Source organism: Pandoraea communis, from assembly GCF_902459745.1.
In the GTDB taxonomy this organism is placed as follows: Bacteria; Pseudomonadota; Gammaproteobacteria; order Burkholderiales; family Burkholderiaceae; genus Pandoraea; species Pandoraea communis.
In genome coordinates this window covers 395,802-453,472 of sequence record NZ_CABPSJ010000004.1, presented here as the reverse complement: position 1 = coordinate 453,472, position 57,671 = coordinate 395,802, and the positions used below count along the sequence as shown (strand labels likewise).

Annotated in this window: 49 protein-coding genes (2 of these 49 cut by a window edge); 26 read left to right on the top strand and 23 right to left on the bottom strand. The window is 64.1% G+C overall.

All coding sequences use genetic code 11. The annotated features are described in order from the left end of the window. Positions 1–46 carry the final stretch of a metal-dependent hydrolase family protein gene (locus PCO31110_RS16760; RefSeq protein ID WP_150690920.1) on the top strand. Its footprint begins 1,196 nt before the window's first position, so the window shows 46 of its 1,242 coding nt (coding positions 1,197–1,242); the start codon falls outside the window, past its left edge; the stop codon is at positions 44–46. A 52-nt stretch (positions 47–98) separates the two neighbouring features. After that, entirely contained in the window at positions 99–1,013 is a 915-nt protein-coding gene (locus PCO31110_RS16755; RefSeq protein WP_010807167.1) for a LysR substrate-binding domain-containing protein, read from the top strand. A gap of 21 nt (positions 1,014–1,034) precedes the next feature. Here PCO31110_RS16755 and PCO31110_RS16750 read toward each other — a convergent pair whose 3' ends face one another. Continuing rightward, positions 1,035–1,916, bottom strand: coding sequence for a LysR family transcriptional regulator (locus tag PCO31110_RS16750; protein WP_150690919.1), 882 nt, complete (start codon positions 1,914–1,916; stop codon positions 1,035–1,037). A gap of 182 nt (positions 1,917–2,098) precedes the next feature. On the opposite strand from PCO31110_RS16750, the gene PCO31110_RS16745 reads away from it, so the two are divergent. Next, complete coding sequence (locus tag PCO31110_RS16745; protein ID WP_150690918.1) at positions 2,099–3,676, top strand: MFS transporter; 1,578 nt, start codon at positions 2,099–2,101, stop codon at positions 3,674–3,676. A 99-nt stretch (positions 3,677–3,775) separates the two neighbouring features. On the opposite strand, the gene purM is transcribed toward PCO31110_RS16745, so the two are convergent. Then, the gene (gene purM / locus PCO31110_RS16740; protein ID WP_010807170.1) at positions 3,776–4,822 is read right to left on the bottom strand and encodes a phosphoribosylformylglycinamidine cyclo-ligase; all 1,047 of its coding nucleotides are present in this window, start codon (positions 4,820–4,822) and stop codon (positions 3,776–3,778) included. A gap of 146 nt (positions 4,823–4,968) precedes the next feature. Here purM and hda point away from each other — a divergent pair, with 146 nt between their 5' ends. The 6 genes from hda to panB are packed head-to-tail and all read left to right on the top strand — an operon-like array spanning position 4,969 to position 9,954. Continuing rightward, positions 4,969–5,679, top strand: coding sequence for a DnaA regulatory inactivator Hda (gene hda, locus PCO31110_RS16735; protein ID WP_036663352.1), 711 nt, complete (start codon positions 4,969–4,971; stop codon positions 5,677–5,679). Positions 5,680–5,710: 31 nt separating this feature from the next. Next, positions 5,711–6,391 (top strand): histidinol-phosphatase, encoded by a 681-nt coding sequence (locus PCO31110_RS16730; RefSeq protein ID WP_150690917.1) that lies wholly within the window; start codon positions 5,711–5,713, stop codon positions 6,389–6,391. Next, complete coding sequence (gene pcnB, locus PCO31110_RS16725) at positions 6,388–7,920, top strand: polynucleotide adenylyltransferase PcnB (RefSeq protein ID WP_010807173.1); 1,533 nt, start codon at positions 6,388–6,390, stop codon at positions 7,918–7,920. The genes PCO31110_RS16730 and pcnB overlap by 4 nt, the downstream gene beginning before the upstream one ends. Continuing rightward, entirely contained in the window at positions 7,917–8,429 is a 513-nt protein-coding gene (gene folK / locus PCO31110_RS16720; RefSeq protein WP_010807174.1) for a 2-amino-4-hydroxy-6-hydroxymethyldihydropteridine diphosphokinase, read from the top strand. The genes pcnB and folK overlap by 4 nt, the downstream gene beginning before the upstream one ends. Then, positions 8,426–9,082 (top strand): deoxynucleoside kinase, encoded by a 657-nt coding sequence (locus PCO31110_RS16715; protein WP_150690916.1) that lies wholly within the window; start codon positions 8,426–8,428, stop codon positions 9,080–9,082. The genes folK and PCO31110_RS16715 overlap by 4 nt, the downstream gene beginning before the upstream one ends. Before the next feature lie 53 nt (positions 9,083–9,135). Further along, positions 9,136–9,954 carry a 3-methyl-2-oxobutanoate hydroxymethyltransferase gene (gene panB, locus PCO31110_RS16710; RefSeq protein ID WP_010807176.1) on the top strand — a complete coding sequence of 273 codons (819 nt, stop codon included), beginning with the start codon at positions 9,136–9,138 and terminating at the stop codon, positions 9,952–9,954. A 56-nt stretch (positions 9,955–10,010) separates the two neighbouring features. Here panB and PCO31110_RS16705 read toward each other — a convergent pair whose 3' ends face one another. Beyond that, positions 10,011–11,378 carry a sensor histidine kinase gene (locus tag PCO31110_RS16705; RefSeq protein ID WP_150690915.1) on the bottom strand — a complete coding sequence of 456 codons (1,368 nt, stop codon included), beginning with the start codon at positions 11,376–11,378 and terminating at the stop codon, positions 10,011–10,013. After that, positions 11,375–12,037 carry a response regulator transcription factor gene (locus tag PCO31110_RS16700; protein WP_150690914.1) on the bottom strand — a complete coding sequence of 221 codons (663 nt, stop codon included), beginning with the start codon at positions 12,035–12,037 and terminating at the stop codon, positions 11,375–11,377. The genes PCO31110_RS16705 and PCO31110_RS16700 overlap by 4 nt, the downstream gene beginning before the upstream one ends. A gap of 227 nt (positions 12,038–12,264) precedes the next feature. Between PCO31110_RS16700 and PCO31110_RS16695 the strand changes: the two genes are divergently transcribed. The 3 genes from PCO31110_RS16695 to PCO31110_RS16685 all read left to right on the top strand — a co-directional run bounded on the left by PCO31110_RS16695 (position 12,265) and on the right by PCO31110_RS16685 (position 15,119). Then, a complete protein-coding gene (locus PCO31110_RS16695; protein ID WP_150690913.1) occupies positions 12,265–13,065 on the top strand; it encodes an ABC transporter ATP-binding protein in 801 nt (266 codons plus the stop codon). Positions 13,066–13,075: 10 nt separating this feature from the next. Then, the gene (locus PCO31110_RS16690) at positions 13,076–13,984 is read left to right on the top strand and encodes an ABC transporter permease (protein WP_246189868.1); all 909 of its coding nucleotides are present in this window, start codon (positions 13,076–13,078) and stop codon (positions 13,982–13,984) included. A gap of 79 nt (positions 13,985–14,063) precedes the next feature. Then, on the top strand, positions 14,064–15,119 hold the full coding sequence (locus PCO31110_RS16685) for an ABC transporter substrate-binding protein (RefSeq protein WP_010807181.1): 1,056 nt from the start codon (positions 14,064–14,066) through the stop codon (positions 15,117–15,119). A gap of 107 nt (positions 15,120–15,226) precedes the next feature. Here the strand turns inward: PCO31110_RS16685 and PCO31110_RS16680 are convergent, their stop codons facing one another. The 10 genes from PCO31110_RS16680 to grpE form a co-directional block, all read right to left on the bottom strand. Further along, positions 15,227–16,387, bottom strand: a complete 1,161-nt coding sequence (locus PCO31110_RS16680) for a radical SAM protein (protein ID WP_010807182.1) — start codon at positions 16,385–16,387, stop codon at positions 15,227–15,229. A 16-nt stretch (positions 16,388–16,403) separates the two neighbouring features. Continuing rightward, positions 16,404–16,766: a hypothetical protein gene (locus PCO31110_RS16675; RefSeq protein WP_010807183.1), complete on the bottom strand. Its 363-nt coding sequence runs from the start codon at positions 16,764–16,766 to the stop codon at positions 16,404–16,406. A 32-nt stretch (positions 16,767–16,798) separates the two neighbouring features. Further along, on the bottom strand, positions 16,799–17,356 hold the full coding sequence (locus PCO31110_RS16670; protein ID WP_010807184.1) for a DUF6445 family protein: 558 nt from the start codon (positions 17,354–17,356) through the stop codon (positions 16,799–16,801). Positions 17,357–17,361: 5 nt separating this feature from the next. After that, a complete protein-coding gene (locus tag PCO31110_RS16665) occupies positions 17,362–18,195 on the bottom strand; it encodes an adenine nucleotide alpha hydrolase family protein (protein WP_246189867.1) in 834 nt (277 codons plus the stop codon). 311 nt (positions 18,196–18,506) lie between these two features. Further along, on the bottom strand, positions 18,507–19,418 hold the full coding sequence (locus PCO31110_RS16660; RefSeq protein ID WP_150690911.1) for a collagen-like domain-containing protein: 912 nt from the start codon (positions 19,416–19,418) through the stop codon (positions 18,507–18,509). A 351-nt stretch (positions 19,419–19,769) separates the two neighbouring features. Then, the gene (locus PCO31110_RS16655; RefSeq protein ID WP_150690910.1) at positions 19,770–21,704 is read right to left on the bottom strand and encodes a chorismate-binding protein; all 1,935 of its coding nucleotides are present in this window, start codon (positions 21,702–21,704) and stop codon (positions 19,770–19,772) included. Between the two features lie 4 nt (positions 21,705–21,708). Continuing rightward, positions 21,709–22,854, bottom strand: a complete 1,146-nt coding sequence (gene dnaJ / locus PCO31110_RS16650) for a molecular chaperone DnaJ (RefSeq protein WP_010808277.1) — start codon at positions 22,852–22,854, stop codon at positions 21,709–21,711. A gap of 127 nt (positions 22,855–22,981) precedes the next feature. Further along, positions 22,982–24,907: a molecular chaperone DnaK gene (dnaK, locus tag PCO31110_RS16645; protein WP_010808276.1), complete on the bottom strand. Its 1,926-nt coding sequence runs from the start codon at positions 24,905–24,907 to the stop codon at positions 22,982–22,984. Positions 24,908–25,003: 96 nt separating this feature from the next. Beyond that, positions 25,004–25,432: a thioredoxin family protein gene (locus PCO31110_RS16640; protein ID WP_150690909.1), complete on the bottom strand. Its 429-nt coding sequence runs from the start codon at positions 25,430–25,432 to the stop codon at positions 25,004–25,006. A gap of 127 nt (positions 25,433–25,559) precedes the next feature. After that, entirely contained in the window at positions 25,560–26,105 is a 546-nt protein-coding gene (gene grpE / locus PCO31110_RS16635; protein WP_150690908.1) for a nucleotide exchange factor GrpE, read from the bottom strand. A gap of 299 nt (positions 26,106–26,404) precedes the next feature. Between grpE and PCO31110_RS16630 the strand changes: the two genes are divergently transcribed. After that, complete coding sequence (locus PCO31110_RS16630) at positions 26,405–26,593, top strand: hypothetical protein (RefSeq protein WP_010808272.1); 189 nt, start codon at positions 26,405–26,407, stop codon at positions 26,591–26,593. A gap of 197 nt (positions 26,594–26,790) precedes the next feature. Here the strand turns inward: PCO31110_RS16630 and PCO31110_RS16625 are convergent, their stop codons facing one another. The 4 genes from PCO31110_RS16625 to hrcA all read right to left on the bottom strand — a co-directional run bounded on the left by PCO31110_RS16625 (position 26,791) and on the right by hrcA (position 32,283). After that, the gene (locus tag PCO31110_RS16625; RefSeq protein WP_010808271.1) at positions 26,791–27,192 is read right to left on the bottom strand and encodes an RNA-binding S4 domain-containing protein; all 402 of its coding nucleotides are present in this window, start codon (positions 27,190–27,192) and stop codon (positions 26,791–26,793) included. Continuing rightward, positions 27,189–28,364: a ferrochelatase gene (hemH, locus tag PCO31110_RS16620; RefSeq protein WP_010808270.1), complete on the bottom strand. Its 1,176-nt coding sequence runs from the start codon at positions 28,362–28,364 to the stop codon at positions 27,189–27,191. The genes PCO31110_RS16625 and hemH overlap by 4 nt, the downstream gene beginning before the upstream one ends. A gap of 98 nt (positions 28,365–28,462) precedes the next feature. Continuing rightward, positions 28,463–31,033 (bottom strand): DUF6600 domain-containing protein, encoded by a 2,571-nt coding sequence (locus PCO31110_RS25895; RefSeq protein WP_150690907.1) that lies wholly within the window; start codon positions 31,031–31,033, stop codon positions 28,463–28,465. Positions 31,034–31,254: 221 nt separating this feature from the next. After that, positions 31,255–32,283 (bottom strand): heat-inducible transcriptional repressor HrcA, encoded by a 1,029-nt coding sequence (hrcA, locus tag PCO31110_RS16610; RefSeq protein WP_010808268.1) that lies wholly within the window; start codon positions 32,281–32,283, stop codon positions 31,255–31,257. A 75-nt stretch (positions 32,284–32,358) separates the two neighbouring features. Here hrcA and PCO31110_RS16605 point away from each other — a divergent pair, with 75 nt between their 5' ends. Continuing rightward, the gene (locus PCO31110_RS16605) at positions 32,359–33,309 is read left to right on the top strand and encodes an NAD kinase (protein WP_150690906.1); all 951 of its coding nucleotides are present in this window, start codon (positions 32,359–32,361) and stop codon (positions 33,307–33,309) included. A 23-nt stretch (positions 33,310–33,332) separates the two neighbouring features. Further along, a complete protein-coding gene (gene recN, locus PCO31110_RS16600; RefSeq protein ID WP_150690905.1) occupies positions 33,333–34,997 on the top strand; it encodes a DNA repair protein RecN in 1,665 nt (554 codons plus the stop codon). 108 nt (positions 34,998–35,105) lie between these two features. Here recN and glnE read toward each other — a convergent pair whose 3' ends face one another. Continuing rightward, positions 35,106–37,979, bottom strand: a complete 2,874-nt coding sequence (glnE, locus tag PCO31110_RS16595; protein WP_010808265.1) for a bifunctional [glutamate--ammonia ligase]-adenylyl-L-tyrosine phosphorylase/[glutamate--ammonia-ligase] adenylyltransferase — start codon at positions 37,977–37,979, stop codon at positions 35,106–35,108. Between the two features lie 173 nt (positions 37,980–38,152). Here glnE and PCO31110_RS16590 point away from each other — a divergent pair, with 173 nt between their 5' ends. The 4 genes from PCO31110_RS16590 to aroG all read left to right on the top strand — a co-directional run bounded on the left by PCO31110_RS16590 (position 38,153) and on the right by aroG (position 46,539). Then, positions 38,153–42,538: a YhdP family protein gene (locus PCO31110_RS16590; RefSeq protein WP_150690904.1), complete on the top strand. Its 4,386-nt coding sequence runs from the start codon at positions 38,153–38,155 to the stop codon at positions 42,536–42,538. A 97-nt stretch (positions 42,539–42,635) separates the two neighbouring features. Further along, positions 42,636–43,487 (top strand): carbon-nitrogen hydrolase family protein, encoded by an 852-nt coding sequence (locus tag PCO31110_RS16585; RefSeq protein WP_150690903.1) that lies wholly within the window; start codon positions 42,636–42,638, stop codon positions 43,485–43,487. A gap of 59 nt (positions 43,488–43,546) precedes the next feature. Further along, entirely contained in the window at positions 43,547–45,007 is a 1,461-nt protein-coding gene (gene tldD, locus PCO31110_RS16580; RefSeq protein ID WP_010808262.1) for a metalloprotease TldD, read from the top strand. A gap of 458 nt (positions 45,008–45,465) precedes the next feature. Further along, positions 45,466–46,539, top strand: coding sequence for a 3-deoxy-7-phosphoheptulonate synthase AroG (gene aroG / locus PCO31110_RS16575; protein WP_010808261.1), 1,074 nt, complete (start codon positions 45,466–45,468; stop codon positions 46,537–46,539). Positions 46,540–46,584: 45 nt separating this feature from the next. Here aroG and PCO31110_RS16570 read toward each other — a convergent pair whose 3' ends face one another. Then, positions 46,585–47,148 carry a cob(I)yrinic acid a,c-diamide adenosyltransferase gene (locus PCO31110_RS16570; RefSeq protein WP_010808260.1) on the bottom strand — a complete coding sequence of 188 codons (564 nt, stop codon included), beginning with the start codon at positions 47,146–47,148 and terminating at the stop codon, positions 46,585–46,587. A gap of 345 nt (positions 47,149–47,493) precedes the next feature. Here PCO31110_RS16570 and PCO31110_RS16565 point away from each other — a divergent pair, with 345 nt between their 5' ends. From PCO31110_RS16565 to glcE, 4 genes are read left to right on the top strand one after another with little or no spacing between them, the layout of a single operon-like run. Continuing rightward, positions 47,494–48,915: an FAD-binding oxidoreductase gene (locus PCO31110_RS16565; protein ID WP_010808259.1), complete on the top strand. Its 1,422-nt coding sequence runs from the start codon at positions 47,494–47,496 to the stop codon at positions 48,913–48,915. A 7-nt stretch (positions 48,916–48,922) separates the two neighbouring features. Further along, the gene (locus PCO31110_RS16560; protein WP_150690902.1) at positions 48,923–50,458 is read left to right on the top strand and encodes an FAD-linked oxidase C-terminal domain-containing protein; all 1,536 of its coding nucleotides are present in this window, start codon (positions 48,923–48,925) and stop codon (positions 50,456–50,458) included. 1 nt (position 50,459) lies between these two features. Beyond that, positions 50,460–51,329: an ion transporter gene (locus tag PCO31110_RS16555; RefSeq protein WP_010808257.1), complete on the top strand. Its 870-nt coding sequence runs from the start codon at positions 50,460–50,462 to the stop codon at positions 51,327–51,329. Then, entirely contained in the window at positions 51,329–52,411 is a 1,083-nt protein-coding gene (gene glcE / locus PCO31110_RS16550; RefSeq protein WP_010808256.1) for a glycolate oxidase subunit GlcE, read from the top strand. The genes PCO31110_RS16555 and glcE overlap by 1 nt, the downstream gene beginning before the upstream one ends. Before the next feature lie 72 nt (positions 52,412–52,483). Here the strand turns inward: glcE and PCO31110_RS16545 are convergent, their stop codons facing one another. After that, positions 52,484–54,028 (bottom strand): aminotransferase-like domain-containing protein, encoded by a 1,545-nt coding sequence (locus tag PCO31110_RS16545; protein ID WP_246189866.1) that lies wholly within the window; start codon positions 54,026–54,028, stop codon positions 52,484–52,486. Between the two features lie 177 nt (positions 54,029–54,205). On the opposite strand from PCO31110_RS16545, the gene PCO31110_RS16540 reads away from it, so the two are divergent. Further along, positions 54,206–54,667, top strand: a complete 462-nt coding sequence (locus PCO31110_RS16540; RefSeq protein WP_150690901.1) for a hypothetical protein — start codon at positions 54,206–54,208, stop codon at positions 54,665–54,667. A gap of 33 nt (positions 54,668–54,700) precedes the next feature. Here the strand turns inward: PCO31110_RS16540 and PCO31110_RS16535 are convergent, their stop codons facing one another. Beyond that, the gene (locus tag PCO31110_RS16535; protein ID WP_150690900.1) at positions 54,701–55,198 is read right to left on the bottom strand and encodes a glutathione peroxidase; all 498 of its coding nucleotides are present in this window, start codon (positions 55,196–55,198) and stop codon (positions 54,701–54,703) included. A 248-nt stretch (positions 55,199–55,446) separates the two neighbouring features. Between PCO31110_RS16535 and PCO31110_RS16530 the strand changes: the two genes are divergently transcribed. Next, positions 55,447–56,160: a YggS family pyridoxal phosphate-dependent enzyme gene (locus tag PCO31110_RS16530; RefSeq protein WP_150690899.1), complete on the top strand. Its 714-nt coding sequence runs from the start codon at positions 55,447–55,449 to the stop codon at positions 56,158–56,160. Between the two features lie 82 nt (positions 56,161–56,242). Further along, positions 56,243–57,055, top strand: coding sequence for a pyrroline-5-carboxylate reductase (proC, locus tag PCO31110_RS16525; protein ID WP_010808251.1), 813 nt, complete (start codon positions 56,243–56,245; stop codon positions 57,053–57,055). Between the two features lie 123 nt (positions 57,056–57,178). Here the strand turns inward: proC and ubiA are convergent, their stop codons facing one another. After that, on the bottom strand, positions 57,179–57,671 hold the 3' portion of the coding sequence (gene ubiA / locus PCO31110_RS16520; RefSeq protein ID WP_150690898.1) for a 4-hydroxybenzoate octaprenyltransferase. It continues 374 nt past the right edge of the window; 493 of the gene's 867 nt are visible here — the last part of the coding sequence; the start codon falls outside the window, past its right edge — the gene reads right to left on this strand; the stop codon is at positions 57,179–57,181.

Genomic DNA, 57,671 nt, shown 5'->3' with positions numbered 1-57,671 from the left:
TCCGATGGTAATGAAGGGCGGTAGAATCCACGCTTTCGCGCTGTAAGGCGAGTGCCGCACGCGGTGCGGCACAAGCGCAAACCTTCCGTGGAGAATCGATGGATTTCCGGCACATCGACGCCTTTCGGGCGCTGATGCTCACGCGCACGACCACCAAAGCGGCACAGGTGCTCGGCACGTCGCAGTCTGCGGTCAGCCGTCTCGTGGCCGATCTCGAACGCTCGACGCGTCTCACGCTGTTCGATCGCGCGCGCGGCCGGCTCGAGCCCACGGCCAAAGCATTCGCGCTCTTCGAGGAAGTCGAGCGCCGCTACGCCGGGCTCGATAACATCCGTGAATTCGCGCTCAATCTGCGCAACCCCGATAAGGCCGTCATTCGCGTGGGGTCCGTGCTGTCGTTCGGCCTCGGCTTCTTCGCGCGCGTGATGGCCGGCTACCGGGCGCTGCATCCGAGCGTGCAACTCGCGCTGACCACGGGCGCGTCGGATCTCATTCGCGATCAGGTCGTCGCGCACCAACTCGCGCTAGGTCTCGTGACCAACACCATCGATGTCGCCGCAACCGACGCCGTCTCGTTCGCCAAGCTCGACGCGATTTGCGCCCTGCCATCGGGCCATGCGCTCGCCCGCAAGAAAGTGATCCGTCTGGCCGATCTGAAAGGGCAGCCGATTCTGTCGTACGAGCCGACCGACATGGTGCGCTGGGGCATGGATCAGCTCTTCGCGGACGGCAACCTCCATCAGCAGGTCGTCGCCACGGCGCGTTATTCCGTCAATATCGGCACGATGGTCAAAGAGAACGTCGGCATCGGCTTGCTGCACCCGGTGTCCGCCTATGATTTTCTCGACTCCGATCTCGTGTTGCGCCGCTTCGAGCCGTCGATGCCGTTTCACACGCTGCGCATCACGCCGCGCGCCGCCGCCCCCAACGCGCAACTCGACGACCTCGTGCGGATGATGGAGACCACGCTCGAGGATGTCATGCGTGCCGTCGAAGCCCGCATGAAGCGCTGACGCAAGGCCAGCGCCTTCTCCCTACAGCATCCGGTCGCACATGAAGTCGACGAACACCCGCAGCTTGGGCGAGAGGTGACGGCTCGACGGCCAAAGCATCCAGAACTGGCCGGGGTTTTCCAGATAGTCGCCGAGAAACACCTGAAGGTCGCCTGCGGCAAGCGCGTCGCGCGCGAGAAAGTCAGGCATGTACGCGATGCCCAGCCCGTGCGTCGTTGCACTCAATAACGCTTCCATGTTGTTGCATGTGAGGTGGGTGTGCAGCTTGGGCTCGCGCGTCACCTCGGACACGAACGCCCAAGGCTGCAACTTTCCCGACGTCGGAAACCGAAAGCGGATGCATGCGTGCGTTTCGAGATCGCTTGGGGTTTGCGGCGTGCCATGCCACGCGAGATAGGCGGGCGACGCACTCAGCACGAAACGAAACGGCCCCGCACGACGCGACATGAGCGTCGAGTCCGGTAAGTCGCCACTGCGAATGACTACGTCCAGACCGCCTTCGATCAGATCGACGATGCGGTCGTCGAAATCCAGATCGAGCTCGACGTCCGGGTACTTTTCGGTGAACGCCGGCAGCAACGGCATCACAAACCGGTAAGCCGTGACAGGCAGCCCGACGCGCAATTTGCCGCGCGGCGTCTGCGATACCTGCGAGAGCATGGCGCGCGCGTCGGCCAGTTCGTCGAGCACTCGCCGGCAGCGCTCGTAATACAGTTGGCCCGCCTCCGTCAGATTCACGCGTCGCGTACTGCGCTGGAAAAGCCGCACACCGAGTGTCGCTTCGAGCCGTGCAATCTGCTTGCCGATCGCCGACGCCGACACCCCCATCGCCCGCCCCGCCGCCACGAAACTCAACGCCTCGGCCGCGCTCACGAACGCAGAGATTTCCGCCAGATTGTCCATCGTCACGCGCTCCTGTGCAGTTCGCCGCCCATCATCAATTACGGAATTTTATTCCTTAATCCACGAACCTATCGGCTCTTTATTTTGCATTGACGATTTTTTAGCATGTATGACGCGACGTCGGCCAACGTTCCCTTTCCACTTCCGACACGCGTCAGCGCGTCTTCATCAGGACTTTTTCCATGTCGAACAAGGCTTCCCGGCTCCCGCCGCACGCGGGCGCCTCGTTGCGCCGCCGTCTGCTGGGCCTCTTTTCCGTGTGTCTCGCCGCAGTACTCCTGCCCATGAGCTTCTCGGGCGGTGCGGTTGCCACACCGGCCATCGGTGCGGCATTGCATGGCAGCGCGCTCGAGATGCGCTGGATCACCAGCGCCTTCATGCTGGCGTTCGGCGGCTGTCTGATGGCCGCCGGCGCGTGCGCCGATGCGTTTGGGCGCAAACGCATCTTCCTGCTGGGTGTGGGGTGCTTGCTGCTCACATCACTGGCGCTCGCCATGTCCCGCACCGCGCTCGGTGTCGACTGGCTCCGCGCATTGCAAGGCGTGGCGGCGGCGGCAACGCTCGCAGGCGGTGGCGCCTCGCTGGCGCAGGATTTCGACGGACACGCCCGTGCGCGCGCCTACGGTCTGCTGGGCACGACCTTCGGCGCGGGTCTGGCTTTCGGGCCGTTACTCGCCGGGACGCTCATCGCGCACTTCGGCTGGCAAGGGGTGTTTATCGCCACCGCAGCCGTCGCAACGCTCGCGCTGGGCATCGGCATGTGCGGCGTGCGCGAATCGCGCGATGCGTCAGCAGCAGGGCTCGACTGGCCCGGAACGCTGTCCTTCACCGGTGCGCTCTCGTGCTTCACCTACGGCGCGATTCAGGCGCCTGCGCTCGGGGCAACGGCGCCGGAGGTCGTCGCCGCGCTTGTGCTCGCGGTGATGTTGGCCTTCGCGTTCGTCGTCATCGAACGGCGCGTGGCGCATCCGATGCTCGACCTGTCGCTCTTTCGCTACGTGCGTTTCATCGGCGTACAGATGCTGCCCATCGCCACGTGCTGTTGCTACATCGTGCTGCTGGTGTTGCTTCCTCTGCGCTTCATCGGCGTGCATGGCGACAGCGAGGTCGTGGCCGGCTTGCGCATGATGGCCTTGTCGCTGCCGGTGCTCGTGGTGCCCTTCATCGCCACGCAGTTGGCGCGACGCATGCCCGCAGGCGTGCTGTGCAGTACGGGGTTGGTGCTGGCCGCAGCGGGTCTGGCGTGGCTGGCACGCACGGCCGGCTCGCCGGAGGCGGGCGTGTTGAGTCCCTCTCTGTGGCCTATGCTGCTGATCGGCGCCGGAAGCGCGATACCGTGGGGCCTGATGGACGGGCTGTCGGTGAGTGTCGTGCCGACGGATCGCGCAGGCATGGCCATGGGCATTTTCAATACGACGCGTGTGGCCAGTGAAGGCGTGGCGCTCGCCATCGTGGGCGCCGTGTTGATTGCCATGATCGGCACACAACTGCCCGACCTGCATGGCACGGTGACGTCCGACGTGGCACGTGCGGCCATCAATCGACTCGTCGCGGGGGATCTGCATGGGGCAGCGACAAGCGTCCCGGCTTGGGGCGAGGCAGCATTACGTAGTGCTTACGAACGCGCTTTCGCGACCTTGCTCGACGGGCTCGCGATCGTCACCCTGCTGTGCGCCGCCGTCGTGTTGGCCTGCCTCAGCGGCAAACCGCGCACCCACGCCGCCGATCTGGATGAGTCGGCCGACACGGCCCTGCGCTGACCTCGCTTGCGCGCGTCAAAAAGAAAAGCCCGCCGAGGCAATCCCCGGCGGGCTTTCAGTGCATTCCTAATGCCGGAAGGGCATCGCCCTCCCTATGTCTTACGACACGATCGTTTGCGCCTCGCCTTCCTTGCGCTCGCGGATCGTGCCCAAACGATAGACCGTCTCGCCCGACGCTTCGAGGTGCTTGACGGCCGCATCGGCGTCGGCCGCCGACACGATGACCGCCATACCGATGCCACAGTTGAAGACGCGGTGCATTTCGGCGTCGGCCACCTTGCCGTGCGCTTGCAGCCACTGGAACAGCGGCGGCAGCGTCCAGGCGTCCTTCGAGATGTCGGCCGTCAGATTGTCTTGCAGTACGCGCGGGATGTTCTCGACGATACCGCCGCCCGTGATGTGGGCCATGCCCTTGACCGGCAGCGTCTGCATCAGCGCCAGCAGGGGCTTGACGTAAATACGTGTGGGCGCCATCAGCACGTCACGCAACGGTTGGCCGTGGAAGTCGGCGTCCAGATCCGGCTTGGCGACTTCGATGATCTTGCGAACCAGCGAATAGCCGTTCGAGTGCGCGCCCGACGAAGCCAGGCCCAGCACCACGTCGCCCGGCACGATGGTCGTGCCGTCGATGATCTTGCTCTTCTCGACCGCGCCGACCGCAAAACCGGCCAGATCGTACTCGCCGTCCGGGTACATGCTCGGCATTTCCGCCGTCTCGCCGCCGATCAGCGCGCAACCGGCCAGTTCGCAGCCCTGGGCGATGCCCTTGACGACGGTCGCAGCCGTGGCCACGTCCAGCTTGCCGCAGGCAAAGTAGTCGAGGAAGAACAGCGGTTCGGCGCCCTGCACCAGAATGTCGTTCACGCTCATGGCGACCAGATCCTGGCCGACCGTGTCGTGCTTGTTCAGCGTGAAGGCCAGCTTGAGCTTGGTGCCCACGCCGTCGGTCCCCGAAACGAGTACCGGCTCCTTGTAGCGCTTGGGCACTTCGAACAGCGCGCCAAAGCCGCCGATGCCTCCCAGCACGCCGTCGCGCAGGGTTTTCTTGGCAAACGGCTTGATCGCTTCGACCAATGCGTCGCCCGCTTCGATGTCGACGCCAGCGTCGCGATAGGAAAGGCCGGAAGTTTCGTTAGGGTGTGACATGACGGGAATGCATCAAGGTTCGGTAAAATGCGATTTTACCCGATGCGCGTGTCCTTTCGGCACGCAAACCGGATATCGGACGCCGGCGAAGGCCGTCGTGCCCTGCAAACCGTACTGTGCCGGCCTTCCGCCGGCTTTCTTCGTTCGTGATCCAGCAACTGTATCTCGACCTCGGCACACCGCCGCCCGCTACGTTCGACAATTTCATTGTCGGGCCCAATCGCGAGCCGGCGTTGATGCTCGCCGGCCTGAATGCCGAACTCTCGGCCGGCACGGCACGCGACCGCGGCATCTACCTCTGGGGGGCTGCCGGGTCCGGCCGCACCCACCTGATGGAGGCGCTGTGCCATGCCGTCGGCCCGAGCGCACGCTATCTGCGCCCGAACAGCCCGCTGGCGGCCTTCACGTTCGACGACCAGAGCACGGTCTATTGCGTCGACGACTGCGACAACCTCTCGCCCACCCAACAGATTGCGGCTTTCAATCTGTTCAACGAGACGCGCGCCCGTCCGCATTGCGCCTTCGTGGCAGCAGGTTCGCAGCCGCCGGTCGACATGCCGCTGCGCGAAGATCTGCGCACCCGTCTCGGTTGGGGCCTCGTTTTTCACATTGTGGGACTCGACGATGACGGCAAGAAACAAGCGTTACAGAATGCCGCCCGTGAGCGCGGTTTGCAGTTGGCAGCCGACGTGCCCGCCTACCTGCTCACTCATTTCCAGCGCGATATGTCGAGCCTGATGGCGTTGCTCGATCGCCTGGATCGTTTTTCGATGGAACAGAAACGCGCGGTGACCTTACCGTTACTGCGCCAGATGCTCACCCACACCGACCCCGTCACCCCCGACGGTAAAAACTAGGCAGACCCTAGCTTCAGGTAAAATTCGCGCAATGACCAATTTAGCTCTCTTCGATCTCGACCACACCCTGCTGCCAACCGACAGCGACAAAGAGTGGGGTCGTTTCCTTGTGCGCCAGGGCGCGGTCGAGCGTGACTCGTACGCGCAGGCCAACGAGGCCTTCTATCAGGACTACCGCGCAGGCCGGCTCGATATGCCGGCCTATCTGCGTTTCTGCCTCGCGCCGCTCGCACGCTATCCGCGTGACCAGCTCGACGCATGGCACACACAGTACATGGAAGAGTCGATCCTGCCGCATATCCGTCCCGAAGCGCTCGAACTGCTCGACGTGCACCGCAACGCGGGCGACCTGTGCGCTATCGTGACGGCCACCAACACGTTCGTCACGCGGCCGATCGCCAAGGCGTTCGGCATCGATCATCTGATCGGCACCGAGCCGGCGACTGCGGGTGACGATCCGAATGCGCGTTATACCGGCGAATATGTCGGTACACCGAGCTTCCGCGAGGGCAAGATCACACGCACCGAAGCCTGGCTCGCGAGCCTGGGCAAGACGTGGAGCGATTTCGACCACGCATTTTTCTATAGCGATTCCGCCAACGACGTCCCCCTGATGGAGAAAGTGAACCATCCGGTGGCAACGAACCCCGATGAGGCGCTGCGCGGCATTGCGCTGGCGCGTCGCTGGCCCATTCTCGAGTTGTTCCAGTGATCCGCAAACTCATCAAGAAACTGTTAGGCAAAGACAGCCAGAGCGCCGGCGTCGCAGGCGACCCGCCCGCCGCCGGCCTGCCGGTCGTCATCCCGGCCTCGGTCCACGGTATCGATCCGAGCCTGCTCTCGAAGAATGCCGTACGCGTGACCGACACGTTGCAGCAAGCCGGTTTCAAGGCGTTCATCGTCGGCGGCGCCGTGCGCGATCTGCTGCTGGGCATCGCCCCCAAGGACTTCGACGTCGCCACGAGCGCCACACCTGAACAGGTTCAACGCCTGTTCCGACGTGCGCGCATCATCGGCCGCCGCTTTCAGATCGTGCATGTGCAGTTCGGGCAGGAGATCATCGAGACCTCCACGTTCCGGGCGTTGGTCGATGCCGTCGACAGCGAGCAGATCGGTACGCGTCGTCCGAAAAAAGGCGAACTCGACCGCAAGACGCACGTCACCGACGAATCGGGCCGCGTGCTGCGCGACAACGTCTGGGGCGAGCAGGATGAAGACGCCGCGCGGCGCGACTTCACCGTCAACGCCATGTATTACGACCCGGCGGCCCAGACGGTGCACGACTATCACCACGGCTGGGAAGACATTCAGAAGCGCGTGCTGCGCATGATCGGCGACCCCGCCACGCGCTATCGTGAAGACCCCGTGCGCATGCTGCGCGTGGTTCGATTCGCGGCCAAGCTCGGCTTCAAGATCGACGAAGCCACGGCCGCACCGATTCCGCACCTGGCCCCGCTCATCGACAACGTGCCGGCGGCGCGTCTGTTCGACGAGATGCTCAAGCTGCTGCTCTCGGGGCATGCCTGGGCATGCGTGCAGCAACTGCGCACGCAAGGGCTGCATCACGGCTTGCTGCCGTTGCTCGATGTCGTGCTGGAGCAGCCGCTGGGCGAGAAGTTCGTCGCGCTGGCGCTTGCCAACACCGACGCGCGCATTCGCGCGGGCAAACCGGTCTCGCCGGGCTTCCTGTTCGCCGCACTCCTGTGGCACCTCGTGCTCGAAAAGTGGCAGGCCTATCAGAGTGCAGGCGAATATCCGATTCCGGCGTTGCATCTGGCCATGGACGATGTACTCGACGCGCAAACCGGCAAGCTGGCGATCCAGCGCCGTTTCGTCGCCGACATGAAGGAAATCTGGGGCTTGCAGGTGCGTCTGGACAAGCGGGTGGGCCGCACGCCGCTGCGACTGCTCGAGCATCCGCGTCTGCGCGCCGGTTACGACTTCCTGCTGCTGCGTTGCGAGTCGGGTGAAGTCCCTGCCGAAGCCGGTCAGTGGTGGACGGACTTCCTCGAAGGCGACGCCGCGACGCGCGACGCGTTGCTCGCTCAGGGCAGCGGATCGGGAAGTACGGCGCCGGCGGCAAAGCGTCGCCGCCGCCGTCGCAAACCGTCGGGTGGCGGGGGTGGCGAGGGCTCGGGCGGCGATCGTGGAGACGGCGGTGGCGGCGCTGAGAATGCTGCCAGCGAAAATCATGGCAAGCGGGTATCATCGCCACAGCATGGTTCCGAAGGTGCTTCATGACTGTTGCCTATATCGGGCTCGGTGCGAATCTCGGCGACGCCCGCCAAGCGATCAAGGACGCCATCATCTGTCTTGCACAGCAGATTGGCATCACCATCACGGCCAAGTCCGACCTGTATCGCACCGCTCCCATCGAGTCGAGCGGTGACGACTATCTCAACTGCGCCGTCGCCGTCGAGACAAGCCTGACCGCCCGCCAATTGCTCACGATGTGTCTGAAGATCGAACTGCATTTCGGGCGTGAGCGGCCGTACAAGAACGCGCCACGCACGCTCGATCTCGATCTGCTGTTGTACGGCGACGAGCGCATTGCAGAGCCCGATCTGATCGTGCCGCATCCGCGCCTCGCGCTACGCGCCTTTGTGCTGCGCCCGCTCGCGGATCTGGCGCCCGAACTCGACATTCCCGGCGTGGGGCGCGTGAGCGCCCTGCTGGCGAATGTCGCAGACCAGCGCATCGAGCGCGTCGAGCAGTGCTGCTGCCCGACGAAACGAGCCTACGCATCATGAGATCGCCCGTCCTCGGGCGTTTTCGCTATCTGGCCGTCGAAGGCCCCATCGCGGTTGGCAAGACGTCGCTGGCGCGGCGACTCGCCGATACCGCCGGTGCCGATGTGATGCTCGAACAGCCTGCGCTCAATCCCTTTCTCGAACGCTTCTATCGCGACAGTGCGCGGCATGCACTGCCTGCGCAATTGTCCTTCTGTCTGCAACGTGTGGACGAAGCGACGGAAATTGCGCGGCGCGATATCGACGGCAAGCCGATCTTCACCGACTTCCTTCCCGAGAAAGATGGCCTGTTCGCGCGGCTCACACTCGCCGCCGACGAACTTGAGCTGTACCGCAAGCTCGTCGCGCATATCGAGCGGCCGCACCGGGCGCCGGATCTCGTCATTCATCTGCAAGCGAGTCCCGAGACGCTGTTCGCGCGCATTCAGAAGCGCGCGATTCCGATGGAACAGCAAATTCCGGACACCTATCTTCGCGCGTTGTGCGACATCTACGGCGAATTCTTCTATCATTACGCCGCTGCGCCGGTATTGACTGTCGATACGGAACAATTCGACCCGGCCCACGATGACAATGACTTCGCCCTGCTGGTCGAACGCATCGATCAGATGCGCGGGCGCAAGGAAGTCTTCGTCAAGGGCGCTCGTCCCTGAGCGTCTCCAGACCCGAGCGTCGCGCCAGCGACCCCTCCTGAACCGAGGCTGACATGAGTTATCTGCAAGAATCCAACCGCAAGGCCGTGACCGTTCCCGGACTGGCCCAGATGCGCGAACGTGGTGAGAAGATCGCCATGCTCACGGCTTACGACGCGAGTTTTGCCGCGCTGCTCGACCGCGTGGGCGTGGATGCCATTCTCGTTGGCGACTCGCTGGGCAACGTGATTCAGGGCCAGCGCACGACGCTGCCCGTCACGTTGCGCGACATCTGCTATCACACCGAGTGTGTGGCGCGCAGCGTCAACAAGGCCGTGGTGCTGGCCGATCTGCCGTTCGGCACGTATGGCACGAAGGAACAGGCGTATCAGAGCGCGGTGTCCGTCATGCAGGCCGGTGCGCAGATGGTGAAGATCGAAGGCGGCGAATGGCTTGCCGAGACAGTCCGCTTCCTGGTCGAGCGCAGCATTCCGGTGTGTGCCCATCTGGGGCTGACGCCGCAGTCGGTGCACGCCTTCGGCGGTTTCAAGGTGCAGGCGCGCGAAGATGCCGCTCAGGCACGTTTGCTCGACGATGCCCGCGCGTTGCAGGCAGCAGGTGCGCAATTGGTCGTGCTGGAAGCGATTCCGGCCGCCGTGGCAGCGCGTGTCACGCCGGAGTTGCCGACAATGCCGACCATCGGCATCGGTGCCGGCCCCGACTGCGACGGGCAAGTGCTCGTGCTGCAGGACATGCTGGGCGTGTTCCCCGGCAAGTCGCCGAAGTTCTCGATGAATTTCATGGATGGCCAGCCGAGCATCGCAGCGGCCATCGAAGCGTATGTGCAGGCGGTGAAGCACGGCACGTTCCCGACGCAAGAGCATTCCTTCTGAGCGTCGGCCTCGCCGCTGCGTGGTAGAAAAATCGGTTCGGAGACGAGCCGATTTTTTCATGCCGTCATCGGCAACGTCAGCACCACCGCAAAGCCCTCGCCCTCCACCCGCTCGAAGGTCATCTGCCCGCCGTGTGCCTGAATCACTTCGGCAACCATCGCCAGTCCCAGACTTGCCCCTTCGCGGCCATCCGCGCGCGAAGAGAATGGCGTGCGCACGCGCTGCCACTCCGCCTCCGGGATACCCGGCCCGTCGTCGAAGAAGCGCAAACGCCATTGATCTTGCGTGCCGGTCACGTCGACATGAAGCCGATGCGGCGCACCGTAGGCCAATGCGTTGACCAGCACGTTCTTGATCGCTTCGCGCAGGCTCAGCGGGTCACCAAGGATCATGCAAGGTGTCTCCGGCGCCTGAAGCGCAACGTCGATGTCGCGCGTGGCATAAGAGAGCGTCTCGCGCATAGCCGTCTGCAACAACTCGTTCAGCTCGACAGGCACCGGCGCCACGCTGTCGGCCCGGTGCTGCACCATCGCGTGATTGATCAGTTGGTGGATGAGTCCGCCCAGTCCGCGTGCCTGCTTCTGAATGCGTGCGATGTGCGTCTGGCGCGCGGCGGCGTCCTGTGTCTGCGTGAGCAATTCCGCCTGCGCCGTGAGCGCCGTCACCGGTGTGCGCAATTGATGCGCCGCGTCACCGATCACGCGTCGCATCAGCGCACGCGATGTCGCGAGCCGTCGCATGAAGTCGTTGATCGCGCCCACGAGCGCCAGCGTCTCGGCGGGTACGGTCACCGCCAATGGCTTGAGGTCGTTCGAATCGCGCGCCCGAATCGCCGCCTCGATCTGCTTGAGCGGCAAGAGCGCCTGACGCAAGGTCCATAGGGCGGCGAGCATCGTCAGCACCCCTGTTGCGATGGTGATGAGCAGCGTGTTGTCCGCCAGCCCGCGTGTGAATCGCACCCGGGCATTCTGCGTATGCGCCAACGCCACTACCGCCCACGGATGGGGGGCAGCCACCGGCATGCGGCGCCCGACGATCGCGATGCGGATCGGCATCTCCTGATAGGTGCCGTCGACAACGATGGGGCCATCGGCCAGTTTGTCCCACGGAATGGCCGGATGGAACTCGGAATCTCCGCCCACGGAACGGCCATTCGGATCGAGCACGGTGTAGAAGATCTGATCGCCCGGCGCAAGCGCGGAAAAGGCGGCGAGCGGTACGTCGACATTCACTTCGCCGTTCTGATACCAGGTGTTCTCGGCCACTTGCAGTGCGCTGCCAAGCAGCCAGCGGTCATACGCACGGTCGACGGCAGCGCGGGTCGAGAACCAGATACCGAGCAACACCGCCGCCACCGCGAGCGCCAGTACGGCGCCCATGCGCACCACCAGCCGCAGATACAGTGACCGGCCGGGAACGATCATGACAGCACGAGTTGGTAGCCCAGTCCGCGCAACGTGCGAATCTGGAATTGCGCCGTCGCCAGCTTCTTGCGCAAGCGGGCGACGTATTGCTCGATGGCGTTCGCATTCGGGGCGGGCTCGTCGCCGTACAGGCGATCCATGAGTTCGTCCTTGCCGAAGATGCGTCCCGGACGCGCCGCGAGGATTTCAAGCAACGTCACTTCGCGGCGCGTAAGCTCGATCGGCTGCCCGTCGATCTCCACGCCGCGGCGCTTGCGATCGAGCGAGAGATTCGCACACGTCAACCGGTTCGTGGCGTCCTGCCCGGTGCGGCGCATGAGGGCTCGCACGCGCGCTTCCAGCTCGCGAAAATCGAAGGGTTTGGTGAGGTAATCGTCGGCCCCGAGATCGAGGGCACGCACCCGCTCTTCGATCTCGGCACAAGCGGTGAGCATCAGCACCCGGGTGGACAAGCCGCGTTCGCGAACTCGCTTGAGCAGTTCGAAACCATCGACGTGCGGCAGCATGACGTCGAGGATCAGCAGGTCGTAGTCGTCGCCGATACGCGCCGCTGCGGCCGCGCCGTCCGACTCGCAATCGAGCGCATGGCCAAGCTTGCGCAACTGGGTGGCAATCGCTTCGGCGACATCGGCAGTGTCTTCCACCAGCATGATGCGCATGGTTCCTGAGTCTCCTTCTTTTTGTATCGCCGGGCGCGAGAAGTCTTCCCGAACGCCGTGCCGCCGTGAATCTCCCGGCGTATGCCCGCGATTCTCTCGGAATTCGCCGGCAACTTCCTCGGTGTTTCCCCTGAATTCGGGCGCCCCCTGCCCGGTATGTCAGCTTCGCTACAGCTTCGCTGCTTAGTATCGAGCCGATTATAAAAGCATCCTTCAGGAGACACGCAATGCATGACGCCCCCCTTGCGGGCGCCGCCGGGACGATTGCGCCCGCGGTGCCGCCATTGCTGGAAATCGATCACGTCACGCTGCAATACAAGACCGACGACTACCTCATCACCGCCGCGCAGCAAGTGAGCTTCAACGTCTACCCCGGCGACCGGTTCGTGCTGCTTGGCCCGTCCGGCTGCGGCAAATCGACGTTGCTCAAGGCGATTGGCGGCTATTTGCCCCCGGTGCATGGCGAGATTCGCCTCAAAGGCCGCACGATCACCGAACCCGGCCCCGATCGCATGATGGTGTTCCAGGAGTTCGACCAACTGCTGCCGTGGAAGACCGTGCGCCAGAACGTGGAATTCGCACTCACCGCGAGCGGCCGCCTGAAGGGGCGTGACGCCACCGAGCGGGCGGCGTATTACATCGAAAAAGTCGGTCTGGCGAAATTCATCGACAGTTATCCGCACACGCTCTCCGGCGGCATGAAGCAGCGGGTGTCCATCGCGCGCGGCATGGCAATGGAGCCCGACGTCCTGCTCATGGACGAACCCTTCGCCGCGCTGGATGCCCTCACCCGCCGCAAGATGCAGGACGAACTGCTGCGCTTGTGGGACGACACACGCTTCACGGTGCTGTTCGTCACGCACGGCATCGACGAAGCGATTCGCATCGGCACGCGCATTCTGCTGCTCTCGCCGCACCCCGGTCAGGTCAAGGCCGAACTCAACAGCATCGCGCCCGAGCAACTCGGCACGGCGCACCAGAGCGCGCTCGAGACGCGCATCGATCAACTGCTGTTCGCGGCCCACTGAGGAGACGCTCATGAACGCCATCGCCTCGCAACACCCCACGTCGTCCGCGCAAGCGCCCATCGAACCGGTGTACCGGCCCGAAATCGTGCTGGAGCCGACGCCGGCCGAGTTGTCCTCGATTCAGCGCCCGCTCTCTACCTTCGAGACCCTCTACCGCCTGAGCTGGCTGCGCAAGACCGTGATCCTGTGCGTGCTCGCCATCATCTGGGAAATCTACGGCCGCTGGCTCGACAACGCACTGCTCTTTCCGAGCTTCACCGACACCCTCGGCGCGTTCGCGAGCGGTCTGACGAGCGGCGTGCTGCTGTTGCGCGCCGCGATCTCGCTCAAGACACTGCTCGTCGGCTACGGCATCGGCATTGCGCTTGCCGCCGTGCTCACCACCGTCGCCATCAGTTCCAAGATCGGCAACGACCTGCTCGAGACGCTCACCGCCATGTTCAATCCGCTGCCGGCCATCGCGCTGCTGCCGCTCGCACTGATCTGGTTCGGGCTCGGCAACGGCAGCGTGATCTTCGTGCTCGTGCACTCGGTGCTGTGGGCCGTGGCACTGAACACGCACAGCGGCTTTCGCGGCGTATCGAAAACGCTGCGCATGATCGGTCAGAACTACGGACTCAAGCGTTTCGCGCTGGTGCGGCATGTGCTCATTCCGGCCGCCTTCCCGAGCATTCTCACCGGGCTGAAGGTGGGCTGGGCGTTTGCGTGGCGCACGTTGATTGCCGCAGAACTCGTGTTCGGTGTGTCCTCGGGCTCGGGCGGCCTCGGCTGGTACATCTTCGAGAACCGCAATTCGCTGGAGACGGCCAACGTCTTCGCCGGGCTGTTCTTCGTGATCCTGATCGGGCTCGCGGTCGAGAACCTGCTGTTCGCCCGCATCGAGAAACGCACACTGCATCGCTGGGGCATGCAGCATTGATCTGCCACTTTGCGGCCGTGTCTGATTGACGCCCCTTCGGGGGCATGAATAATTCGAACTATCCGGAGACGACAACACCATGAACCGACGCCATTCCACCCCTTCCACACGTCTTGCCCGGTTTGCCCGCTGGGCAAGCGCACTGACGCTCGCCGCGACGACGGCCCTCTCCACGCTCGGCAACGCCGCACATGCCGAAGCCAGCACCGTGCGCCTCTCGCATGGCTACGGCATTCTCTATCTGCCGCTGATGGTCATGCGCGACCAGCAACTCGTCGAGAAGCACGCCAAAGCGCTGGGGCTAGGCGACGTGAAGACCACATGGACCATTCTCGACGGCGGCAACGTCATCAACGACGCAATGCTCGCAGGCAATCTCGATGTCGCGGGCACGGGCGCGCCGGGCTTCGTCACGCTGTGGTCGAAGGCGCACGGCATTCCGCGCTCGGAAGTGATCGGTCTGTCAGCGCTGTCGACCGGGCCGCTCTGGCTCAATACGAACAACCCGAACATCAAGTCGCTCAAGGACTTCACGCCGAAGGACAAGATCGCGATTCCAGGCATCAAGACGTCGCTCTCCGCCGTGTTGCTGCAAATGGCCGTGGCAAAGACGTTCGGCATCGAGAACTACGCGAAGCTCGATCCGCAGACGGTCAGCCTGAGCCATCCGGAAGCATTGAGCGCGCTGCTCTCGGGCAAGACGGAGATTACCGCGCACTTCACCTCACCGCCGTTCTCGTATCAGGAACTGAAGGACCCGCGCATCAAGCGCGTGCTGAATTCGACGGACGTGCTCGGCAACATCACCATCGATGTCGTGTTCGCGCCAAAGCAATTCACCGTGCAGAATCCGAAGCTGGTGCAGGCGATTCTGGACGCGCAGGAAGAGGCCGCCGCCTACATCGCGAAGGATCGTGTGGGTGCAGCGAAGACGTTCCTGCGTGTGTCGAAGATGAATCTGCCGCAAGCCGAAATCGAGCAGATGCTCGCTGACCCGGGCCTGCAATTCACCACAACGCCCAATGGCCTGATGCAGTACGTCGAGTTCATGGGCCGCGCGGGCACGATCAAGACGCGTCCGGCGAAGTGGAGCGATCTGTTCGTGCCGCAGATGGCAGCACGTCAGGGAAGTTGAGAGCGGGAAGGAAGGACAGCGGCGCAGTCTTGCGCCGCTTCGCGGAAAATGATTCCGCTCGACGCCGGGCGCATCGACGTCGCGCCCGGCGTTGAATGCACGCAGACTTAATTGACGGGCGTAGCGATCGACAGGCGATTCACGTGCGCTCGGACATGCCGATAGAAGCCGACCAACGCGCTGCAATAGAAGCTGGGATTGTCGTAGCTCTCTCCGTCGAAGCGATGGGCGACGTAGCCGCCGCCGCATGCGACAAACGCCTCACATTCACGACACGCCGCGTGGACTTCCGGATAGCGGGCGCGCGCGAGGTCGACGAAGTTCTGGAGCTTATGCTTCTCGAGACCGAGTCCCGTGTAACTCGCATCGGTCTTGCAGATGGAAAGTACGTCCAGCAGCCGATAGCTGCCATCGCTCTCGACCACCGTAATCGGTGCCAATGCGCCACCAAATGCGTCGAGTTCGGAGCGACGGCCCAACACGCCCCGAATGAACGTTTCAAAGATGCGCACGTGAAAGGCAGGGTCGTCGATGGCAAGCCACGCATCGAACCCTCGACACAGGAAAGCCAGCAAACGCGCGTGCGTATACGCCTGAATGTGTCGGGGAGGTGCGGCAAAGTTGGCATCAGGTAACAGAAAGTCGACGTCGCTCAACCCCAATGCGCGGAAGTAGTCGAGAATTCGCACCGGATCGTTGTTAGGGTCGATGACCGCCAGCACGCCGTTGAACACTCGCCGCGATTGCGGGTAGGACAGGCATAGACGAATCGCCTGCTCGACGCGAGCCCCGGTTCCTTGCTTCTCGAAATCGTATCGATGCCGATCATGCAGCGCAGGCGGGCCATCGCAACTGATGCCGAGCGTCGCACCGAACTCGGCATACAAGTCCAGCCATGACGTGTCTATCAACACACCGTTGCTTTGCGTCACGATGGCCAACTCCGCTTCGCTCAAACGATGCCGCAGATGTTCGAAGAAGCGGGCCGTGCGGCGTTTGCCGAGCAACAGCGGTTCTCCTCCGTGGATCTCCAACGTCATTCGTGCCGACGGAAACGCGTGGCGGTGCTCGGTCAGACGTTCGACCAACTGATCGAGATGAGGCTCGCTCAGGAACTTGGGGCGCTGCCGCCATCCCTGATCGACACCCTGATACATGTAGCAATAGTCGCAGTCGATGTTGCAGCGCTCGGCGACCTTGACCATCACCAGAAGATCGCCGGCACTGCCTGACGCGACATCGCTCCCCTTGCCACTGCGCGTAGTCATCGAGGCGAATGTCAATTCACTTCGCTTTGCCAGCCGCCGGCGCGCGCGCCTTGGCGGCACTCTCGTCCGAATGCGGCGCCATCAGCTTCGTATGCGCGGCGAATACCGCCGAGTCGTCGGTTCCCCGTGCCATATCCGAAATCACCGAAGCAATGATATTGGCGCCGGCCGATGCCGCCGCATCGCCGTAGTGCACGAGAATGCCCGGCAATCCCGGCACGTCGGCCAACGGCACATAGCGATCGTCGGATGACACCGGCACCACGCGATACAGCGGCACGCTATCGACCTCATGTCCGAAAGCCGTCTTGATCTTCGCCGATTGCTCCTTGCTCAGACCGAGCGAGCCCACTGGGAAAAACAGTTCCGAAGCTGCCATCTCATTGCCTCCTTCAGGTAAGAAGATACGCATTAGCATTGCGTGTTGAAAAAGAATGTCTGGAACAAACGACCGTTCTCTTTGCTGTCGCCGAAGTGTCCCTGACTCGCGTGAAAGCGACGGCCTCGGAACAGGATCAGGCGGTTGAAACGATTTGCGATCCGGTCGGTCATTGTCCAGCGCTCCCAGGCGGTGGCGTCGGCGTCGCAAGACGCGCGTTGCCGCTCATCGTCGGGATAGAGGTCGAAACCGGTTTCGTTATGCTGGAAGAATGCCGTCCCCGCCTGAGGGGGTGCGTCCGGCGTAAGGTAGACAACGCCGGACCACACAGTGGTGTGATCCGCGTGCACCCACGTAACGTCCTGCTTGAGGCTGTATTGAAACGCGCCGTTGTAGGTGTCCGGCGGCCAATACGTGATCGGCGACTTGACGATATTCTGGATAGCGTCCATCACGCCGTCGTGCAGGAACGGCCCCGTGCGGGCGCCGGGATAATTTCCTTTTACCGTGAACGCCTGATCCAGTGCAAACGTTCGGACATCGTCCGGGTCGCGGTAGAAGTTGTCGGTAACGATGATGGAATCGTGCATATGACTCACTCTGGTTTATCAGAGACCTCTGGGGTATCGGGCTGCATCCGGTCGAGAACCCACTGCTGATGTTCCGGAGTGATCTCCGGACGATCCACTTTTTCGAAACCCGCCCGGCGATCGTAGAAGCCGGCTCGAATTTCCTTCGAGACCTCATAGATATGCGGATTGAAACCCTGTACGTCGTAGAGATGCTGCTCCACGACACCGATCAGTTTGCAATTCGATGTGTTGCCGGCGATTGACACGGGCTTCCAGCCCGCATCTCGAATCCATTGCATTTGCTCTGCCTCGGTGAGCTGTCTGGCCAGAAGCGGCGAGGCGCAGATGAAGCCGTTGTCCGCTTCACGCTTCGTAAAGCCGCTCACGGGATAGGCAAGCGGCGGAAACCGATGACCACTGAGGATGAAACGAAGATTGAGTGCCCGGCAGGTCTTCGCCATCGCGGCAAAGACGCCGCTGATGCACGATGAGCAGGGAATACGCCCCGAGGCCGATTGCAGAGACTCGCGGGCAATCCTGCGAATATCGATCTTTTCGATCACCAGCGACACACCGAAGCGCGCACAGAACGATGACGCGTTGTCCTTGACTTCATCGGGAATGAACCCGTTGTCGACGAGCACGGCGACGGGATGCAGGCCCAACTCCTTGACGGCGAGCAGCAACGTGAGGGCACTGTCCTTTCCTCCCGAGAATGCCAGCACGCAATCCGGTGTTCCCGTGCCCCGGCACGCGGCCACCACATCGAGAAGTTTGCGCTGCGTGTAATCGCCGCGCGCGGATTCCGCAGCGAAGGTATGACAGGCATCGCAGATGCCGTCCGGTGCGATATGCACGCCGGGTAAGTCCTCTGTGAGCAAACACCGCTGACAGTAGCGATCGATCGCCTGCGCAGTGCCGCTGACGGCGTCGACACGAAGTCTGCGCAACGGCGCGCCAGTGGTATCGAACAACTTCGCACGTTGTTCCGCCGACAAATTCATGAGGGTTGACGACATGATCGCAACTCCAATGTGAGCTATCGAAAGCGATATCTCATCAGGGATTCGCGGCTCGGCGAATCGGCTGCCGAGCCGCCCAGTTTGTCAACGAACACGAGAGCGCAAGCCCTCTGCGCACTCCCGTGCCGTAGACATCGGCATTGCGATCAATGCAGCCCTTGGGCGCCTTGAATCCCTTGAACCTGTTCCGAACCCTGAACACCCTGCGGTCCTTGCACGCCCTGAGCGCCTTGCATGCCTTGCGGGCCTTGCACACCTTGGGCGTGTTGATATCCCTGCGGACCCTGCATACCTTGCGGACCTTGCACGCCTTGTGCGTATTGATATCCCTGCGGACCCTGCATACCTTGCGGACCTTGCACACCTTGAGCGTGCTGATAACCCTGCGGACCCTGCATACCTTGCGGGCCTTGCACGCCTTGCGCGTATTGATATCCCTGCGGACCCTGCATACCTTGCGGACCTTGCACACCTTGAGCGTGCTGATAACCCTGCGGACCCTGCATACCTTGCGGGCCTTGCACGCCTTGCGCGTATTGATATCCCTGCGGACCCTGCATGCCTTGCGGACCTTGCACACCTTGAGCGTGCTGATAACCCTGCGGCCCTTGCATGCCCTGAACACCCTGCATGCCTTGCGGGCCTTGCACGCCTTGAGCGTGCTGATAACCCTGCGGCCCTTGCATGCCCTGAACACCCTGCATGCCTTGCGGGCCTTGCACACCTTGAGCGTGCTGATATCCCTGCGGCCCTTGCATGCCCTGAACACCCTGCATGCCTTGCGGGCCTTGCATGCCTTGAGCGTTCGGATAACCCTGCGGCCCTTGCACACCCTGAATACCCTGCATACCTTGCGGGCCTTGCACCCCCTGGACTCCCTGCAAGCCTTGCGCACCTTGCATACCCTGTGCACCTTGCACGCCCTGCACACCCTGTATCCCTTGAAGCCCCGGGAAATTCGACACCACTCGAATCGCCCCGATACGTTGTCCGGTCATCGCCTGAATATGGCGAATCTGGTCTTCGTTAAGCTGCAGTTCAAGATCGTTCTCGTTCATGTTTTCTCGCTCCTAGAGTCAAATAAACATCGGACGCCGGCTCCAAGGATTCTGTGCGAGAAATGCACTGACACATCGGCACCCCGGCAGCCCAATGACTATCAACAGAGGTCGACTTCCACGAGAGAGGGAGTGATTTTGCCGACGACGCCACCGCGCTCGTCGGTGAAGTACGGGCCAGCGGGGCAACGACGACCGATGGCCGTATAGACGGGAAGCCCCGCAGTGCGCGGGGCAGAAGAAGGCTCTATTAAGAATTTTCCCAGTGGATTGATGTGCCGTGCAGTGCACAAACCGCGTTGCGCGGTTTACCTCATGGAAGATGGATGTGGCGCTAGTGCTTGGCTCGCTTCACGCGTCTGCGGCGGCAACCAAACGCGCAGGAAGTGCCCCGCGTAGCGCGTTGCACACAACGATCGCCTGTGCGTTCAGCACGTCTTCGCGCGTAAGCACAGCCTCTACCGCCGCCCACGCCGGATCGGCGAGCATCACATTGCGCATCACACCCGGCAGCACGCCGGACGATAACGGCGGCGTCATCCAGATACCGTCTCGCTTGACGAACACGTTGCTGCGCCCGCCCTCGGTCAACTCGCCCCGTTTGTTGAAGAACAGCACGTCGAAGGCACCCTTCGCTTCTGCGGCACGCCAGGCGTCGTCGTATTGCGCGCGCACAGTGGTTTTGTGACGCAGGAACAGGTCAGCCGCTCGTGTGGCACTTGCATTCTCCGCAAGTAGCAGCACCGACACCGTTTTGTCCGGAAGGGGCGCCAGCACCGCATGCGTGATGGCCGTCTCGCCGTCGTGTGAGAGCGCCAGACGAACCCGGTGAACGGTGTCCTCCATAAGGGTTGCGACAACCGCGTCGAGTTGTGCACGCAACGCCATGCCATCAAAGCGGAAACCGAAATACGCCGCCGATGCCGCCAGACGCGCGAGATGTCGCTCGACACGCGCCACACCATCGCCTCGCGTCGCCCGCATCGTCTCGAAGAGTTCGAAGCCCGGATCGAGCGCGCTAAGAAAACGCGCCTTGAGCTTGCACTCTTCGCGCTCCTCCTCCGCTTTGCTGTCGAGCACGATTCCCGCACCGACACCGAGCCTGCCTCGCCGCAGTCCGCTGGCATCCGGGGCGTCGAGTTCCAGCGTCCGAATAGCGACGGACAGGCAGAAGTCGCCAAGCGCTTGCGGGTCGTCTTCGCGTGCGTCAAGCCAACCGATTGCGCCGGTATACAGCCCGCGCGGCGACACTTCCAGTTCGCCGATCAGTTGCATCGTGCGATGCTTCGGCGCGCCGGTGATCGAACCGCACGGATAAAGCGCACGTAAGACGTCGGCGAACGAGGTGGCTTGGGGCAGCGCCGCCGTGACCGTCGACGTCATCTGCAACACGCTCGCGAAGCGCGTCACTTCGAAGAGTTTCGGTACCTTGACCGACCCCGGCGTCGCGATGCGCCCGAGATCGTTGCGCAACAGATCGACGATCATCAGGTTCTCGGCGCGATTCTTCTCGTCTGCGGCGAGTGCGGCACTGCGCTTGGCATCCTCCACCGCGTCGCCACTGGCGGGGGCCGTGCCTTTCATCGGCCGCGCCTCGATCCGGCCCCGCGAATGGCGCAGAAACAGTTCGGGCGAGAGCGAAAGGATCGCGCGGCCTGCGACACCCTGCGCACCGGGCAGCATGATGAGCGCGCCGTAAGGCACCGGCTGACGCGCGCGCAACCGTCGGTATAGCGCCACGGGAGAGCCGAACGCGTCGAAATTCAGACGGTAGGTGTAGTTGATCTGATAGCACTCGCCCTGAGCGAGCCACTCGTGAATGCGGGCAATGGCGTCGTCGAAGCCAGCTTCGCTGACGTCGGCTTGCAGCGCCGCCACACCGGCAACGCCTGGGCGGTGAATCTCGTCGCTGCCGCCCATGGCAGGCGCAGGCGTCAGGCCATCGCCGGCATACGCCGCTTCCTGCCGCGACAACCACACTTGCGTCTGCGTGGCGTCGAGCCGCTGCAATTCACGGAACAGCAGCGCGCGAAACTGGCCCGGCGCACGACGCGTCGTTACCGTATGCACGCCGCCCAGACGCACACCGAACTCGTAGTCGGTCAACAGCACGGCATGCAGGCCCTGACGCGAGGCGTCTTCCACTTCGCGAAGCGCGTCGGAAAGCACACCGGGCTCGTCGCAAGTCACCTCGCATACGAGCCCGGTATACAGACGCGCCTCGCCGGCCGGATCCGCGCTGTCGTCCAACAGCGCGAATGCGGCCAAAGGCGCTTCACTTTGCATGGAATTACTCGAAGAACTGCTTCACACGGTCGAACCAGCCCTTCGACTGCGGGCTGTGACGAGCGCCGCCCGCCTTGAGCGAGGTGTCGAAGTCACGCAGCATCTGCTTCTGCTTGTCGTCGAGCTTGACCGGCGTCTCCACCTGCACGTGCACGTACAGATCGCCCGGATAGCTCTCGCGCAGGCCCTTGATGCCCTTGCCGCGCAGGCGGAACGTCTTGCCCGTCTGCGTGCCTTCGGGCACCTCGAAGGTCACCTTGCCGTGTAGCGTCGGGGCGTCGATGTCGCCGCCGAGGGCTGCCGTGACGAACGAAATCGGCATCTGGCAATGCAGATCGTTGCCGTCGCGCTCGAACACGTTGTGCGCCTTGATGTGGATTTCCACATACAGGTCGCCCGCCGGACCGCCATTCACCCCCGGCTCGCCGTTGCCGGACGAACGGATGCGCATGCCGTCTTCGATACCCGCCGGGATCTTGATCTCCAGCGTCTTGGTCTTCTTGATCTTGCCCGAGCCGTGGCAGTTCGTGCAGGGCTCGGGAATGTACGAGCCAGTGCCGTGACACTTCGGGCAGGTCTGCTGAATGCTGAAGAAGCCCTGCGACATGCGCACCGTCCCCGAACCGCTACAGGTCGGGCAGGTCTCGGGCTTCGTGCCCGGCTTCGCGCCGTTACCGTGGCAGATCTCGCATTCTTCCCAGTTCGGCACACGAATCTGCGTGTCGAAGCCGTTCGCCGCCTGCTCGAGCGTGATCTCCATGTTGTAGCGCAGATCCGCGCCGCGATACACCTGCGGACCGGCCCGTCCGCCACGGCCGCCGCCGGGACCGCCCTGACCGAAGATGTCGCCAAAGATATCGCCGAACGCATCTGCGAAGCCACCGAAGCCCTGACCGCCCGCACCGCCGAAGCCGCCCATATTCGGGTCGACGCCCGCGTGACCGTACTGGTCGTACGCAGCACGCTTTTCCGGATCGGAGAGCATCTCGTAGGCCTCTTTGACCTCCTTGAATTTCTCTTCGGCATCCTTGCTGTCCGGATTGCGGTCCGGGTGGTACTTCATCGCCAGCTTGCGATACGCCTTCTTGATTTCGCTGTCTTCGACGTTCTTGGCGACGCCAAGGACTTCGTAGTAATCACGTTTGGACATAAGTCTTTCCAATGTTGTTGCATGTCGCCATCAGGCAAAAAGCCGGGTCGAGATTCCCTTTTCAGAGAACTCCGATACCCGGCCTACACGCGGCGCACATCGGTGTGCGCCGCGCGCCATGCACACCTTACTTCTTGTCGTTGACTTCTTTTACTTCAGCGTCGACGACGTTATCGTCATGCGGCTTGCCTTGCTCGGCGCCTGCGGCACCCGCAGCGCCGGCCTGGGCCTGCATATCGGCGTACATCTTCTCGCCGAGCTTCTGGCTCGCGGTGCCCAGCGCTTCGACCTTGGCATCGATATCTGCCTTGTCCGAACCGCGCAGTGCGCCTTCCAATGCCGTGATGGCCGATTCGATCGCTTCCTTCTCCGAGGCCTCGATCTTGTCGCCGTACTCGGTCAGCGCCTTGCGGGTGCTGTGCACCAGCGCGTCGCCCTGGTTACGGGCATCGGCCAGTTCGCGAGCCTTCTTGTCTTCTTCGGCGTTCAGCTCGGCATCCTTCACCATTTGCTCGATCTCGGCATCCGACAGGCCCGAGTTCGCCTTGATGACGATCTTGTTTTCCTTGCCCGTGGCCTTGTCCTTCGCGCCCACATGCAGAATGCCGTTGGCGTCGATGTCGAAGGTCACTTCGATCTGCGGCGTGCCACGTGCGGCGGGCGGAATGCCTTCGAGGTTGAACTCGCCCAGCGACTTGTTGCCGGCAGCCATTTCGCGCTCACCCTGATACACCTTGATCGTCACAGCCGGCTGGTTGTCGTCCGCCGTCGAGAACACTTGCGAGTGCTTCGTCGGGATCGTGGTGTTCTTCGTGATCATCTTCGTCATCACGCCGCCCAGCGTTTCGATACCGAGCGAGAGCGGGGTCACGTCGAGCAGCAGCACATCCTTACGGTCGCCCGAGAGCACCGAACCCTGAATCGAGGCACCTGCGGCCACGGCTTCGTCCGGGTTCACGTCCTTGCGCGGCTCCTTGCCGAAGAACTCCTTGACCTTGTCCTGCACCTTCGGCATACGGGTCATACCGCCGACCAGAATCACGTCGTCGATGTCGCCCACCTTCACACCGGCATCCTTGATAGCCAGACGGCAGGGCTCGATCGTGCGTTCGATCAGCTCTTCGACCAGCGCTTCGAGCTTGGCGCGCGTGATCTTCAGGTTCAAGTGCTTCGGACCCGAGGCATCGGCCGTGATGTACGGCAGATTGATTTCGGTCTGCTGGCTCGACGACAGTTCGATCTTGGCCTTTTCCGCCGCTTCCTTCAGGCGTTGCAGCGCAAGCACGTCCTTCGACAGATCGACGCCTTGTTCCTTCTTGAACTCGCCGATGATGTAGTCGATGATGCGCTGGTCGAAGTCTTCACCGCCCAGGAACGTGTCGCCGTTGGTCGACAGCACTTCGAACTGGTGCTCGCCGTCCACATCCGCGATTTCGATGATCGAGATGTCGAACGTGCCGCCACCCAGGTCATACACGGCGATCTTGCGGTCGCCGCCTTCTTTCTTGTCCAGACCGAAAGCCAGTGCGGCTGCGGTCGGCTCATTGATGATGCGCTTGACTTCCAGACCGGCGATGCGCCCGGCGTCCTTGGTTGCCTGACGCTGGCTGTCGTTGAAGTAGGCCGGCACCGTGATCACCGCTTCCGTCACCGGTTCGCCCAGATAATCCTCGGCGGTCTTCTTCATCTTGCGCAGCACTTCAGCGGAAATCTGCGGCGGGGCCAGCTTCTGGTCGCGCGCTTCCACCCAGGCGTCGCCGTTGTCGGCCTTGACGATCTTGTACGGCATCAGGCCGATGTCCTTCTGCACTTCTTTTTCTTCGAAGCGGCGGCCGATCAGGCGCTTGACAGCGTACAGCGTGTTCTTCGGGTTGGTCACCGCCTGACGCTTGGCCGGCGCGCCGACCAGGATCTCGCCATCGTCCATGTACGCGATGATCGACGGCGTGGTGCGGGCACCTTCCGCGTTTTCGATGATCTTGACCTGATTGCCTTCCATGACGGCCACGCACGAGTTGGTGGTGCCCAAGTCAATACCGATAATTTTGCCCATTTGAATTTCTCCTAGCGTCCTTTGCGTCTTTCTTTCGGGCCTGCGGCCCATTCAATTCATTGATCTGCACGAGATATGGGTGCAGCCCGGTGCATTTCAAGACCCTTCCTGCTGTCCGGTTTTGCCCCCCGCCGCCGCGATTTTCTCGCGTGCGGCGGCCACCGCCAGCCGGAACTGGGGCAAACCCTGCCAGCCGGTTGCCCGGCCAAGCTTCTTGCCTTCGTGGAAGAAGAAAAACGTCGGTACGCCGTGTAACCCGAAGCGCTTGTCCAGCGCCGCATCGGCGTACACGTTGGCATGGAACCAGCGCAACCCCAAGGCGGCAATGGCCTCGCGCTGCGCGAGCATGGTCTTTTTCGCGACTTCGCAGTTAAAACAGTCGACGCCCCAGAAAAACACCACCGCCAGCGCCCCGCCTGCCTCACGCAGCCCTTCGTCGAACGTTTCGGTCGTCAGCGCCTGCATCGAAAACACCTCGAATGCCGTGCCGTCGATACCCGCCACGCCCGGAAGGTCACCTGCCATGATCGCCGATCCTTACCTGTTGCCCAGCCGTCCATCGATGCCCGCGTCGGCCGCCTGCCATGCCTTGCGCGCCAACCGCTTCGCCTATCCGAAGATCGAAGCTTGCCATGATGTCATGGCAGCACGGTTACTTGCTCGCTGCGACGGTCACCAAAGCCGGGCGCAGCACGCGGTCGGCAATCAGATACCCTTTCTGCAGCACTGCTACTACGGTATTCGGCTCCTGTTCGGCCGGCACCATGGAGATGGCCTGATGCTGATGCGGATCAAACTTTGCGCCGGCCGGGTCGATGACCGTCACCTTGCTGCGTTCGAGCGCGGAGACGAGTTGGCGCAGGGTCAGGGCGACGCCTTCCTGCAGTTTGGCCACGTCGCCGCTCTGGTCGGCCGCTGCGGCCTCCAGGCTGTCGATCACCGGCAGCAGGTTCTCCGCGAAGTTTTCCACCGCGAATTTGCGGGCTTTTGCCACTTCATCTTCCGCACGACGGCGGACGTTCTCCATCTCGGCGCGGGCGCGCAACGCATCGTCGCGCAGGCTCGCCGCTTCGGCCTGTGCCGCCAGAAGTTGCGCCTCGACCGAGGGCAGCGCGTCGTTCGCGAGCGCAGCGTCGTTCGGGGCCGCTTCGGCCTGGGACGGAATCGGCTGGTCGGGGGTGTTTTGCTGTTCAGTCATGAGCTTGAGTCGTCAAAAGGTTCTTGCAGCGCACCACGACGATGCGCCACCGGTTCAAATCCCTTTGCATAGTAGGGACGTTCACACCGATTTCAAGAGCTGGCGGGCATTCTATGCGCCATACCGGTGCGCGCGGCGTTCCGGTAAATATCCGGTTACACGCGTTACGAGTCCTCTATTGTATCGGCCGTTGCTGCGACCTAACATGAATTACGGTCCAGTTGATGGATGTGCCGTGCTGGACCCGGCCGCTCGCCGGACACCCTTCGTCCGGCGTAGTGTTCTTTCAGGAGCGCATCATGAAGCTGCCACTGGCTGTTGTCTTCATCCTTGCGTTGGTGACGATGGTGACGATTACGATCTGCTTGTCCGGCGCAGTCACCCGGCGCGACACCGAATACGGTAGCGTGCGGGCCGTACTGCATCACTATGTCGAAATGCCGGGCATGCCGGCGCACTCGTCCAACACCGGAATCCCTTCGCGCTGATCGCCCCGGGGCGCGCGCGACACGTTTTCGTTGTGCGCGAAGCCGTTTTCCCGGTTCGTTCCGCCTTTCGCGGGACAGCTGAATTCCGCTCCCCTCTACGCCCGCCGCTGCGCACTTCGCCAGCGGCGGCGTTCATTCGGGCGTTGAAAATGCCGCCGATGGAGGGCGGATCGGGAGATCGTCAGAACCGGCGCGTGCTACTCGCTCACGCCGCCCAGACGCCGTCGGTCCCGTTTCGTCGGACGCCCGTGCATCTGTGCCGCCGGCTCCTGAAACAGACGTCGGCGCTCACTCTCGTCGGCCCGCGCCTGGATACTGGCTTGCGTTTCCTCATACAGCGACTGCGCGACGGGCGCCGAGCCCCGGACTTCGGCGATGGCTTTCACCCGCACTTCCCAGCGCGTGCTGCCGTTGTCCACGGTGACGAGGTCGCCCGGGCGCACGTCGCGCGCCGGTTTGACGCGAGCTTCGTTGCAAAGCACGCGACCACGGTCGACCGCTTGTGTGGCAAGCGAGCGCGTCTTGAAGAAACGGGCGGCCCACAGCCATTTGTCGATGCGCGTGGCGGCCTGCGGAGAATCGTCAACCTTGACCGTCACGTACTGGCTCCCGACGGGTTTTGCGCCGCGGCGGCGGCCGCTGCACTGGCTTCGTCGAATGCGGCCATGGCCGCGACCTGGCGCTGACGCGTCGAGGCCACCGCCGCCGACGACGCCTGCGCCGTGCCCTCTGGCGTCAGCACTGGCCACCCTTGCAGATGACGCGCCGCAATCTCGCCAAGCGCCGTAATCCAGGCGCTCGCACCGTTCAGACACGGGATGAAGTGGAACGCCTTGCCGCCTGCCGACAGGTACGCGTGGCGGCCTTCCATGTTGATTTCTTCGAGCGTCTCGAGGCAGTCGGAGGTAAAACCGGGGCAGAACACGTCCACACGCGGCGTGCCGCCACGGCCGAGTTCTTCGAGCGTCGGTGCGGTATAGGGCTGGAGCCATTCCGCCTTGCCGAAACGCGACTGAAACGTAAGACGGCAGGTGGTTTCGTCCAGACCGAGTGCGGCAGCCAGCAGGCGCGCCGTCTTCACACACTGGTCATGGTACGGATCGCCCAGATCGAGCGTACGACGAGGTACGCCGTGAAAGCTCAGCAACAGCCGTTCGCCGGCAGCGAAATCCGGCCGGCCGTGCTGCTGCCAATAGCCCTCGACCTGCTGACGCAACGCCTCGATGTAGGCGGGATGATCGTGATAGTCGCGCACCGTGCGCACGTCGGGTTGATTACGCAGCCGGCCGAGTACCCGGAACACGGCGTCGCTGGCCGTGGCCGTCGTGCTGCTTGAATACTGCGGATACAGCGGCAGGACGAGAATGCGCTCCACGCCGTTTTGCCGCAGCGCGCGAATGCGCTCGGGAATCGACGGATTGCCGTAGCGCATGGCGTAATCGACGACCACGTCGTAGTCGTTGGCATGCAGCAAGGCGCGTAGCGCGTTCGTCTGATGCTCGGTGTTCACTTTGAGCGGGGAGCCGTCGCGCGTCCAGACCGTCGCATATTTCTGCGCGGATTGACGCGAGCGAAACGGCAAGATCACCAGCCGCAGCAACGGCTGCCACACCAACGGGGAGATTTCCACGACGCGCGGGTCCGACAGAAACTCGCGCAGATAGCGACGCACGGCCGCAGGGCGCGGCTCGTCAGGCGTGCCAAGGTTGATCAGCAGAACGGCGGTCTTGCCGGACTGTCCATGCGAAATAGGTTCGGGATCGAAGCGCATGGATCGTACTTTACCGCAAACCCGGCCCGAATCCGGCGGACACGGGCTGCCCCTGCGCCAGCCAGGCTTGACGCAAGGGGAGCCCACGCGATTCGACGCTAGCCGTGCGGATGATCGTCTTCTTTTGCCGGACGATGCGCGGCGCTCGGATGCTCTGCCTCGTGCGACGGTGCGCGTGCGCCTTCCGGCTTGCTCTCACGCGGTGCGGGTTGCGGGTGCGCAGGTTCTTGCGGCTGAGGATGAGGAGCCACCTGCGGGCGCTCCGGCTGAGGCTGAGGTCTCGGTGGCGCTTGCGGTCGCTCGATCTGCGGCTCCGGGCGCGGCTGAGGACGCTCCATCTGCGGCTGCGGGCGCGGTTGAACGTGCTCCACCTGCGGCTGCGGCTGCGGACGCTCCATCTGCGGCTGCGCTCGCGGTGCCGTCTGGAACTGTGGCTGCGGCACCTGCGGCTGCGACTGCCACTGCTGCGGCCGGCGAGCCGGCTCTGTCGCTTCCGGTTGAACACGCTGCGGTGCCGGCGGGACGGGTGCATTGCGCATTTCCGGCGGTGCCGCCGGGGCCTGCGGCGATGGGCGGCGCATCTGCATATCGCGTTGCGCCGCGTCGTGTCCGGGCTGCGGCACCGCCTGCGGTGCTTCGCCGCGTGCGGCAGGCTGCCCCGGCGCATTCATTGCCGGAGGATGCGGCACCCCGGACGGCACCGCCGGCTCACCACGCACCGGCGGTTGGGCCTGCGGCGCGGGTTGCCCCGGACGATTCTGATAAACGCCATGTCCCGCATATCCCGGCGCGCCCGGCTCACCCGGAACACCTGGCGCTCGCGGCACACCGGGTACTCCCGGTACTCCCGGTACTCCCGGTACTCCCGGTACTCCCGGTACTCCCGGTACTCCCGGTACTCCCGGTACTCCCGGACGCCCCGGAACTCCCGGCTGGCCGGGCGCCCCTGGCGCACCAAGCATCGGCGGAACACCGCCAGCCGGCGGCAATGCGCCGTGCGCCGGCGTTGTCCCCGTGGCGCCGGTTGGCCCGAGCGCTGGTTGTGCGGGCGTCGCCCCATTCACACCAATCGGCGCACCGACCGGGCCGTGCGTGCCCACGACAGTCACACGCGGTTGCACACGCCCCTGCGCGTTCGGGGCGCCCGGCCGCATGTTCTGCGCTTGTTGCGCGTTCTGAGGGAAAACCAACGGCGCACCGCCAGCATTCGGCACCGCGTGCAGATTGCTCGTCAGCTCGCGCGACGGCATCACACGAGCCTGCGGCGCGCGCGTGGCGAGCACCGGCCGGTTGAAAACGCCCGCCGGCGGGGCCCCTGCGGCACGACGGCTGTTGCCGAACACGCTCTGCTGCACCGGCGCGACCCCCGGCGTATTACCGACACGCCACGTCTGACCGGCATGCGGTGCGGCCAACGCCACCGGCGCACCTACCGGGCGGCCCTGCACGAACGACTGCGCGGGCATCGTCGACACGGCGCCGCGCACGTTGCGATTCACGTACACGTTGTTGACGTTGATGTTGGTGACGTTGGTCGTCTGGATCACCGTCGACCGATTGATGTTGGTGACATACGACGAACTGGCGCGATAAGCCGGACGGTACGGATCATGCGGGCCAAGCGCGAACCACGCGAGGCCCACGCCGCCTGCCGCAAACGAGATGCCCCACTGATTCCCGCCGCTGCTGCCGCTCACCCAGCCGACCAGCGCCGGGGCGTACACCGGACGGACGGCAACCGGTCCCGGCACCCAGCACCAGCGCGCGTCGACATACGCCCACCGGCCATAGTGATACGGCGCAAAGCCCCACGGGGCGTCATCCACCCACGTCCAGCCCCACGGATCGACCCAGACCCAATGGCCGGTGCGATACGGCGCCCAGCCCGAAGGCACATCCGACGGCACCCAGACGGCGCCGTAGGTCGGGGTTTCCTGCCACGCACCATAGTCGTCCAGGCTTTCAAAACCGGTCATGTCGCGCGGCACATAGCGAGCCGAGACGGACGCGTCCTCGCGCGCGTCGCGCTGGCGTACCCATTGGTCGAACGCATCTGCCACGAGCGGATTCGTCGGTTGCTGCGTCAGGTTCTGACCGACGAACGCCACGCGTTGCCCCTGTTGCAGCGGCACCGAAGCGCCCTGCCCGTACACGGTGGCCGCACCTCGCCAAACGCTCACGGTCGTCACGCCGTTCGGATCGACGTCGACGCGGTACTCCCCTGCCTGTTGAGGGACGAATGCGAGATTCGGTGTATCGATCTCGTACGGCTGATTCGGATCGTAGGTCCGCAGACGCAGCCCCACGGTCCCTTGCGTTACGTTCAGTTGCACATTTTGGTCGGTCACGGCAGACAGCGCGACACTCGTGGACGCGCCCATACGAACCGCCGTGCCCCCCACGTGCATCTCGGCGCGCCCATTGCGGTCGACCCAGATGGCGTCGCCAGTGGTCAGCGGCCGGTTGCGGTTGGCGTAACGCCAATCGCTGGTGCCGGCGGGCGCATAGGTGACGGTGCCGTCGAATTCGCTCAGACGGGCCACCCGGCCCGGGGGATCGGCGCTCTGCGCCTGCGCCAGCGCGGGTACACCTGCGGCGCCCAAGGCCCCGAGCGCAAGCCCGACGCCGAGATAACGGACCATCGTCCGCCAGGAAATCAGGGATTTCATAGACACTCCGGGCTTTTTCCGTTCACGCGTCGCGCGCTGCGCTGGCCGCGTTGCCTTGTCGCTCTGTCCGAATCCTTTGACGAACGCGATGATCGCAACTTCGCCATAAGTGACGATTCAAGCGTAAGCCTGCCATGTGTGACAGCGTGTAAAGGAATGCTACGGGTTTGTAACGCAAAGGCGAAGAGATGCGACGGCGACACGCCGGCACGCGCTGCCGGTCAGTGCTGGCTGAGGGCGTTGGAGAGCAGCTTCGCCGTGATGTCGACGATCGGGATCACACGCTCGTAAGCCATGCGCGTCGGGCCGATCACGCCCAGCGTGCCGACGATTTCGCCGTCGACTTCGTACGGTGCCGTGACGACCGTCATCTCTTCGATGGGCACGAGGCTCGACTCACCGCCGATGAAGATCTGCACGCCCTGCGCCCGGCTCGACACGTCGAGCAGTTGCAGCAAGCCGGTCTTGGACTCGAACACATCGAACAGCCGGCGCAGCCGCTCCATGTTCGACGACAGATCTTCCACGCCCAGCAGATTGCGCTCGCCCGAAATCAGCACGCTCTCGCGTGTGGTGTCGGCCATGGCGTCGCTGCCCGCCTGAACGGCGGCCTGCATCAAGGCACTCATGTCGGAGCGCAACGCGTCGAGTTCACCGCGCAAGTAACCCCGCACGTCATCGAAGCTGTGGCCGCCGAAGTGGGCGTTCAGATAGTTCGCCGCTTCGACCAGTTGGGCTGGGGAATAGTCCTTTTCCGTCAGGATGATACGGTTCTGCACGTCGCCGTCGGGGGTGACGATGATGAGCAGCACGCGCTTGTCCGACAGGCGCAGAAACTCGATTTGCCGGAAGATCTGGCTGCGGCGCGGCGTGAGCACCACGCCCGCGAACTGCGAGAGATTCGAAAGCACCTCCGCCGCCGAGGCAACCAGTTGCTGCGGCCCCGCCGGTTGCAACCGGTTCTGCACGTGCGACGCGAGTCGATGCGCCGCTTCGTCGAGGGGGCGCACCGACAGCATAGTGTCGACGAACAGACGGTAGGCACGCGGCGTGGGCACGCGACCGGCGGACGTATGCGGGCTGGACACGAAGCCAAGCGCCTCAAGGTCGGCCATCACGTTGCGAATCGTCGCCGAAGACAGGTCGAGCCCGGAATAACGGGAAAGCGTGCGCGACCCGACCGGTTGGCCATCGGCGATGTACCGTTCGATCAGGGTTTTGAGGAGAGCTTGCGCACGTTGATCTAGCATGGCAAAAATTGTAACGCGAAATGTACGCACGCGGCGTGCGGCAAACCCCGAGGCAAGAACCGCGGCCGGCGGCGCATGCCGATGGTTGCTGTCATCGACTTATGGTGTAATGGCGGCATGAAAACAGGGAGCCCTTTCAAGACCGTAGCGCTCGTCGGGAAATACCATGCCGACGGCGTTGCCGAACCATTGCTCACGCTGGCGGCATGCATTGCCCAGCGCGGGCATCACGTCGTCTTCGAGCGCGACACGGCGCACAACATCGGCGCAAGCGCCGATTCGTACCGCACCCTCGACATTCAGGAAATCGCCACGCAGGTCGATGTCGCCGTCGTCGTTGGTGGCGACGGAACGATGCTTGGCGTCGGGCGTCAGCTTGCGGCGTCGAAGGTACCGCTCATCGGCGTGAACCACGGACGCGTCGGTTTCATCACCGATATTCCGCTCGACGACATGCGACAGGTCGTGCCGTCCATGCTCGAAGGGCATTTCGAAGGCGAGCAGCGCTCGCTGCTGGAAGCTCGCATCGAGCGCGACGGCCAGACGCTCTTCGAGACGCTCGCGTTCAACGACGTGGTCGTGAACCGCTCGGGCATCTCGGGCATGGTCGAGCTGCGCGTCGATGTCGACGGCCGCTTCATGTACAAGCAACGCTCGGACGGCCTGATCGTCGCCACACCCACCGGCTCGACCGCGTACGCGCTTTCGGCCTCCGGCCCGATCCTGCATCCGCGCCTGGGCGGCCTGGTGCTCGTGCCCATCGCCCCGCATGCCCTCTCGAACCGCCCCATCGTGCTGCCCGATTCGAGCGACATCGTCATCACGATTACGCGCGGGCGCGAAGTCGGCGCCAACTTCGACATGCAGTCGTTTGCCGAACTGCGTCAAGGCGATCAGATTCTGGTAAGCCGTTCCGAACATCAGGTGACGTTCCTGCATCCGGTCGGCTACAACTACTACGCGACGCTGCGCCGCAAGCTGCACTGGAACGAGCATATCTCCGACGAAGATACGCCGCAGACCTGACCTCACGCCTGCCCCGATATCCCATGCTACGCAGTCTCTCGATTCGCGATTTCGTGATCGTCGATCGTCTCGACCTGGAATTCTCCGCCGGTTTCACCGTGTTCTCGGGCGAAACCGGCGCGGGCAAGTCGATTCTGATCGACGCACTGGCGCTGGCCATGGGCGAGCGCGGCGACACCAGCATGGTGCGCAACGGCCAGACGCGCGCCGACATCACCGCCGAGTTCGCGGCGGACGCCGAAGCCCGCCCCGATCTCGAAGCCTGGTTGCAGGCGCAGGCGCTCACGCTCGAAGAGCACGGCGGCGTGCTGCTGCGCCGCGTGCTCGACTCGGGCGGACGCTCACGCGCCTTCATCAACGGCACACCCGCCACGCTCGCCCAGTTGCGCGAACTTGGCGAGATGCTCGTCGACATTCACGGACAGCACGCACATCAGCAACTGCTGCGACCCGATGCGCAACGCCGTCTGCTCGACTCACATGCCAGCGCCACGCAGCTCACCACGGATACAGCGGCGGCGCACAAGGAATGGCGGCGTCTCGTCAAACGATGCGAGGAAGCGCGCGGGCGCGATCGGGAGCTGCAACTGGAGCGCGAACGTCTCGAATGGCAGACGTCGGAACTCGACAAGCTCAATCCGCAGGAAGGGGAATGGGACGACGTGAGCGCCGAACATCGCCGGCTTTCGCACGCCGCCAGCCTCATCAACGGCGTGCAAAGCGCACTCGATACGCTTGCCGAAGCCGATGGCGCTATCGTCCCCTCGTTGGGCCACGTGGTGCATCAGATTCGCGAACTGGCCGAGATCGATGCAGGCCTCGCCGATACGCTGGCCGCACTCGAGCCCGCCGAGATTCAACTGCGCGAAGCCGTCCACTCGCTCACCCATTACGCGCAACGCGTCGATCTCGATCCGGAACGCCTCGCCGTTGTCGAGCAACGGCTTGACGCATTGCATTCGGCGGCGCGCAAGTTCCGCGTCGCCCCCGAGCAACTGCCCGCCGAGCATGCCGAACGACGCGCACAACTCGAAGAACTGACAGCCTCGCAGGACACGGCCGCCATGCAGGCCGCTGCCGACGCCGCGCACGCCGACTATCTCAAGCTGGCGAAGGCGTTGTCGAAGGCGCGCGCCAAGGCGGCGGCATCGCTCTCACGCGAAGTCACGCGCGCCATGCAGGATCTCTCCATGCCCGGCGGGCGCTTCGAAGTCATGCTGAGTCCGACGCCCGAGCCACAATCGTTTGGTCTGGAGACGGTGGAATTTCTCGTCGCCGGCCATCCGGGGGTACCGACGCGGCCGTTGGCCAAAGTGGCCTCCGGCGGCGAACTGGCGCGCATCAGCCTCGCATTGCAGGTAATCGCCAGCAGCGCGAGCCTCACACCGACGCTGATTTTCGACGAAGTGGATTCCGGCATCGGCGGCGCGGTGGCCGAAGTGGTCGGCCGTCTGCTGCGCGAACTCGGTCAGGGACGGCAGGTGCTGTGCGTCACCCACTTGCCGCAGGTCGCTGCGCTTGGCCATCAGCATCTGCGCGTGACGAAGCGCAGCGACGGCGATACGACAATGAGTGAAATCGAGCCGCTCGGCCGCACGGAACGCGTCGAGGAGATTGCGCGGATGCTCGGCGGTGTCGAAATTACGGCGACGACGCGCAAGCACGCGCGGGAGATGCTCGCGCTCTGAGCGCGTTCGTGACGCGCGGGGCGCGCGTCGCAAACCGTAAATTGCAAATCGCAGGCGACGTTGTCACGGGCGTCGTCCCCGCCGCCCGTGAGCGTCATCCGCCGGATATCAGACCGGCCCCGCTTCCGAAAACACCGAATCCCACAACGCCATGACGGCCTCGCGTTCGGCCTCGACATCGGTCGCCGGCACACGTGCCGCTTCCACGCCATCGAGCCGCAGCTTGTGCTGACGCTTGCGATACGTCCGATAAGCGGCAGCAGCATCGTCGGCAAGTTTCGTGTCGATCAATCCAAGCTGGGCCGCTTCGCGAAGTAGCGCGATGTTGCCCGCATTGCGCAGCAGCGTCGGATGCGCGCTCGAATACAGCAGCACCAGATACTGCACGGTGAACTCGATGTCGACCATGCCGCCCCGGTCGTGCTTCAGATCGAAGAGATTGCCGGGATTCGGGTGCCCCTCCAACACCTTGCGTCGCATCGCCACGATCTCCTGCGCGAGCGGCAACGCTTCGCGCGGCGTGGCAAGCACCTGGGCACGGATGTTCTCGAACGCAGCGCCAATGGTCTCATCGCCGGCGCAGAAGCGCGCCCGTGTGAGCGCCTGATGCTCCCAGACCCATGCGGTATTCGCATTGCCCTCGCGGAATTGATACTGGCGGAAGCTCTCGATGTTGGTCACCAGCAGGCCCGACAAACCATTGGGTCTCAGGCGCAGATCGACATCGAAGAGCATGCCCGCGCCCGTGTGCGTGGTGAGCCACGTCACGAACCGGCGGGCGAGCGCGGCGTAAGCGTCTGGCGCGTGATCGTCGTCATCGTCGTAAAGGAAGATCAGATCGAGATCGGACGCGTAGCCCAGTTCCTTGCCACCGAGCTTGCCGTAGGCGACGACGGCAAACTTCGGCACCTCCCGGTGGCGTGTCGCCACGTGCGGCCAGACGGTCGAGATCGTCACATCGACGATGATGTCGGCCAACTCCGAGAGGCGATCGCCAATCGCTTCGACCGACAGCGTGCCCTGCAAATCGAGCAGCAGAATGCGGAACACTTCGGCGTGATGTGCGCGCCGCAGAATATCCATCTGCACTTCGACGTTGCCCGACGCCCCGGCCGAGTTCAGGCTCAGCAGAAGCTGGGTCTTGAAAGACGGCCAGTCGAACGGCGCCGCGAGCGCTTCGTCGTCGAGCAATTCGTCGAGCAATTGCGGATGGCTAATCAGATAGCCGGCCGCCCAACGCGAACCGGCCAGCACCTTGACCACACGCTCCAGCGCGCGCGGATACTCCGTGAGGAGCGCCAGATACGAACTGCGGCGGCTGATGGCAGAGAGCAGATCGAGCATGCGCGCGAGCACCGCGTCGGCTTCGCCTGTGCCGGCCGCACCTTCCACCGCGCGTTGCACGAGTTGATCGAAGCGCCGCCGGCTGATCTCGCCCAGCGCCTTGTAGCGCGACGACGTCCACACGGCACGCAGACGATCGAGCGCCCCTTCGGGGTCGGCAAACCCGAGACGCGTGAGTTGATTGCCGAGATCGCCCGTCTGCGTCTCGTCGGCGAGGCATTCGCTCCACAGCTCGGGCGGACATTCGCAGTCGCCCGTGCCGGACGCCCCTTTCTTCCCGCCTTTTTGTCCGCTGCCGCCCGCCTTGTCCGCGAAGATCTCGTCGAACTGCGCGGCGACGAATTCGCGATGCTCGTCGAGCACCGTCATGAAACTCGCTTCGTCCGGGAACCCCATCGCACGAGCGACCGCGAGACGATCCTCGCCGGTACTGGGGAGGATGTGCGTTTGCGCATCGTCCAGATACTGAATGCGGTGTTCGAGCTTGCGCAGGAAGACGTAGGCGTTCGCCAATTCGTCGGCAACACTCTGCGCGAGCCAACCGCGTCGCGCTGCCACGCCCAGCACGGCCAGCGTCGGCCGCACGCGCAGTTCCGGCTCTTGACCGCCCCGGATCAACTGGAACACCTGCGCCGAGAATTCCACCTCCCGAATGCCGCCGCGCCCGAGCTTGATGTCGTTGATGCGTGCGGGTTTGGCCCGTGCGCGACGCTCCGCTTCGTGACGAATCTGCTCGTGCAGCGCGCGAATCGCGCCGATCACGCCGTAATCCAGATAACGACGGAACACGAACGGCTGGACGAGCGACGTCAGCAGCCGCTCGACGCGCTTGCCCGGCTCGCTTGCCAGCTCGGAGACGAGGCGGCCCTTGATCCACGCATAGCGCTCCCACTCGCGCCCCTGCACGTAGAAATACTCTTCGAGCATCGGCAGACTGCACACCAGCGGCCCCGAATCGCCATTGGGACGCAAACGCATGTCCACGCGGAACACATAGCCGTCCGGCGTGAGTTCGGAAATCATGCCGATCAGCTTGCGGCCGAGCTTCGTGAAGAATTCGTGGTTCGACAGCAGCCGCAGACGGTTCGCAGCGGCCGGATCGGCATCGTCGGGCGCCGACGTGTCGCCGTCGTCTTCATATAAGAAGATCAGATCGATGTCCGACGAAACGTTCAGTTCGCGCCCGCCGAGCTTGCCCATCCCCACCACGCTCAGCGTCTGGCGCTCGCCTTCGGCATTGCGCGGCACGCCGTGAATGGCTTCCAGTTCGCGCGACAGCACTGCGATGCCCGCCTGCACGGCGAACTCGGCCAGTGCCGTCATGGCTTCGGTGACCTCGGACAATTCGGCGCGACCATCCAGATCACGCTGCATGACGGCGCACAGCGCCTCGATGCGCAAGACGCGTAATGCCCGGGCAAGGCCCGCCTCGTCAACGCCCGATACTCCGCTGGCTTGCTCGGGCGGCGAGAGCACAGTGCCGGTAATGGCTTCAAAGCGGCGCGCGAGCCAGCGCGCGTCCACAGGGTGCTCCGCCAGCGCGGGCAACGCCTCGGCGAGCGCGGGCCGGCTCGCGAGCATTCGCGCCGCATAGCGCGAGTACGACGGGATTTCGATCGGGTTTTCGGGTGAACTCACTGGCGGGGTTCCGGTCAGCAATGAGAATGAAGAGACTTTCGCATGCTTACCGAGGCGCGATGAAACGCCGGATCACATGTCTGTTTCTCCTACGGTCTGGCCTTCGGAGGGCCTTGGGCTTGTGTTACAGTCTTTGCCACAGAAACTACCACATTCCCTCGTAGACGCGCAGCATGACCGACCGTAAGCCGCCTGCCTCACCGACTGCGACCCGGTCCTGGTTCTCGTCACTGCCGCGTGGCTTGCGCCTAGGCCTGGAATGGCTGCTGGCGCTCATCGTCATCGGCTATTTCGGGCTGGGCGCCGTCGTGCTCACGACCCGGTACGTCATCCTTCCGCGCGTGTCGGATTACCGCCCGCAAATCGAGGCGGCCGCGACGCGCGCCATCGGCCTGCCCGTCACCATCGGCCGCGTCGACGCCGTCTGGCGCGGCTGGCACCCCTACCTCACGCTCGACGAAGTGCGCATCACGCGCGCCGCGCCCAGTGCACCGCCCAAGGCCTCGGCGATTCCCCGCGGGGCCACACCGGTGCCGAGCGCGCGCCGGACGACGCCATCCAAGGCGTCCGGTGCATCGGCACCTGCGGCGTCGGGCAATCCGCCCGGTACGCCACCGCCCGTCGAACCCAGCCTGACGCTGCACCGTCTCGACGCCGTGCTCTCGTGGACCAGCCTGATCCATTTCGACCTCCGTCTGTCGAGCCTCACGCTGTACGAACCGGATGTCACGGTCGAACGGCTCGCCGACGGCACGATCCTCGCCGCAGGCATACCCGTCACCGGTAACGGCGGCGCGACCAACACCAAGGCAGCCGACTGGCTCATGCGTCAGGCACGTATCGTTGTCCGCAACGGCACCGTGCGCTGGCGCGACGCCACACGAGATGTGCCCGAGGTGGTCGTCTCGCAGGTCAATGCGATGCTGCGCAATCGCGGCTTTGAGCACCGCTTCGGCATGCAGGCGAATCCGCCGGCGGGTATCGTCGCGCCGCTCGACATTCGTGCGCGCTTCACCAATCCGCTGTTCACCCGTCCCGGTGAAGTCAAACGCTGGCGCGGTCAGATCTACGGCGATATCGGCACGCTCGATCTGGCGCAGTTGGCCCGCTACGTCGACCTGCCAGGCAAGGGGTCGCGCGGCCGTGTCGCCGCCCGCGCATGGGTCGATTTCGACAGCGGTGCGCTCACGGGGGCCACGCTGCGCACCGCCGGCGAGAACACCTCGGTGCAATTGGCCGACGACCTGCCGCCACTCACCTTCGACACGACACAGGGCCGGATCGACGTGACCCGTGCAGGACCGCAGGCCGACGCCGGCTGGAATCTGCGCGCCCGCGATCTGACGTTGCAGGCCGCGGGCCGTCCGTCGCTCGATATCCCCGACCTGCGCGGCACCTATATCCCCGGCACCGATACGCGCGGTCTGCACGTGGCGCTCGCGGGCCCGCGCTTCGACATCGGCGCCGTCATGGCGCTCGTGCCGTCGCTGCCCATCGACAACCAGACGCGCGACGCGCTCGCGAGCTTCCGGCCGCGCGGCCGCCTGGCCAATTTCGATATCAGCTATCAGGCGCCCAAGCCCCACGGCCCGGGCAATTGGCGCGATCTGCCGGGCATCAAGCAACTCCCGCCCGAACGCGATCACTACCGGGTGGTGGCCGATTTCGAGTCGCTGGGCGTCGATAGCGCGCCGAGCCAGCATCCGCCCGCGTCTCCCGGCACCCCCAACGCGGGGCGCCCCGGCTTTGCCAACCTGAGCGGCCACATCGACGCCGATCAGTCGCGCGGCAGCCTGACGTTGAGCGCAAAGAACGCCACGCTCGATTTCCCCGGCCGCTTCGACCAGCCGCGCATCGACCTCGACACGTTCACCGCACGCACGTCCTGGCGTGTGTCCTACCCGGCGACCAAGCACGACGCCCCGGCGAATGTGCAGGTGCAGGTCGATGCCCTGCATCTGCAAAACGCCGAATTGTCGGGCGATGTGAGCGGCACATGGCATAACGGCGGCAAAGGCAACGGCATCGTCGACCTGAAGGGCAGCATCGTGCGCGCGAACGCCAATACGGTGCCTCGCTATCTGCCGACAGATATCGGTGCGAGCGTACGCGACTATTTGCAGCGTGCCCTGCTCGCAGGCACCGTGCAGAACGCGCCGTTCGCCGTGCAAGGCGATCTCGAGGACTTCCCCTACGGCAAGGGCGGTGGCAAGTTCCGCCTCGACATCCCGCTGGCGGACGTCACCTTCAACCCCTCGCCGTTGCGTCCGGGTTACACCGAAGTCTGGCCCGCCTTCGAGAAAGTGCGCGGCAATCTGCGCTTCGATGCCGACAAGCTGCACATCGCCATCGACAGCGGTTCGGTCTTTGGCGTGACGCTCACCCAGGTGCTGGGCGACATCAACGACATCGGACAGGACAACTCGGTGCTCACCCTCAAGGGCGACGCACGCGGCCCGGCCGCAGATTTCGTGAAGTACCTGAACAGCAGCCCGGTGGGCCACTGGATCGGCGACTTCACCGACGAGACGCGCGCGAACGGCACAACGCAGTTGGCGATGCAGTTGTCGATGCCGCTTGAGCACACCGACCGCTCGAAGGTCACGGGACGCGCGCGATTCCTGCGCAACGATGTCACGCTGCTGAGCGGGCTGCCGACGTTCGGCGCGGTGGACGGCGAACTGGCGTTCACCGAACGTGGCATCTCGCTCAACAATCTGCGCGGCACGTTCCTCGGCGGCGACGTGCGCGCCTCGGGCGGCAGTCGCGACGACGGCACCATCGCCCTGAACATCAACGGCACGATGAGCGCGCAGGGACTGCGCGAGAACCGTGAGAACGCCACGCTGGCGCAACTGGCCAAGCGTATGACGGGCAGCACGCCCTACACGGCAGCGGTCACGGTGCGTCAGGGCATGACCGATGTGGCCGTGCAATCCACGCTCGCCGGTCTGGCCGTGAACCTGCCGTCACCGCTGGGCAAGAGCGCCGAGACGGCGCTGCCCGCGCGCTTCACGTTGCGCCCGCAGGCGAACCCGGGCGGGCGCCGCATCGATACACTCGACTTCGCCATCGGCAGTGTGCAGGGTAACTACGTTCAGCAACGTGCCAGCGGCAATAGCGGACACGTCGAAGTGCTGCGCGGCGGTATCGGCATCAACCAACCGGTGCCGGCACCGCGCGATGGCGTGCAGGTCGCCGCGCAGTTCGACACGCTCGACGTGGACGCGTGGCGCGGTGTGATCGCGGCGCTCAGCAGCGATGCCGCCACGCCAGTCACGCCCGGCACGCCACCCGCTCCGGGCACCGCGCCCGCCTCCACGGCAGCCGCCGCACGCGACGAGTTCGGGGCAATCACGCCTTACCTGCCGACGCGTCTGGCGCTGCATGCCAAGCAGGTGCGCCTGATGTCGCGTCAGTGGCCGGAACTGGTTGTGGGCGCCCAACGCAGCGATCGCGACTGGCAGGTGAGCCTGGCGTCCGAACTGGTCTCCGGCTTCGCCGAATGGCATGCCCCGGATGCGAAGAACCCTTCGGGCGCCATCCGCGCACGGCTGGCGAAACTGGTGATCCCGCGCGAAGACCACGGCAACGACGTGCTCACGGAAGTTCTCGACGAGCCGAGCGACGAATTCCCGGCCATCGATCTCGTCGCCAACGATTTCGTGCTGCGCGACAAGCCACTGGGCCGCCTGCAGTTGAATGCGTACAACGATATCGAGGACGGCGTGCCCGTGTGGCAGCTCACCAAGCTGGAACTGAGCAACAGCGCCGCCACGCTCGACGTCAAGGGCAACTGGCGCACGGCGCGCCGCCGCGCGGCGGCAGCAGGCAGTGACGACGATGTGCCTCGACGCACGGTGCTCGACTTCAATCTCAACGTCAAGGACGCGGGCGGGCTGCTTGATCGTCTGGGCCTGCCCAAGACACTCAAGGACGGCTCGGGCACCGTCTCGGGCCGCTTCGGCTGGCGCGGCGGCCCCGACGCCATCGATTACCCCACGCTCGGCGGCAAAGTCGCGATCGACCTCAAGCGCGGGCAGATTCTGAAGGCCGACCCCGGACTGGCCAAGCTGCTGGGCATTCTGTCGGTACAGACGCTCGCCAAGATTCTGACGTTCGACTTCAACAGCGTGATCGGCAGCGGTCTGCCGTTCGACAGCATCGAAGGCAACGCCACCATGCAAGCCGGTGTGGCGAACACCGATGATCTGACCATCAATTCCAGTACGGCGACGATCAAGATCGACGGGCACACCGACCTCGCCCGCGAGACGCAGGACCTGAACGTGCTGGTGTTGCCGAAAATCAATGCGGCATCGGCGTCGCTTGCGTGGGCCATCATCAACCCTGCGCTGGGCATCGGCTCGTTCTTTGCGCAACTGGCGTTGGGCGAGCAGCTCTCGCGTACGCTCTCGACGACCTATCATGTGACGGGCTCCTGGGACAATCCGGTCATCGGACAGGGCAGCGGCAATAAGAGTAAGATCGACGCATCCCCGGTCACTCGGCCTGACGCGCAAAACAGCGTCCCGCCGATAGGTATGCGCGGGAACTGAGCGCATCCGGAGGCTTCCGATACGCTCTGCTTGAAACGCTTGTAACCCCGACGCCTGTAAGCCCGACACGGTTATCCGCTCTGAATCCAGCCATTCCATGACGAGTCCCGACACGAAGTCAGCCGCCGTACCCGCGCCCGCCGGCGCCATTGCGCGCGTCGCGGCCGCGCAAATGGTGAGTGCCCCCGACGTCGAACGAAACCTCCGCGAAGCCGACCGTCTGGTCGCCGAGGCGGCAGACGCCGGCGCGCAACTGGTACTGCTGCCCGAGTACTTCTGCTACATGGGCCGGCACGACACCGACAAACTCGCGTTGCGCGAGACCCCGGGCGACGGGCCGATTCAGGACTTTCTCGCCGAAACCGCCCGCCGTCACGGCGTGTGGCTCATCGGCGGCACGCTGCCGCTGGCCGCGCCCGAACCGGAGCGCGTGCTCAACACCACGCTGGTCTTCGGCCCCGACGGTACGCCGGCCGCGCGCTACGACAAGATTCACCTGTTCAACTTCGTCAAAGGCGAAGAAGCCTACGACGAAGCGCGCACCATTCGGCCGGGCGATGCCGTACGCACGTTTGAAGCGCCGTTCGGGCGCGTGGGCCTGTCGGTCTGCTACGACCTGCGTTTTCCCGAGTTGTACCGTGCCATGGGCGACTGTACGCTCATGGTCGTACCCGCCGCCTTTACCTACACGACGGGCCGTGCGCACTGGGAACTCCTGCTGCGTGCGCGGGCCATCGAGAATCAGTGTTACATGCTGGCGTCCGCACAGGGCGGCCACCACGAAAACGGGCGGCGCACCTGGGGGCATTCCATGCTGATCGACCCATGGGGCGACATCGTCGCCCAGCGAGAAGCGGACGGCGCCGGCGTGGTCATTGGCGACATCGACCCGGCCCGGATGACCGGTGTACGTCAGAGCCTGCCCGCGTGGCGGCATCGCGTGCTGTAAGGTTGATTTCCCCGATTCCGCCCTCATTTACCGAATACATTTCCTTGGCCTGACACCGCATGAAAATCATCGATACCGGCATCCAGAACCTGGCCACGGCCCGCGAGCTGCTGCTCACGCCATACGGCCTCGACGAAAGCCACCTGCAACGCGCACTTGGCGACATTTTCACGCACCGCGTGGACTACGCCGACCTGTACTTCCAGTACACGCGCAGCGAAGCGTGGAGCCTCGAGGAAGGCATCGTGAAATCGGGTTCGTTCTCGATCGATCAGGGCGTGGGTGTGCGTGCCATCGTGGGCGACCGCACCGCTTTCGCCTACTCCGACGACATCTCCGACATCGCCCTGAAGGACGCGGCCGCTGCGACTCGCAGCATCGCCACGGCCGGACGCGGACGTGTGAAGGTCGGCAGCAAGCTCGCCAACGCCGCCGGTAACGGGCTCTACCTGCCGTCCGATCCGCTGGCCTCGCTCGACGCCAACGGTAAGGTGGCATTGCTCGAGCGCATCGAAAAGCTGGCCCGTGCGCGTGATCCGCGCGTGCAGCAAGTCATGGCGGGTCTGGCCGGGGAATACGACGTCGTGCTGGTGGCGCGCAGCGACGGCGTGATCGCCGCCGATGTGCGCCCGCTCGTGCGCGTGTCGGTCACCGTCATCGTCGAAGCCAACGGACGCCGCGAAATCGGCAACAGCGGCGGCGGCGCACGCCTCGACTACGCTTATTTCACTGACGAACTGCTCGAAAAGTACGTCCAGGAGGCGGTAGACGGTGCCATCGTCAAACTCGACGCGCGCCCGGCACCGGCCGGTGCGATGACTGTCGTGCTCGGACCGGGCTGGCCCGGCGTGCTGTTGCACGAGGCCATCGGTCACGGGCTGGAGGGCGACTTCAACCGCAAGGGTTCCTCGGCGTTCTCCGGACGCCTCGGCGAACGTGTGGCCGCCAAGGGCGTCACGGTGGTTGACGACGGCACGCTGTCGAACCGCCGCGGCTCGCTGAACATCGACGACGAAGGCAATGCGACGCAGTGCACCACGCTCATCGAAGACGGGATTCTGCGTGGCTACATGCAGGACAGCCTGAATGCGCGTCTGATGAAGATGCCGGTCACGGGTAACGGCCGTCGCGAGTCGTACGCCGCGCTGCCGATGCCGCGCATGACCAATACGTACATGCTCGGCGGCGACAAGGACCCCGAGGAAATCATCGCGTCGGTCAAGCATGGTCTGTATGCCGTGAACTTCGGCGGCGGACAGGTCGACATCACGAACGGCAAGTTCGTGTTCTCGATGTCCGAGGCTTACATGATCGAAGATGGCAAGATCACGTATCCGGTCAAGGGCGCCACGCTGATCGGCAACGGCCCCGAATCGCTCAAGGATGTGACGATGATCGGCAACGATATGTCGCTCGATTCGGGCGTCGGCGTGTGCGGCAAGGAAGGCCAGAGCGTGCCTGTGGGCGTTGGCCAGCCGACGCTGCGCATGGAAAACATGACGGTCGGCGGCACGGCGTAAGGCGCAGCCGGCGCGTCCAATGTCACGCGTCGGATGGCGCACCGCAAAAAATGCGTAAAGCATAGCAAAGCGCCCGGGTCAAACCGGGCGTTTTCGCATGTTTATCAAATATCACGCTCACTTGAAGCAAATATACCGAACAAAATGCAATATTTCCGCGCGTTTTCCCGCCGTTCAGCGGCCTGACACGGTTGCAGCGTCATTCGATTAGGCGTATAAAGTGGTTCCAGTGCACGGCAAAATGCTTGCCATGCAATGTCAACGACATCCCTCATGACCGCCAATAAGTTTTATTTTTACTTTTTTGCGAATCTCACACCGCTGGCGGAAGGAGAGGGGGAGTTGCAGCAGTAAGCACCGAAACGAATCCTGAAAAACCGCCAGCGAGTCTGGCGGTTTTTTTTTGACCCGCATCCCGAGAATCGCACCGCAGTCCGTACTGCCCAGGAGAAAAAAGCATGCCTCCCCACAACACCGATGATGTTCGTATTCGTGAGCTCAAGGAACTGACGCCGCCGGCGCATTTGATTCGCGAGTACCCCTGCTCGGAAAAGAGCGCGGACCTCATCCATCGCACGCGCAGTGCCATTCACCGCGTGCTGCATGGTATGGATGACCGCCTCGTCGTCATCATCGGCCCGTGCTCGATCCACGATACGAAAGCCGCACTGGAATATGCTGCGCGTCTGGCCGAGCAGCGCGAGCGCCTGAAGGGCGAACTTGAGATCGTGATGCGCGTGTACTTCGAGAAGCCGCGCACGACGGTGGGCTGGAAGGGTCTGATCAACGACCCGCACATGGATAACAGCTTCAAGATCAACGACGGCCTGCGCCTCGCGCGCGAACTGCTCGCCCAGATCAACGCAATGGGGCTGCCGGCCGGTACGGAATACCTCGACATGATCAGCCCGCAGTACATCGCCGATCTCGTGTCGTGGGGCGCCATCGGCGCACGCACCACCGAATCGCAAGTGCACCGAGAACTGGCGTCGGGCCTCTCGTGCCCGGTCGGCTTCAAGAACGGCACGGACGGCAATGTGAAGATTGCCGTCGACGCCATCAAGGCCGCATCGCAGCCGCACCATTTCCTGTCGGTGACCAAGGGCGGCCATTCGGCCATCGTGTCGACGTCGGGCAACGAGGACTGCCACCTGATCCTGCGCGGCGGCAAGGCGCCCAACTACGACGCGGCCAGCGTGCAGATCGCCTGCGACGACATCGCCAAGTCGGGGTTGGCCGCGCGCGTGATGATCGACGCATCGCACGCCAACAGCCAGAAGAAGCACGAGAACCAGATCCCGGTGTGCGAGGACATCGCACGCCAGATCGCCGGTGGCGACGACCGCATTATTGGCGTGATGGTCGAGTCGCACCTCGTTGCCGGCCGTCAGGATCACGTGCCGGGCAAGCCGCTGACCTACGGTCAGAGCATCACCGATGCCTGCATCGACTGGGAAGACAGCCTGAAGGTGCTCGATACGCTGGCCGACGCCGTGCGCGCGCGCCGTCTGGCTCGCGGCACAGGCAACTGATGTCGGGGGGCGCAGCCAGGGCGGCAATCAGAGCCGCGCTGAGCCTTACTGCGCCCCGCCCTCGGCCCGGTCGCGCTGCCACAGCACGTCGGTGCCGCCGCCCGCACGGTTCAGTACCCGGGCAAGTACGAACATCAGATCGGACAACCGATTGACGTACTGGCGCGGCGCGGGGGCCACCGTCTCTTCGGCACCGAGCGCCACCATGGCGCGCTCGGCCCGGCGCGACACGGTCCGCACCACGTGCGCCAGCGCCGCAGCACGCGTGCCGCCCGGCAGAATGAATTCCTTCAGACTCGGCAGATCGGCGTTGTAATGCGCCAGCCAGCCATCGAGCTTGGCCACCTGCGCATCGACAAGCAACGTGTGACGCGGCATGCTCAATTCCCCGCCGAGATCGAACAGATCGTGCTGAATATCGAGCAGCATGGCACGCACGTCCGGCGGCAGGTCTTCGCACAGCAACACGCCAATGTGTGAATTGGTCTCGTCGATCTCGCCGATGGCGACGATACGCAGACTGAATTTGTCCACGCGTGCGCCGTCCCCAAGGCCGGTCTTGCCACCGTCGCCCGTGCGGGTGACGATCTTGCTCAAACGATTACTCATCCTCTGACACCTACCCCTTACGGCATATCTTGCCTGCCGGCGCCCCACGTTCGGCCGCCGGACGACCTGCCTTCTTTGATTGAAATTGACCACCGCTGCCCTCGCTGCCCATTTTTCAGGCAATTCCGATGGCGTGCCTTGGCGGCAAGTCCGTATGATATGACGCAAAGGGTGCGGAAAAACGCCGTCACGGCGTAAAATCCCCGCTCATGAGGTGTCAGGGTATGGGCCCGCCGAACCGTTGACCGTTCGGTGCTGTCGGCCAGTGCCCGAGACCCCACACCCGATATGGAGCCTGCCATCGCCTGCTGGCGCTGGCCGCCCGGAGACCTGAAGGAGAAAACCGTGAATCACCCCCATCTGCCGTTCGCCGCCAAGCGTCCCTTTCCGGACGCCCTGCTTACCGAGTTGCAAGCCCTGCTGGGCGAGCGTGTGAGCACCAAGGAGGCACTGCGCGAGCATCACGGCAGGGACGAGTCTCCGTTCGACCCCATGCTGCCCGACGCCGTCGCCTTCGCGCACAGCACCGACGAAGTCTCGCAGATCGTCAAACTGTGTGCCAAGTACGACGTCCCCATCATTCCGTACGGCGCCGGCTCGTCGCTCGAAGGGCACCTGCTCGCTGTCGAGGGCGGTCTGTCGCTCGATCTCTCGGAAATGAATCAGGTCGTGTCGATCAATGCGGAAGACCTGACCGTCACCGCGCAACCGGGCATCTCCCGCAAGGCGCTCAACGAAGCCCTGCGCGACACCGGCCTGTTCTTCCCGATCGACCCCGGCGCCGACGCCAGCATTGGCGGCATGTGTGCTACGCGCGCTTCCGGCACCAATGCCGTGCGTTACGGCACGATGCGCGAGAACGTACTCGCGCTGAGCGTCGTGCTCGCAGACGGCCGCGTGATCCACACTGGCACGCGTGCACGCAAATCCTCTGCCGGTTACGACCTCACGCGCCTGTTCGTCGGCAGTGAAGGCACGCTGGGCATCATCACCGAAGCGACGGTGCGTCTGTATCCGCAGCCGGAAGCCGTATCGGCCGCGATCTGCTCGTTCCCCAGCATGACGGATGCCGTGAACTGCGTTATCCAGACGATTCAGTTGGGCGTGCCGGTGGCGCGCGTCGAGTTCGTCGATGCACTGGCCGTGCGCGCCATCAACAAGCATTCCAAGATGGAACTGCCCGAGACGCAAACGCTGTTCTTCGAATTCCACGGCAGCAATGCCGGTGTGAAGGAGCAGGCGGAGACCGTCGAGGAACTGGCCAGGGAAAACGGCGGTACCGGCTTCGAATGGGCCACGCGCACCGAAGACCGCAACCGTCTGTGGGCCGCGCGTCATAGCGCGTACTTCGCGATGCTCCAGCTCAAGCCGGGCTGTCGCGCGGTCACGACGGACGTCTGCGTGCCGATCTCGCGTCTGGCCGAGTGTGTCAGCGAGACCGAGGAAGATCTGCGGGCGTCGAGTTTGCCGTGCCCGATCGTGGGTCACGTCGGCGACGGCAATTTCCACGTGGCGATCCTCATTGATCCGGCCAAGCCCGAAGAGATCGAAGAGGCCGAACGGCTCAACCAGCGCATCGTCGAGCGCGCGATCCGCATGGGGGGCACATGCACGGGCGAGCACGGTGTGGGCCTGCACAAGATGGGCTTTCTCGTGACCGAGCACGGCGAAGGCGCCATCGATGTCATGCGCGCGATCAAGACCTCGCTCGATCCGCACAATCTGCTCAATCCGGGCAAGATTTTCCGGTTGCGCCCGGCGGGCTGAGCGCCGCATGAACGCGCCCGTCACCCCGCAAGGTCAATCCGGCCCGCTCCAGGCGGGTGGCGCGTCCAATGACGCCGACGCCCTCGAGGCGCGTCAGCGTCAGTTACTCGACGCGCTCACCCAGATCCTGCCGCCGCATTGCATTCTGCATCGCCGCGAAGACACCACGCCTTACGAGTGCGATGGTCTCGCCGCGTATCGCCGCGTGCCGCTCGCCGTCGTGCTGCCCGAGTCCGAATCGCAGGTTCAGCGCATTCTGCAGGCCTGCCATCAGTTGGGCATTCCGGTGGTACCACGCGGCGCGGGCACGAGCCTCTCTGGCGGCGCGATGCCCATCTCCGATGGTCTGGTGCTCTCGCTCGCCAAGTTCAAGAAGATTGTCGAGGTCGATCCTTACGCGCGGACGGCGACCGTGCAGCCGGGCGTTCGCAATCTGGCGATCTCGGAGGCGGCCGCGCCTTACGGCCTGTATTACGCACCTGATCCGTCGTCGCAGATCGCCTGCACCATCGGCGGCAATGTGGCGGAGAATTCGGGCGGTGTGCACTGCCTGAAGTACGGCCTGACGGTGCACAACGTGCTGCGCGTGCGCGCCATCACGATGTCCGGCGAAGCGATCGAATTCGGCTCGCTCGGCCCCGATGCGCCCGGACTCGATCTGCTGTCGGTGTTCATCGGCAGTGAGGGGATGTTCGGCGTGGTGACGGAAATCACCGTCAAGCTGGTGCCCAAGGCACAGACGGCACAGATGATCATGGCGAGCTTCGACGATGTGGAGACCGGTGGTAACGCCGTGGCGGCGATCATCGCGGCCGGCATCATCCCCGCCGGACTCGAAATGATGGACAAGCCGGCCACACAAGCCGTCGAGGAGTTCGTTCACGCCGGATACGACCTTGAAGCCGCGGCGATCCTGCTGTGCGAATCGGACGGCACGCCGGAAGAAGTCGCCGAGGAAGTCATGCGCATCTCCCATGTGCTGCGCACGTCGGGCGCGACACGGTTGCAGATCTCTCGCAGTGAGGAAGAGCGCCTGCGCTTCTGGTCGGGACGCAAAAATGCGTTCCCCGCGGCCGGACGCATTTCGCCGGACTATTACTGCATGGATGGTACGATTCCTCGCCGGGCGATTGGGACGTTACTCAAACGCATCGAGGGTCTGGAACAACAATACGGATTGCGCTGTATTAACGTCTTTCACGCGGGAGACGGCAACATGCATCCGCTCATTCTTTTCAACGGCAACGACCTCGACGAATGGCATCGCGCCGAAGCGTTCGGTTGCGACATTCTCGAAGCGTGCGTCGAACTCGGCGGCACCATCACGGGCGAACACGGCGTGGGCATCGAAAAGATCAACTCGATGTGCGTGCAGTTCTCGGCCGAGGAGCGCGACGCCTTCTTCGGCGTGAAGCGCGCGTTCGATCCGGTCGGGCTGCTCAATCCGGACAAGGGAATTCCCACACGAGCCCGTTGCGCCGAATACGGCAAACTGCACGTGCGCGGCGGCCTGCTGCCACACCCCGACCTGCCGAGGTTCTGATATGCGCCCGCTGTCAGAGTGGATGCCGCACGATTGGCGGCAGCGGCTGTACATCATCATCTTCGAGGCCGATACGCGCGAAGGGCGGCTGTTCGACATCGCGCTGCTTATCGCCATCGTGCTGTCGGTGCTTACGGTAATCGTCTCGAGCGTGCCTGCCGTGCAGGCTACGGCATCGCTGCCGATGGCGATTCTCGAGTGGTTCTTTACCCTGCTCTTTACGGCCGAGTACATCGCGCGGCTGCTGAGCGCGCATCGACCGCTGCGTTACGCGCTGTCGTTCTACGGCATCATCGATCTGCTCTCCATTCTGCCGACATATCTCGCAATTCTCGTGCCCGAACTGCATGGGCTGATCGACGTGCGTTTGCTGCGTCTGATGCGCGCGTTCCGGATTCTGAAGCTCACGGCGTATGTGAACGAAGCCGGTGTGCTTAGCGTCGCGCTCTACAACGCGCGCCGCAAGATCCTCGTGTTTCTCGGGTTCATCTCGATCATCGTGGTGATCTTTGGCACGCTCATGCACATCATCGAGGGACCGCAGCACGGTTTCACGAGCATTCCGGTGGGCATCTACTGGGCCATCGTCACGCTCACGACCACCGGCTATGGCGATGTGGTGCCCGTCACCGGACTGGGCAAGGCGATCACCGGCTTCGTGATGCTGCTCGGTTACAGCGTGATTGCCATTCCCACCGGCATCATGGGTGCCGAAATCCATTCGGCCATGCGCAAGAATGCCGTCACCACACGCACCTGCCAGCAATGCCTGACCGAAGGGCACGACGCCGATGCGAGCTACTGCAAGCACTGCGGCAGCGAGCTGGCCCCCTATCAATCCGACACGCCACCGCCGCCAGAACCGAGCTGATGACCGACACGAACGACACTCTCGAGAACTTCCGCGCCGTCATCGAACATGCCACGGCACGCCGTGCACCGCTTCAGCTTCGTGGCGGCGGCACCAAGGCGTGGTACGGCCAACAACGCGTGGGGGACGTGCTCGACACACGCGCCTACCGCGGCATCGTGGCCTACGACCCGGCAGAACTGGTCATCACGGCGCGCTGCGGCACGCCGCTCGCCGACATCGAGACGGCGCTCGCCGAACGCAGTCAGTTGCTGCCGTTCGAGCCGCCCTACTTCGGGCCGGGGGCGACGATCGGCGGTGCGGTGGCTGCCGGGCTCGCCGGGCCTCGCCGCAGTGCCGTGGGCGCCGTGCGCGACTTCGTACTCGGCGCCAAATTGATGGACGGGCGCGCTCACGTGCTGAATTTCGGCGGTCAGGTGATGAAGAACGTCGCCGGTTACGACGTCTCGCGCATGCTCGCCGGCTCGCTGGGCACGCTGGGCCTGATTCTCGAAGTGTCGCTCAAGGTGTTGCCGCAGCCATTTGCCGAACTGACGCTGCAATTCGAAATGAACGCCATCGATGCCGTGCGCAAGCTCAATGAATGGGGCGGGCAACCGTTGCCGATCACAGGCAGTGCGTGGCGCAACGATTTGCTGGTGATTCGTCTGGCGGGGGCATCGGCAGCGATCAAGGCCGCGCGCGTGAAGATGGGCGGGGAATTGGTCGACGCCATTCACGCCGCCAAGTTCTGGCACGCGATCCGCGAGCAAACGGACAGCTTCTTCGCCGATGCGGGGCCGGGCCAGGCACTGTGGCGTCTGGCCGTGCCGTCGACCGCCGAACCTCACCGCTTGCCTGGCAAACAACTCATCGAGTGGGGTGGCGCGCAGCGTTGGTGGATTACCGACGCCGACGCGCAGATCGTGCGTTCGGCGGCGCGGCAGGACGGCGGACACGCCACACTCTTCCGCTATGGTGAGCCCGGTGTGGGTGTGTTCACGCCCCTGCCCGCACCGCTCATGCGCATCCACCGCAATCTGAAGTCGGTGTTCGACCCGGCGGGCATCTTCAATCCGGGGCGGATGTATCCGGAGTTCTGAGCGCATTCACGGCAATATGCAGCGGTATGGCGCGATATGCCGCAGCGCGCCGGGCCTTATCCTCCCGCCCGCTCAGCCATTCGTATCCAGCAAGCGCGAGACTTCCGTCGCCAGTGTGCGCACCGCCTTCTCGACCTCTCGCGTGAACGGCTGACCGCCGTTGATGCGCAGGAAATGGTCGTAGCGCGACGAGTTCGAGAAAAGACTGCCCGGTGCGACACGAATCCCTTTGGCGAGCGCCGCATCGAACAGTCGCTCCGAGCTGACGCTGCCCGGCATCTCCACCCACAGGCTCAGTCCACCGGCGGGCAATGTCAGACGGGTGCCCGCCGGGAAATGGGTGGCAATCGCTTCGGCCATCGCCGCCCGATGCTCGCGTAGCTGCGCCCGCAAGCGGCGCAGGTGACGATCGTAGCGGGGCGAATCCATGAATTCGCCCATCGCGATCTGCGCGAGCGCTTCGTTCGGGCGCGTCTGCGCGTACTTGAGCATCTCCACTCGCCACTGCCACTTGCCGCCCGCGATCCAGCCGAGCCGCATGCCCGGCGCCATCGTCTTGTGCAGCGATGCGCAGTGAATCACGTTGCCCGACGTATCCCATGAGCGGATGGCTGCCGGAATATTGCCGTCATCGCCCAGCGCCGAGTAAGTGTCGTCTTCGATGATCGCCACGCCGCGCGACTCCGCCCACTTCACCAACCGCGCCTTGTGCGAATCGGGCATGACCGACCCGAGCGGATTCTGGAAATGCGGCACGACGATCACGGCCTTGATGTTGTCGTAGGTCTCGCTCGCCAATTGAAGCGCTTCGAGCGAGATCCCCGTCTGAGGACTCGTGGGAATTTCGAGCGCCCGCATGCCCATGCTCTCCAGCGTTTGCAGCAGCGCGTAGTACGTCGGCGATTCGACGGCGACCACATCGCCCGCCGATGCCACCGCGCGCAGCGCGAGATTGATCGCCTCGATACAGCCGTGCGTGACGACGATTTCCTCGGGATTGATGTTCATGCGCGCTTCGAGCGCGCGCCGGGCAATCGCACAACGGAAACGCGCTTCTCCACCACCGGGAGGCGGCGTGCCGTAGAGCAGCGGGTTATCGCGCAACGCCCGGATGGTGGCCTGCCGAAGTTCGTTGACCGGGTAGAGCGACGGGGAGCCATGGGCGACCGCGAAATTGACTTTGACGTCCGCCTGAAGCCCTCTCGCGAGGATCGACGACACGCGCTGATTGATACCCACGTACTGCATCAGATCGGGCACCCACGGACGCGGTTCGGCCACCGGCACGAGGCTCGCACGAGCAGGTGTGCGCACGAAGTAGCCCGAACGCGGACGTGCCTCGAGCACCCCCAGCGCCTCCAGATGGCGGCATGTCTGCAAGGCCGTCGATAGACTGACCTGATGCCGCTCCATCAAGGTGCGCACACTCGGCATGCGGTCGCCCGGCGCGAGCGTGCCCGCCTCGATGGCGTGGCGGTAATGGTCGGCTAGCTGACGATATAGCGGCGTGCGGTCCTCCGAAGCCGGTGGCGTCGGGGCGGCGGGAGATGCCTTCGGAGCGTCCGCGATGAGCGGCTCGGTGTCCGGGGCGGCGAGCGTGGGGGTAACGGCGTCCATGCGCAGATGATCGGGTATTGCACACGACCATAACAGATACAGATTCGTTGAATCGGCATCGTAACAGATTGCCGGAAGCCGCTCTGTTACGCGCGAAACAGCGCAACTGTGTGCCTACCGGGAGCGTCTGGCGACCGATACGCTGTACCCATCTGTTCAACGCCCCCGGAGCCCCTCATGGCAAAGCCCCAGTCGCCCCTCTTTTCTTCCGATTCGACGCGGGTACGAGATATCGGCGACGCCAGGCGCGCCGACTGGCCGTTGTCCCGGCCGCGCGTCGCCTTGCCGGCCAACGCCGAAAGCGGCTCGCCTGCCCAGCTCCCGTCACACCTCTCTCTGGCACGCGGGCAATCGTTTTACGCCTATGTGGGCCTTGGCACAGTGCTCCATATCGAGCGAGGGGATGTTCTGCTCACGGCAGCGCCGCGCTGGCTGGCGGCGAGCTTCTGGCGACGCGCCGTCTCGCTGACCGCCGGGCAGGTCTATGTGGCCGAGACGTCTGGCTGGCTGACGTTGAGCGCTGCCACGGATGCCCGCGTTGCCCTGCGTGAAGACGTCGCCGAAGCCCATCGCCGCGCGGGGCTGCGCGCTTACGCTGCTCGTGTGCGGCAGATCGTTCGCAAGTCATTCGGATTCTGAGTCAGTCCCGGCGCCTGACCGAATGCCTCTCGTTCAGGCCGGCAGCAGCTTCTCGATGTCCGCACGGATGGCTTCGGGCTTTGCCGTCGGCGCATAACGCGCCACCACGTTGCCCTGCGCGTCGACGAGAAACTTCGTGAAATTCCACTTGATCGCCTTCGTCCCCAGCACGCCTCGCTTTTCCTGCGTGAGATAGGCGTAGAGCGGTGCGGCGTCCGGCCCTTTGACGTCGACCTTGGCGAACATCGGGAACGTGACGTGAAAGCGTAGATCGCAGAAGCTGCGAATGGCCTGCGCGTCGCCCGGCTCCTGCTTGCCGAACTGATTGCACGGAAACGCGAGCACCTCGAAACCCCGCGGGCCGAGCTGTTCGTAGAGCGTCTGCAGACCAGCGTACTGCGGCGTGAAACCGCACTCGCTCGCCGTGTTGACGATCAGCAGTACCTTGCCACGGTACTGCGACAGGCTGACGGTTTCGCCCGACAGCGTCTGGACTGAAAAATCGTACACATGCTGCGAATTCGCGTTCATCTATGGCTCCCTGTCGATGTTGGCACCGCGAAGTCTGCCACAAGCCGCAGGCCATGACCGTTCGATGTGCGTCAGGCTCACTGAATGACTAAAACAGCGCAAACGGGGGCGGGTAGCACCTCGTTTTTTCCCGGGTAGCACCTCGGGCGCGGGCACAGCTATAATCGTTGACCTGCAATGCCGTTGCAACGCCCCCCGCGCCAACGACGCCGCCCTACAGACGCCCTACCGACGCCCGAACCTGCCTCATGTCGACCATCGCAGCACATCTCGACGATGTTCTCTCCCGGATCGCCCGTGCCACTGCCGACGCCGGCCGCCCGGCGGGTAGCGTGCATTTGCTCGCCGTCTCGAAGACGTTTGGCGCCGATGCCGTGCGCGACGCGCTCGCCGCCGGACAGCGCGCTTTCGGCGAGAACTACGTGCAGGAGTCGCTCGACAAGATGGCCGCACTGTCAGGAGAGACGGTCGGCGGCCGACCGCTCGAGTGGCATTTCATCGGCCCATTGCAAAGCAACAAGACGCGGCCGGTGGCGGAACATTTCGACTGGGTGCATTCGGTCGATCGACTGAAGATCGCCGAACGGCTGAGCGCCCAACGGCCAGCGAACCTCCCGCCCCTGCAAGTCTGCCTGCAAGTCAACATCAGCGGCGAAGCGAGCAAGAGCGGTGTCGCGCCTGCGGACGTGCCCGCAGTCGCGCGCGCCGTCGCCGCCCTGCCGAATCTGCGACTGCGCGGCCTGATGGCAATTCCCGAACCCGAAGACGATCCGGCTCGCCAACGCGCACCGTTCAAGGCCGTGCGCGAGTTGTTCGACGCGCTGCGCGCCGATGGACTGGCCCTCGACACACTGTCGATGGGCATGTCGGGCGATCTCGAGGCCGCAATTGCCGAGGGTGCGACAATGGTGCGTGTTGGCACCGCTATTTTCGGTGCGCGCGATTACGGCCCTCGGGCCTGATCGCGGCGTGCCCCGGCGGCGAGCGCCTCGTGACGGCTCACCGCAGTAAGAGGTAATGACATACGCAACGCAAAGGATGGTTATGAGAATTGCATTCATCGGCGGCGGCAATATGGCCAATGCCCTGATCGGCGGACTCGTCAAGCGCGGCACTGCCCCGCGCGACATTCTCGCGATCGACGTCAACGAATCGACCCGTGAAGGCCTCGCCAAACAGTATGGCGTCGAGACCGCCAGCGCCCCCAACGACCGCCTGCGCGATTACGACACACTCGTGCTGGCCGTCAAACCGCAAGTGCTCAAGGACGTCGCGCAAGCCCTCCAACCGCACCTGAACGGCCAACTGGTCATCAGCATCGCAGCGGGCATTCGCGCATCCGATCTGGCCCGCTGGCTCGGCGGCCATAACCAGATCGTGCGCTGCATGCCGAACACGCCCGCGCTGATCGGCATGGGCATCACCGGTCTGGCCGCACTCTCGGGCGTCGATTCCGACCAGCGCAAGCGTGCAGAGAATGTGCTGGGCGCCGCAGGGCAAATCGTCTGGGTCCAAAAGGAAAGTCAGCTCGACGGCGTGACGGCCATCTCGGGCAGCGGCCCGGCATACGTGTTCTATTTCATCGAAGCGCTGGAGCAGGCAGCTCAGGAACTGGGCTTCACGCCCGAGCAGGGACGCCAGTTGGCCATCGCCACGTTCACCGGGGCATCGCAACTGGCCGCGCAGTCGAGCGAGCCGGTGAGCGTGCTGCGTGAGCGCGTGACGTCCAAGGGCGGTACGACATTTGCCGCGCTTAGCTCGTTCGAGCGCGACGCCATCAAGGCTGCCATCGTGCGCGGCGTGCAGGCGGCGAACACCCGTGCCAAGGAACTCGGCGACGAGTTGGGCGACGCCTGACACGCGCTCGTCAGACGCAGCAAAGACAAACGGCCCGCATGCGGGCCGTTTTGTTTGGCATGTCTGCCTGACGATGCGTGAGCGCGACGCACGCAGTGGATGCAGCGAACGCTGCGCCCGCGCTTATGCCGTCAGCAGATAATGTCCGGCGATGCCCGCGAAGACGGCGGCACCGAGCCAGTTGTTGTGACGGAACGCCGCAAAGCACGGCATGCGCTCGCGTCCGCGAATCAGGAAGTAGTGGTAAATGGCGAAGCTCACCGCCACGGCCATGCCCAGCCAGAACGGCCAGCCGAAGCCCAGATACACGCCGACGCCCGCCTGAATGCCGAGTGCGCCGGCGTAACAGAGCATGATCGCCAGCACGTCGAAGCGTCCGAACGTGATCGCCGACGTCTTGATGCCGATCTTCAGGTCGTCGTCGCGATCGACCATCGCATATTCGGTGTCGTACGCCACCGACCAGAACACATTCGAGAGCAGCAGCACCCATGCGACGGCCGGCACCTGATCCTGCACGGCAGCGAAAGCCATCGGAATGCCGAAACCGAACGCCACGCCGAGATAGGCCTGCGGAATCGCCAGAAAGCGCTTGGTGAACGGATAGGTGCCCGCG

Excerpts from the sequence above, each read along its gene's own strand:
- PCO31110_RS16755 (WP_010807167.1), top strand. The coding sequence starts at position 99 with ATGGATTTCCGGCACATCGACGCCTTTCGGGCGCTGATGCTCACGCGC.
- PCO31110_RS16750 (WP_150690919.1), bottom strand. The coding sequence starts at position 1,916 with ATGGACAATCTGGCGGAAATCTCTGCGTTCGTGAGCGCGGCCGAGGCG.
- PCO31110_RS16745 (WP_150690918.1), top strand. The coding sequence starts at position 2,099 with ATGTCGAACAAGGCTTCCCGGCTCCCGCCGCACGCGGGCGCCTCGTTG.
- purM (WP_010807170.1), bottom strand. The coding sequence starts at position 4,822 with ATGTCACACCCTAACGAAACTTCCGGCCTTTCCTATCGCGACGCTGGC.
- PCO31110_RS16730 (WP_150690917.1), top strand. The coding sequence starts at position 5,711 with ATGACCAATTTAGCTCTCTTCGATCTCGACCACACCCTGCTGCCAACC.
- folK (WP_010807174.1), top strand. The coding sequence starts at position 7,917 with ATGACTGTTGCCTATATCGGGCTCGGTGCGAATCTCGGCGACGCCCGC.
- PCO31110_RS16715 (WP_150690916.1), top strand. The coding sequence starts at position 8,426 with ATGAGATCGCCCGTCCTCGGGCGTTTTCGCTATCTGGCCGTCGAAGGC.
- panB (WP_010807176.1), top strand. The coding sequence starts at position 9,136 with ATGAGTTATCTGCAAGAATCCAACCGCAAGGCCGTGACCGTTCCCGGA.
- PCO31110_RS16705 (WP_150690915.1), bottom strand. The coding sequence starts at position 11,378 with ATGATCGTTCCCGGCCGGTCACTGTATCTGCGGCTGGTGGTGCGCATG.
- PCO31110_RS16700 (WP_150690914.1), bottom strand. The coding sequence starts at position 12,037 with ATGCGCATCATGCTGGTGGAAGACACTGCCGATGTCGCCGAAGCGATT.
- PCO31110_RS16695 (WP_150690913.1), top strand. The coding sequence starts at position 12,265 with ATGCATGACGCCCCCCTTGCGGGCGCCGCCGGGACGATTGCGCCCGCG.
- PCO31110_RS16690 (WP_246189868.1), top strand. The coding sequence starts at position 13,076 with ATGAACGCCATCGCCTCGCAACACCCCACGTCGTCCGCGCAAGCGCCC.
- PCO31110_RS16685 (WP_010807181.1), top strand. The coding sequence starts at position 14,064 with ATGAACCGACGCCATTCCACCCCTTCCACACGTCTTGCCCGGTTTGCC.
- PCO31110_RS16680 (WP_010807182.1), bottom strand. The coding sequence starts at position 16,387 with ATGACTACGCGCAGTGGCAAGGGGAGCGATGTCGCGTCAGGCAGTGCC.
- PCO31110_RS16675 (WP_010807183.1), bottom strand. The coding sequence starts at position 16,766 with ATGGCAGCTTCGGAACTGTTTTTCCCAGTGGGCTCGCTCGGTCTGAGC.
- PCO31110_RS16670 (WP_010807184.1), bottom strand. The coding sequence starts at position 17,356 with ATGCACGATTCCATCATCGTTACCGACAACTTCTACCGCGACCCGGAC.
- PCO31110_RS16660 (WP_150690911.1), bottom strand. The coding sequence starts at position 19,418 with ATGAACGAGAACGATCTTGAACTGCAGCTTAACGAAGACCAGATTCGC.
- PCO31110_RS16655 (WP_150690910.1), bottom strand. The coding sequence starts at position 21,704 with ATGCAAAGTGAAGCGCCTTTGGCCGCATTCGCGCTGTTGGACGACAGC.
- dnaJ (WP_010808277.1), bottom strand. The coding sequence starts at position 22,854 with ATGTCCAAACGTGATTACTACGAAGTCCTTGGCGTCGCCAAGAACGTC.
- dnaK (WP_010808276.1), bottom strand. The coding sequence starts at position 24,907 with ATGGGCAAAATTATCGGTATTGACTTGGGCACCACCAACTCGTGCGTG.
- PCO31110_RS16640 (WP_150690909.1), bottom strand. The coding sequence starts at position 25,432 with ATGGCAGGTGACCTTCCGGGCGTGGCGGGTATCGACGGCACGGCATTC.
- grpE (WP_150690908.1), bottom strand. The coding sequence starts at position 26,105 with ATGACTGAACAGCAAAACACCCCCGACCAGCCGATTCCGTCCCAGGCC.
- PCO31110_RS16630 (WP_010808272.1), top strand. The coding sequence starts at position 26,405 with ATGAAGCTGCCACTGGCTGTTGTCTTCATCCTTGCGTTGGTGACGATG.
- hemH (WP_010808270.1), bottom strand. The coding sequence starts at position 28,364 with ATGCGCTTCGATCCCGAACCTATTTCGCATGGACAGTCCGGCAAGACC.
- PCO31110_RS25895 (WP_150690907.1), bottom strand. The coding sequence starts at position 31,033 with ATGAAATCCCTGATTTCCTGGCGGACGATGGTCCGTTATCTCGGCGTC.
- hrcA (WP_010808268.1), bottom strand. The coding sequence starts at position 32,283 with ATGCTAGATCAACGTGCGCAAGCTCTCCTCAAAACCCTGATCGAACGG.
- PCO31110_RS16605 (WP_150690906.1), top strand. The coding sequence starts at position 32,359 with ATGCCGATGGTTGCTGTCATCGACTTATGGTGTAATGGCGGCATGAAA.
- recN (WP_150690905.1), top strand. The coding sequence starts at position 33,333 with ATGCTACGCAGTCTCTCGATTCGCGATTTCGTGATCGTCGATCGTCTC.
- PCO31110_RS16590 (WP_150690904.1), top strand. The coding sequence starts at position 38,153 with ATGACCGACCGTAAGCCGCCTGCCTCACCGACTGCGACCCGGTCCTGG.
- PCO31110_RS16585 (WP_150690903.1), top strand. The coding sequence starts at position 42,636 with ATGACGAGTCCCGACACGAAGTCAGCCGCCGTACCCGCGCCCGCCGGC.
- tldD (WP_010808262.1), top strand. The coding sequence starts at position 43,547 with ATGAAAATCATCGATACCGGCATCCAGAACCTGGCCACGGCCCGCGAG.
- aroG (WP_010808261.1), top strand. The coding sequence starts at position 45,466 with ATGCCTCCCCACAACACCGATGATGTTCGTATTCGTGAGCTCAAGGAA.
- PCO31110_RS16570 (WP_010808260.1), bottom strand. The coding sequence starts at position 47,148 with ATGAGTAATCGTTTGAGCAAGATCGTCACCCGCACGGGCGACGGTGGC.
- PCO31110_RS16560 (WP_150690902.1), top strand. The coding sequence starts at position 48,923 with ATGAACGCGCCCGTCACCCCGCAAGGTCAATCCGGCCCGCTCCAGGCG.
- PCO31110_RS16555 (WP_010808257.1), top strand. The coding sequence starts at position 50,460 with ATGCGCCCGCTGTCAGAGTGGATGCCGCACGATTGGCGGCAGCGGCTG.
- glcE (WP_010808256.1), top strand. The coding sequence starts at position 51,329 with ATGACCGACACGAACGACACTCTCGAGAACTTCCGCGCCGTCATCGAA.
- PCO31110_RS16545 (WP_246189866.1), bottom strand. The coding sequence starts at position 54,028 with ATGGACGCCGTTACCCCCACGCTCGCCGCCCCGGACACCGAGCCGCTC.
- PCO31110_RS16540 (WP_150690901.1), top strand. The coding sequence starts at position 54,206 with ATGGCAAAGCCCCAGTCGCCCCTCTTTTCTTCCGATTCGACGCGGGTA.
- PCO31110_RS16535 (WP_150690900.1), bottom strand. The coding sequence starts at position 55,198 with ATGAACGCGAATTCGCAGCATGTGTACGATTTTTCAGTCCAGACGCTG.
- PCO31110_RS16530 (WP_150690899.1), top strand. The coding sequence starts at position 55,447 with ATGTCGACCATCGCAGCACATCTCGACGATGTTCTCTCCCGGATCGCC.
- proC (WP_010808251.1), top strand. The coding sequence starts at position 56,243 with ATGAGAATTGCATTCATCGGCGGCGGCAATATGGCCAATGCCCTGATC.